Raw genomic sequence first — 57,671 nt, forward strand, 5'->3', positions numbered from 1 at the left:
CTTTGCCAAGTAGCTCGGCACAAGTCGCGAGTAAATCGGTCTGACAAGTCAGCTCGTCAGAGACACTACCTGCTTTGATCACTTTCGGCCATTTAACCAGAAATGGCACGCGGTGGCCACCTTCCCACAAGTCTGCCTTGGAGCCACGGTATTGTGCACTGGCGAAGTGGCCATGGCCTTCCAGGTTCTTAAAGTTGGCGGCTTTGGAACAACCATTATCACTCGTCACGATGAGGATGGTATTTTCTGAAATGCCCTTAAAATCGAGCGCCTGAACGACTTGTCCGACGATGTCGTCGGTCTGCATCATGAAGTCGCCATAATGGCCGATACCACTCTTTCCCTGCCACTTCTTAGAAGGAACGATGGGCGTATGCGGCGATGGCAATGGCATGTAGATGAAGAAAGGCTTGTCGCTCTGATACTCGGAAATGTATTGGACTGTTTCCGCCGCAAGTTTGTCCAGAACATCAATGGCTTCAAAGTCCTCAGTCGCAGGCCCAGGGCGTTTGAACGCTTTAACATGCGTGCCTTCGCCGACCCAATTACGATCACGGATCCAAACATAAGGAGGAAAATCAAGCGACGCGGTAATACCAAACCAGGAATCAAATCCGAGGTCGACTGGGCCACCTTGAATGGTGCCCTGCCAATCGATATTGGAGAGTTCTGCAGGCGGAAATGCGCCCGTATTCAGCTTCTCTTTAATTCCGCCAGCTGCTCGCGCGGGCTTGCCGTCGATCGTCGCGATCTCCAGCCCCAAGTGCCACTTACCAATCATGGCAGTGGTATAACCATTGTCACTGAGGAAGCTCGGAACGGTCATGCGAGTCGTTGAAATGAGCGGTAAGCCGTAGCCATTGAGCACACCCTTTTGGAGTGTGGATCGCCAATTGTAGCGACCAGTGATAATACCGTAACGAGTCGGTGTGCAGACCGAGGACGTCGTGTGTGCATCGGTAAAGATCATGCCTTCCGCAGCCAGCTGATCCATATGTGGCGTCTTAATTTTACCACGCTCTGGATTCAGGCACTGAACATCGCCGTAGCCCATATCATCCGCTAAAATATAGACGATATTCGGTTGCGAATCTCCAAGTAATGAGAGTGGAAGCAAGGCAGCGAGTGCGCCGGCTTTTAAACTAGAGAAGAGACTTCGATTTTTCATTGAATCATTAATATATTTGTCGGTATGGAGCCGAAGGGGGCATTTGTATTTTCAGATTACTTATCAAATTCGAACATCACAGCTTCCTGTCCGCGCCAAACTTTGACCGTATGCTTTCCAGGTCGAAGTCTCTCGATGATCCGCGAAAAATCACGGGCCCCAGCAGTCGATGCTCGATCAAGCAATAGCACGACATCCCCGCTCTTGAACCCATAGTTTGATAATTGGCTGCCAACGGGCACATCCACGAGATACGTGCCAATCGTTTCCTGCATGCCGGTTGCACTGACATCCGCTAAGCTACTCAGCGAGCGAATCGTCGATCCGAGCACCTTCGCGTCGCGCGGTGCAGCATAGACGTTCGTGGCAAACCGTTCAGGCATGCGAAAGGACGGTGTTTCTGCCTGTGCTTTCAAGTGTTGCGAAGTCACTCCAAACCCAGTCATCGGGAAATTCTCAAATCCCACTTTCAGTGCGGGTGAGTCAGCTGCGACGGTAAAGTCCCCGACCTCTGGTGCCACGAAGCGAGCATTGCCATATAAACTATGGGCATCGTCCAAGGTCTGTTTCTGCAGGGCGACGGCGGGCTCTGTTTTCCGAGCCGCTGGATTATGCGCGAAGGTATAATCGCGAATGCCTCCCCAAAGCGTTGGATTTGAAGCAGAATAGATGGTCTTGCCCGCCACCACATTGCGCTCAAACACATCAGCCGTAGGTTTCGGGTAAGGCACATTACAAGTGTATCCGCCCATCACGACATTGTTGGTCACGATGCGCTTGTAGCCTTCTCGTGTCTTGAGGCCACCCCCCAAGCAGAGGTTGTTGTAGATCTCATAATTCGAGGAACCATCGTCGAGATCAATGTCCCAGCCGTGGTCACAGTGCATCCGATTATGACGCATGATCGTGGTTTGATACGCATCCCAGAACGGTGACTCTGGATATTTATCGACGTAGAAGCTAATGAGCGACTTACCATTTTCGTCCAATTCATTCGGGCCAGCTGGCATGGCACTATGCCAAATCCGATCACGCCCCCAGCTATTAAACGCACCGTGGTCATGTGTCTCCAAGACCGTCTCGAAGCAATCATTCCATTCGATCACATGTCCACCCCATGTTCCGTCGCAGACATTAATCGCCGCTCGTGGTGTATGGCTAATCGTATTATGGCGCACGGTGATTCTAGATGCCATCGATAGATTCACCCCTGCAGCCTGCTTCTCAAAACGGCCACAAAGCATCATCAAATTATCCTCTACTAAACAGTCAGCGGGATAGTCCTCGGACTTCGGACCCACCTCCGTATCAATCACATCCAGTGGTCGAGCCGCTGCACCGAAACTAAAGGCAGGGTCACGCACGGCTGCAAATGAGCCGACAAAGACCACATCCGAAGCACCATTTTCACGAAACAGGTTTCCACGAACAACGGTGCCACGATTGTAGCTATCGACTAAGACCGCATTGCCTCCGAGCTCTTCGAAGTCGCAGCCCTCGATCACAACCGCTTCCGTGCCACGCAGATGAACTGCGGCGCCACGATAGACGCTCCAATCACTACGAAGTAGTGGCTCGATGGTATCCATAAAGGTCCGAGCGGTGCCTCTAAAGCTGATCCCTTCCAGACGGATATGTTTCACCGCCTCGGTAGTCTCATAGTTCTTCACGCTCGTCACCTTCAAGCCATTGCCGCTGTCAACGATATCCATCGTCGCGACCGGTTGTTTATGCGCGCCGTAGAATTCGATCAGATGCTTGAGCTGTAACACTGCTTCAAACTGTGCCGATGCCATATCCACACCCTTCGCAGGTTGATAATACAGCCAGCCACCCTGGGCATCGTGATACCATTCGCCCGGCGCATCGAGTTCTTCGAAGATATTCTCAATCATCCGGTAAGAACGATGCGCAGATCGATGACGATTGTTCTGCCAGCCGCCCTCGAACAGCAGCTCTCCCTTCGCATCCTTACCCAAGACGCGGTAATGCTGACTGCCCCACAGTCCTCCGTGCATGCCATGCATGAAGGCTCCAGTTGGGTCGGCCCACTCTTTCGCTTTGCTGGCATCCCATGCATCCGGTGTGCAGCCATCGTAGGGAGCGTTACCCGCTTTACCACCTACGTGTTTTTGATTTGGCCCCAACACATAGCCGGCTCCGAGGTCTGGATAACGCGCCAAAATTTGGCGACTCCCATTCACAATCAATTGATCGATCGCATCCATCTCGCCGACCTGCGTGCGATAGATGCCATCCTGCCACAGTTCCCACTCACTGGTAATCGTTTGCGCGCCAGTCAACACGACGTCCGCTCCGTCGACCGCACGGTAGGTCACAGGATATGCCTCACTGCCACTATCCGCAGGCGTGAAGGTTACCGGTTCGCTCAAGCGATAGACGCCCGCGGCGAAAATCACTTCGCACGGCTCTGTCCCCAGCTTGCCACTGTCACGCAGCAAATCACGTGCGGCTGTGATGGTGGCCACTGGCTGTGTCTTTGTGCCTGCCTGACTATCATTCCCAACCGGGCTGACATAAATATCCAATGCATGGACGGAGCACGATGCCGCCAACAGGCCGGCTATAGTAAAAAACGTTCTGTTCATAATCTTTTATTCAGAAAAAGTTAGCGTAATTTTATCGAGTTGGGGTTTGGAATCATTGCTGGTGGTATCACTGATCTTCACTTCAAACTGGAAGCCATAGCCCTCAGGCAAACTGGAGAGATCCAGTTGCGCTGGAGTCTTGGCCACCTGTTTCGCAAAACCAGGAATGGCGGCATACGTTTCATTCACTTCCTGCCAATCCGTCCATTCATTGACGGAGCCGTCTTTATTGGTGTCCACACCCACACGGACAGTCACGCCTTTCACCCAAGGGCCTGGACTTACGAAATCCTGCTTCGTCTGAGTCACCAGATAGAATTGCCCCTCTGCGAACATGATGTCGGGATCAGGGTGTCCTTGTCCAACATTCCCGCAGAAGGTGAACTGCTCATTGATATCGGAAGAAGTAAACCATGCAACACTCATGGCATTCCTATCGCCATGTGCAGTGGCGGGGTCGAAATCACCGAAGAGATAATACTGACCACCAATAGCAATGGCCGCCCAGTCACCAAAAGCGTCCTGCGCTGGCTCGTGGATTTCGTATTCTCCATACGCACGAATATCGCCCTTTTTAATTCTTTGTCTCGGAATATCCTCCGGCACGACCTTCGTGGGAAATTCGTCCTTACGCGGTCCTCGATGCCAGTGCGGATGGAAATACTCGCCCATTTTTCCAGTCGGATTCGTGCGTTCATCGACCGCAGGAGGCAGTATTTTGAAATCCCCTTTGCCATCCTTGCTCACCGCATGCATCGCGAGCGGCGAATCCCACGCATGCGTGGACGCATCGATCGGGCTCCAGTCCTCCAGAATCAGATGAAAGTTCCCGTCCAGATCGCGAATGATCGCGCAATCAGATCCATGCGTAGGATCGTGAAAAGCCATTCCCATATCTACACCCGGCTCGCCATCCGTTAAATCAGCATCAATTGCCAAATGTGGGTCTTGGTCATTGGGATTATCATAATAAAGATACACCTGACCATCCACGAGTTCAGCAGTAGTGGCGTTCCCTGCGATCGGAGGCGACACCGGCCCATGGAATACCCAATTCTCCATGTCACGACTTTGCCAACCATAGTAGCCGCCTCGCTTCGGATCCATTCCTCCTGGGGCGATAAAAACATTCGGGTTCTTCGTGCTCATGAGCGGCACATCAAACCCTTCTAAAGTCGCCGATGCGACAGCCGCTTCATCTTTGCTCTTTTTATAACCACCAAACAACCAGTAATCATCTTCACCCATGCGTAAGAATATAGGTGCATTCGATAGACTTTTCGGTCCGATATCCCCGATAGGATTCCAATTGTGCCACCCCGTTGACTGATCGATCGTGATCGACTCAGCAGAGCGTTTCTCATCAAACTGCTTAATCACGCTCGACAGCACCGCGGCCTTCCCTGTCGGGCTGGCCAATCCATCGGAAAGCTCTACCCCATTCTTCTCCACGAGGCTTTCGTTCCAATCAGCTTGCGTATCAATCGTCCAAGTCTGATTGGTTTGCTGTTTTTGGCCCTCACAACTGAGCGCAGCAGCCAGCAGAAAGAAGGGGAATATTTTAATTGTTTTCATTTTCATAGTAACACTGGCACTTAAGGTTTTGCTGTGGCTTGAGTATGGAGCGTCTCAGTCTGCTGGCGCAGATTAGATAGAATAGTCGCGTATTCTGGATTCGCAATGAGGTTGTTCTGTTCGTTAGGATCCGCCTCCAAATCATAGAGCTCCTCTACTTGAGGATTGTGTTCGTAGTAGCTAAAGTATTTGAAACGCTTGGTGACTACCCCACGACTCCGGTAAGAACGGTTCTTCGCTATAATATCCTTATTGATCGCTTCAAAATCAGCTGTTTTTCCAGCCCTCTGAGCCACGACTCCAGCCGAATGAACCTCTTGAATGAACAGGTTCTCGATAAAATTCGCGTCACGCCATTGGCTCAGGTCTTCCGTCCCATCAAGAATCCCCGTTAAGCTTTTCCCCTGCATCTTGGCAGGCACTTTCACTCCTGCTAGGGTCAGGATGGTTGGCGCATAATCGGTAGAGGAAACGAGAGGATCTACACGCTTCCCTTTTCCTTCACCTGCCACACGTCCATCCCAGATGATTAAGGGCGCTTTAATCGACTCTTCGAAGAGCAAACACTTATCATAGATCCCTTGGGAACCATGCTGCCGACCATTATCACTGGTGTAAATAATAACCGTGTTATCGAGCACCTTCATCTCTTTGAGCTTCTCAATCAATCTTGCCACTTGGGTATCGACGGTCACACCTTGCGCCGCGAAGCGTCTTGCGAGGGTCTGGTAGAGTTCCGGGGTGCTCGTTCTCTGGAGGTGGAGTTTATAGCCCCTCGCATTTTTCTGGACGACCTCAGGCAGCTTTTTGTTAGCTCCTTCGACCCAGTTAGCAGGGACGGTCATTTCCGTCTTCTCGAAGAGCGCCTTATCTGGAACGTGCATGTCTTGATCTCTGTCATTCTTGACCGCATCAAAGCTGATCGAGAGAATAAACGGCTGATCTGCTGGCTGCGTTTCGAGGAAGCGGATCATGGAGTCCCCTTTTTTAAGGGTGCGCTCTGTGCGCGCTCGGCCTTTTGATAAATTGTCAAAGGTCTCAGGAGTCTCGGCCCAGCGACCACCACCAAAGTTCGTATGTCCTCTATTTGCATCAAAGTAGTCAAAGTGCTTTTTTAATTCCGCTATAGCGAGCTTGTCACCACCCTCTATGTAAAAGCCGAACTTACCGATAAAACCACTGCGATACCCCGATGCCTTCAGTCGAGCATGATAAGTATCAGCCAAGTCTTCGCTAGAAACCGGCGTGTCATGCGGGTAGGTAAAGCCACTGTTATGGCTCGCGAAGTATCGACCAGTCATGATGCTCACCCGACTCGGCATACAGATCGCTACCGCATGATAAGCCTTATCAAAAATGACCCCCTCTGACGCCAATCGATCAATCGTTACCGTCTTAAACTCAGGGCGACCGTAGCAACCAAACGTGTCCCATCGCTGGTCATCGGTCATCAGGAACACAATGTTTGGTTTCGACAAGCTCACCGCAGGCGCGCTCACCACAGCTGGCTGAGCGTCTCCAAACAATGACAAGGGCAGCAACGCGGCCAGTGCACCGATTTTTAGAAGAGATATAAGGTTTCGATTTTTCACTATAATTACAATTTGTCTTACGGCCTTAATTCAATCCGAAGCTGTTACAGTTCTCTGGCAAGGCGTTGACGGGTGCGACCTGTGCCACATCGACATGATCCGCGTAGAAAATCGCCTGGTCTCCTGCTTGCATCGCCACTTCGAAACGACCATCCGGCAGACGCGTGACGGCGGACTTCGCGATGCCTTCCACACGTTTAGGCTGGAAGTCCAACTTCAGGAAACACGGCTCGCCGGCATTACTTTTGATCGAAACAAATTGAGTGACTCCGTCCTTACGACTGGCACTGATCTCAAATCCGCCGGGTGCGAGGAACTGATCGAAGACGACATCCTGCCAGACCTCCGGAACCGCTGGAAAGACTCGAATGGTTCCATTCCAGGTTTGCAGCACCATTAGCTGCATCGAATCGCAGAGCGAAAACGGCGTCTCTGTCACTGGCTGAATCCGTCCCGTTTCAGTATACATCGTGGTGCGGTGGATGCGCGTGGCATTCTTTGGGTTGAGCTCATGCATGCGCATAAACATATCCAAATACTTAGCAGCACGCTCAGCATCGCCTTGCAGTGCGGCCATCGAAGCCCCTCCCGTATAGGCGTAGCCAGTTAAGCCGCGGTCGAAGTAACTCGTCCAATGATCCACCGACTTCTGAATCAACTCCTGATTCTCTGGCTGCTCCATGTGCAATGTGTTCAGTGGATGAATCGCGAGTAAGTGCGAATAGTGACGGTGCGGCTTGGCAAAAGGAAAATCTGCCGCAACCATGAGCCCATTCTCGTCCGTCGGATAGTCTGCCAACCGAGCCACGATATCTTTCCATTTCGGCAAAAGCGGGTCATTGATGCCATAGCGCTCGTCGATTTGAATCAAGGTTTGGCACCCCCATCGGAAGAGCGACAGATTGTAGGTGCAATCGATACCGCCACCGTATTCGGGTGATTTTGTATTTGGTAGATGGATACGACCATCCTCGCCCTCATACATATTAAAAACGTAGTAATTCACCGCTTTCGTAAGCAACGGGAAATATTTCTCCTGCACACGCTCTTCGTCCATTGTGCGCTCTAAGAACATCCAGTAATTATGGCAGAGCCAAGTAAAGTCACCCATGAACCCCAGGCGTTCGCCCAGTGGACTATCAAAGGTCTGAGGAGAAATCGAACCAGTCGCAGCTGCCTGCCCTTTGTATTTCGCAGGCATATTGGCGACAAACGTATCAAAGGACTCATCCATCTTGGTGAAGAGACTTTCGGCGACTTCGAGACGGTTGGCAGTGGATAAGAACCAGTAAGAAAGCTGTGTATTCAAATCAAACCAACCATTGGCCCAAGCGGTGTTCTCCACCATCCACGGCCCCATCACATCCATATACGCACGCCCTTGACGCGCACCAGATCCGAATTTGTAGACCTGAATCCAATAGAAACTCTCCATCTCGGTATCACTGAGACTCAGAAAGCTTTGCGGGTAGTAGTCGTGCCACCAGACTCGGTGACGCGTCACGAGGCTTTCCCACGATTCATCCACCACCGCTTTCAAATGATTGACCGCGTCTTGTGTCGCGGTCGCTTCAGGCGAGCTGTGTTCGATCGAGACACGCAGCTCCGTGCCACCATTCGGCTGAGACTTGACCGACCATGCCGTGCCGATCTCTCCGCCGACAACGAGCGCCTGCTTGGAAACCGAATAGCCGTCGATCTTCGTCAGGACAGGGTCCGGATTGTATTCGTAAGGTGCCGCTGCCCAACCCTGACGTGACGAGTGCGCCTTATCCCCTTGTTCCGCGACCATAATTTCTGCCTGTAGGCGCGCGGGAGCGATGGCTCTGAGCGGCACGAAATCGAGTGCAATCGTCGCTTCGCCTCCACTCGGCTGCAAGCGGTAGAGAATCAGCATGTCATCACTGTGCACCAAGGCTTGTAGATCAATGGCTCCCTTATCGGTTAAGATTCGGCCACGTGCTTCTGCGTTATAGAGATCGAGTCGGCCTTCAAAACCAGTGATCTTGCCGATCGTCTTCAGTGTGAAATAACCATTCGGGAGCCGAGACTTTGTAATGAAAGGCGCTCCCTTTTTCTTATTATCCTCAACATCACTGCGACCTAGGCTAATACGTAGGGTATGATCGTCCATCTGGTGCAACATCGACCCTAACATGCCATTGCCCATAAAGGGGCCATCATGCCAAGCCTGTGGCATTTCCGTCCAGACCAGATCATGGCGAGCGATAAACTCTGGCCAATCCACGTCGGACTTCACTTCGGCGGAGAGCGATGAGGCACTGAAGATAACCATCAAGAGGATGCTTTTTTTTATCCAATCTTTCATTTTAATAAATTTATGCTTAAACCGCGACTAGCGTTTCAGTTCTGTGACTAATTCATCACAGCGTGCGCGCTGCGCTTGTAAAATGGAGGCGAATTCAGGATTACTCGCTAAATTGCGCAGCTCCTTCGGATCCGACTCAAGGTCAAACAGTTCTTCATAGATCGGCGCTTCACCTGCGATACCATCGGGCAGATACTGCTTACGATCTGCCTCCTTGCTGTAGTAACGGATGTATTTATAGCGCTCGCTGCGAACCGAGTCCTGCCGCGCGTAGCCTTGATCGGTGAACAAATTCTCAAGGAATACATCCTGACGCCAATCGACCTCCTGCCCTTCGATCAGTGGCACCATACTGACGCCCTGATAGGTATTCGGCACATCGATGCCGACCATATCCAAGAGTGTCGCTGGTATGTCTTGCCCGACCACTAGATCCGTGCGTTGTTGACCGCGCTTTCCTTCCGGCAAAAAGGGTGAATAGACAATCAAAGGCACATGCACGGACTCTTCGTAAAGCATCGTCTTCCCGCCCAAGCCATGCTCGCCGTAGAGCAAGCCATTATCCGAAAAGACCACGATGATGGTATTCTCGGCGAGGTGCATCTCCTCCAGCATCGCCCGTAGATTTCCGACCATCTGATCGATGCCATACACTGCCCGCGCGGTCTTGAGCAAAGAACCTCGAAGCGAGTTTTCATTAAATTTGTAATATCCCGGTTGTTCCTCTCGAGTAATGACGTTTGCAGGCAACGTTAAATTGTTCGGATAGCCTTCTGGCACCTGAAACTGATTCTGCTTATACCGTGTCGAGTAAAACTCAGGATCTCCTGGCTTAGAGCCCATCCCTCCCAAGCTCGATTGATGCGGTAGGTTCAAGTTGATCCATGCACAGAATGGCTTATCCGCATCACGCGGTTGCAACTGCTCTTTGATCGATGCATCCGCATTTTCATAGAAATAAGCGTAATCATTGTCCGAATTCAAATACGCCTGAAACGCTTCAAACAAGGCTTCAGTCTGCGACTCATGCTTGAGGTTGGAGAAGATCTTACGCTTTTTCGCAGGATGAAACCCTAGGTGCCCTTCCCCGTAATAACAGAAATCAATCGCCTTCTTCAGCGGTTTATTACTGCGATCCACGATCTTCGTATGGTGCTTGCCGATGAACGCAGTCGAATAGCCCGCCTGCTTCATTTGCATCAAGAAGCTATTCTCAAACGCCTCCTGCGACACATAATTATTCGAAACACTGGTAAAACCGATGCGGTTCTTACGTTCCCATTGCGAAGTGAAGATATTCGCACGACTGGGGCCACAGATCGGGCTCGTCACAAAGGCCTGACTAAAGAAAACGCCTTCTTGCGCCAACTGGTCGAGATGCGGCGTTTCTGTAACCGTATTCCCTGTTAACCCCATCGAGTCGAAACGTTGATCGTCCGTGAGGATGAACACGACGTTTGGTTTCGACACCTTCGACGAGCTCTGGGCGGGCAGGCCCTGGGCAGGTGCTCGATCAGCTGCGAGAGTAACCGTAGCAAAAACAAACGAACAAAGCAGCACGGCTGTCGTTCTAAGTGAGGTGTTTTTCATAAATTGAGCGGTCAAAATTGGCACTACTTCGCAGCGACAACGTCGGTATATTGCATGAAGCCATTGGCATCGATGAGCATGAAGCAGTAAGCTTCGATACTTTCTGGAATCGTCGCGCTCACCTTGAGTCCATCTTTGCTGACCGTCGCTGGAAGGCGCATTCCTGAGATGAATTCAGCGGTGACTGGCTTGTCGCTGCCGCGTTTATGCTTCTCAGCCTTTGAACCGTCGCAATAGATCACCCATGCCTCTTTCACCACTGGACCACCCGATTGGACAGATACCCGTGCATTACGTGTCCCCGCCTTGAACGAGCTTTTGCCGACCGTGGCTGCGGATTCCGTTTTTTTCGAGTAATTTGGATTCAAATACGGGAGCTCTGCGTTATTCGCGACCAGCGATGCTTCGAGCAATCCGCTGAGTTGCTCGACGACCGATGCATACTCTGGATTTTTCGCGAGGTCGTTCGCCTCTTCGAAGTCATTGCGCTGACCGTCATTATAGAGACGATACAGCTCGTATTCGCCAGAATCGTATCGTTTGTAGAGCTTGAAATCTCCACTACGGATGGCGGATGTCATGATCGGATTGTGCGGGTAGTGCCAGAAAAGGAATTCGCGCTCGTTGCCCTCAGCATCCAAAACCTGTGTGCTTTCGCCCATCAATATGGGTGTGATATCCAAGCCACTCAGTTTCGCGAAATCTTTGGCGGCGATCTTAGAATCGGTCAATTCCAAGAAGGTCGGGAAGAAATCGAGCTGATTGATCATGCCATCAAACTGAGCGCCTGCTGCAATGCCCGGACCAGTGATCACCATAGGCACCCGAACGCCGCCTTCTTCTGCATAGGTTTTGCCATTTTTCAGCGGCGAATTGTCCGAGAGCGTTTCTTGACCGTGCCTCAAGGCTCCACCGTTGTCAGAGCTGAAGAAAATATAGGTTGTTTCGATCAGCTTCTTGCCAGGGTTCCGAGGATCATCGGTCTTCTTTAAGAAATCCACAATGCGCCCCAGGCTCCAGTCGACGCTGGTCACCATCGCGGCAAAGTATGGGTTATTTTGCCCTGGCAGACTCATCGCGCCCTTTTTCGGTGGAAACTGCTGGCCGAGTTTATCGCAGTAATACTCAAGTAGCTCGCCATTGCGCGTCATCGCCGGCCAGTGAACCATCCAGTGACAGAGATCGAGAAAGAACGGCTGATCCCCACTCTCCGCCATAAACTGAATGGCAGATTCAGTGACCTCATCGTAGGGATACGAAATACCCTCCGGTTTTTTTGCACTGAAGGGCGGATACTTTTCCTGACTCAGTGGATACTTGGGATCTTCCGCCGTCGCAAAGCCCTGGGTGCGATCCGGGACACTGCGGTGGATGCCACGGTCTTCGTTGACGAAATCAAAACCATAACTCGCCGATGACAGGCCGATGTGCCATTTTCCAGTGTGTCCGGTGCGGTAGCCGTTCGCCTTCAGCGCATCCGCGCTCGTCAGGTGATTTCGATCAAACTGCCCTTCTAGATAAGGAGAAAGCAAGCGCTCGCCTTTCCCTACATCTTTTCTGTTATCCAGCGTGACATGGGTGAATCGTGTTTTCGCGGGATGTTGCCCGGAGTTAATCGCGGCACGCGATGGCGAACAGGTCGGAGCTGGCGAATAAGCCTGAGTAAAATTCATACCAGACTCCGCAAGTTTCACAATATTCGGAGTCTCATACGGACTTGGCTTATCCACATCATTGATCTGAGTCGCCTGCCAGCCGAGATCATCGACGTAGAAGATAATAATATTAGGCTGCTCGACCTTCGCGTGGAGCATCGGCAAGCAAGCAGCCGCTAGAAAACCAGCGACCAGTGTTTTTTTAATTTTGTTCATCGTATTTTAAATTTATTTTAGCGTTATTTCGAACCAAATTTGCTCATCTACGTGTGTTGATATCGCCCCCCATCCCCCCGGAATGAACCGCATGGATCAACCACTGCTAGAGGCGCTCGAATGGTTAATTTTAAGTAAGTTAAAGTGTATCATAAAAATGAAGCGTCACACACCACGTATTTACAGGATACGCCCCCCTTTACAGTGTTCTAACAGCGACGAATCCGAACGCCCAATAGGTTGAAAAATAAGAATATTCTACATCAATAACTCGGACACCTGGGTGGTTTCGGCAGAACAACTCAACTGCACGAGAGAAGCCCCTAGACTTTCAGCAATGGATCAACAAAAACGCCCTCGGATCGATGGTATCGATCCGAAGGCGCTTGAAAGAAAGGAACGATACGAATTAAGCGCGGCGACGAAGCATCACGTAAGTCAGGCCAGTGAGGCCAGCGAGCAGTGCGTAAGTGCCTGGCTCTGGAACGACAGTGACATCAATAGCGAGATCATAGTTATCAATTTGCCAAGATCCACCAGAAACGTGCGTTGTGGTGAAAGTCGTGTCATTCAAAGCGACTATGCCAGCTATATTATTGGTAATGTTGGTAGAAGAACCTACAATTGACGTCACTTCGTCTTCTGCAGCAGCCCAGCGTCTATAGGTTACTTCCGTGAATACTGCGCTATTCAATGAGATAGCAGCTCCTTCGGAAGTTGTTTGTGCACCATCGAGCGTGATGGTTCCAAAAGTGATACCATCCCCTGCAGTTTTGAAAGGGGTATTGTTAATGTCGTATTCGATGAGATCCCAGTTAAGATTAGCCGCGCCGCTAGAATTAAAAGCCGAAAGATCAAAAGTGATCGTAACCGAATCGTTGGCTAAAGCATCACCATCAAGCGCCAGGTCGTTAATCGTGTAGCTTTGCGAAGTAATAACGTCGCCATCACCTGGTGCAACAAGAGTGCCAAGTGTTCCGCCGACCACGGTGGCACCGGCGGCATCGGCATTGTTGAGGGAGACTACCGCCGCCTGTGAAGATAGAGTGGAGGCAAGCACTGCGCCTGCGAGAATGAATGTTTTTTTCATATTATGGGTGATCAAATCAATGTATGCTTAGTGTGTATCTAACAGTGCTTGATTCAAATATGGGTGTTAGGGATTCGTTTTGATGCTTTAGAGTCATGTAGAATGCGACAAGGTTGTTACATACTATCAGATTCTAAAAATCCGTATATAGGCATTTTTACCTATACGCGCCAACTCGTTCACGAGAGATACTTTATTATGGAAGGGTCACTGAGAGACCGCTAAAAGTCGTTTGACCTGCATTACCAAGATCGTCGTTTCCAGCTGAGCGACCCACACGCCAGGCGTAGTAGTCATACCCCGTCCCTAAATCAACCAACTCAGAGAGCGATGTGCCCGTGGTGTAAGTTTGACTCAACAAGGCCGTGGCATCGCCAACGATCGTCTGATTCCAGGCTGTCCCATCTTTAGGACCTCCCCATGACAGACCGACAGATGTCTCGCCAGAATTCCAGCCATAGAGTTCAAGCGTCACGTAATCGCCCGCTCCGAGCGTGTAATCCATGGCGACCTTAATCAGGCCTTGGGTCGCTTTCGAATCATTGATGATCCGAATTACCCCGCGGCGGTTCACCTTCGTTGCGGATCCACCATACGTATCCGTAGCCGCAGTATAGCGTAGCTCATCATCGTCCCCCCAAATCCAATCGCCAATGGCTTGAGTGTCTTCGGTAGGAGTCGCATTTCTTTTAATTGTATAAGCGTAATTAGCAGAGGACATCGTGCTAAGGCTAATAGCCGCATGCCCCTTATTGGTAATCTTAACCGGGGCGGTGGTAAAATCAGTCGCCAGCGCTATGCTGAGCCCCATGACAGATGCAGTGATCGCTAGTAATATTTTTTTCATCTATTTTTTATCTAGGGTTTTTCATCTGAGTGATAGAATCAGTTCACTAGTCGACCACTGAAAGCACTTTCAATCGCCCAAAGAATTTACCATCCACCGCCATGCTCTTAGGAATCGTCACCGTCACTGGTTGTAGGCCTCCTGAGATCGAGCCTAAGCTCACTTCACTGGCCCGCGGCTCTGTAATATTGAGATCGGTCCAACCGGACAGACTCGCTCCATACTGAAAAATCTGCTCAGTAAACGGCACGGCATCTGCGCTACGTGTAAACGTAAAGGTAAAGTTCTCATCTGTGGCATCCACCTGAGGGAGGATGACTTCGCCCGATTCCGTGGGTGTGCCATTCAACACAAACTCGAGACCGGTCGCGATCCCGTCTTGCTCCGGATCGCCCTCAAAAGTGACATCACTGAGCCCCGGATAATTGAGCAACCACGTCTGGTAGTCCGAAGGCAGCGTATAGCTCGCATAGAGCGTCGCGACTTCAGCGCCCGTCAGTGCCACATCATAGAGCATCACCTCATCCAGTAGCCCCTCAAAACTCAAGGTCGCATCTTTCCCACTACCAAGCCATGTCGTGTTCATTCCTGACATGGGGTAGGTCCCGGTATCCGTATCGTATACGGATCCATTGAGATAGATCACCATGCTACCAACACCTGCCGGTTCAGTCGTATCTTTTGTAAATACCCAGTGATTCCAGACTCCTTTATAGATGGCCGCGTCAGTCCCCTTGGAAACACGATCACTTGCATCAGCAACAGAGTCATAACCAGCATCCCAAACTACGGTTCCACTGGACCAGGGTATCAGGATACTGTGTATACGATTATCACTCGCGTCTCGGGAATGAAAAACTGAATCTTGAGCGGGTTGAGTCGTTCCACCATAAACCCACATGGCGATGCTAATTTGGTTATTAATACCTGAAACAGCCCCTACAGGAATGACAACATAATCGGCATCTGCATCAGCCCCACCATCAAAATACAGGGCCCCGCCATCGACTCCGACAGTCCATTCAGCACCCGTCACAGTTGCATGGTGACCATTCCCCGAAATGTCTGCAGCCTGACTGCCTGAAACTTCGTCGAGCGGCCAGTGAGCCAGCGCATCAGGCACCGTAACAAGCAACGGGCTGCTGACCTCACTCGTAAATTGCATATACCCATTCTCATCAACGAGCAGGAAGCAGTAAGCTATGATGCTCTCTGGTATCACAGCACTCACAGTGTAGCCATCGACGCTCGTCGTCGCAGGCTCCCGCATTCCTAAGATAAACTCGTCCGTAACCACATCAGTTTTACCAGCCGTGGGCCCGCCACGATAGAGCACAGAGGCCTCCACAATTTTGGGTCCGCTCGATACGATGGTAAGCTCAGCCAAGCGTGTTTCGCCAGTAAACGTATTGACGTCTGGCGCAGCGACCGTTGCCGGATCGACGCCTGTATAGTCAGGATTCAGGTAAGGAAGCTCTGCGTTATAGTCTACAAATGCTCCTTCAATCATTGCAGTCAACTCTGCGAGAGCGGTGACATCTTCAGGATCAGTCGACGCCACTAAGTCATTCGCTTCTTCGATATCCAAGCGGACTGGGTCTCCATTGGCATCCAGGCCATCATAGAGTCGATACAACTCGTAAACACCCGTTTCAAATGACTTGAGGATTTTATAATCACCACTTCGAAGAGAAGACTTCATGTGACTATAATGCGGGAAGTGCCAGAATAAGAAATCCCGTGGCTTATCCAGCGCATCAAGCACCTGAGTGGCCTCACCATACAGCACCGGAGCAATGTCCAAACCACTGAGTTCATCATAATCAGCCGCATCAATCGTGGTGTCGGTCAACGTAAGGAAGGTGGGGAATAAATCGAGCTGATTCACCATCTCATGCACCTCACTGTCCGCTAAAATCCCTGGCCCTGAAACCACGAATGGGACCCGCACGCCGCCTTCTTCCGGATTGGTTTTACCATATTTAAACGGTGCATTGTCCGAGATCACCTCTTGGCCATGCTGCTCCGCACCACCGTTGTCTGAGGTGAAGAAGATATAAGTCGTCTCGATCAGTTTTTTACCAGGATTGCGGGGATCGTCAGTGGTCTCCAAGTAGTCCACAATTCGCCCAAGACTCCAATCCACCGTAGTGACCATCGCACCGAAATACGGATTCGTCTGACCGGGCGTCGTCCAGTCCTTAACGTCGCCCATTGAATCTCTTAAGTCTGAATCATAAATAACGCCAAATTTGGTGCAATAGTATTTGAGCAGGTCCTCGTTACGAGTGAGCACCGGCCAGTGGACCATCCAATGGCAGAGGTTGAGGAAAAATGGCCCGTCTTTATTAGCATCCATGAATGCAATCGCTGAATCTGTAACCTCATCTACGGGATACCGAATGCCATCCGGAAACTCCGCACTGTAAGGAAAATACCTTTCGGTGGTGAGTGGATAGCTGGCATTGGTATCAGAGGCAAATGCGTCCGGATCGAGCCGATCAGGGCTCATACCGCGATGCGCTCCACGATCTTCATTGACCGTCTGGAAGCCGTAATTTGCGGCATTGAGGCCCTGGTGCCATTTGCCGGAGTGCCCAGTCGCATAGCCATTTGCTGCCAAGGCCTCGGCGCTGGTCAACAAATTGCGATCAATTTGTAACTCTAAGTAAGGCGCAATCAACAGCTGGGAGCTCTTGCCGTCATCCACGTCGTCAAGCGAGACGTGCGTGAACCGTGTCTTCGCTGGATGCTGCCCGTTGTTGATCGCAGCGCGTGATGGCGAACAGGAAGGTGCCGGCGAATAGCCCGATGTAAAATTCATGGCCTGAGAGGCCAGCTTCGTAATGTTCGGAGTGTCGTAGGGACATAGGTTGTCCAACTCGTTCAGCTGAATATCCTGCTGACCGAGGTCATCGACGTAGAAAAGAACGATGTTTGGTTGAACCGGTAGAGGAATCGTTTCAGCGACGACAACTAGGTTATCGAGGCTAAATGCTGCGCTGGTGCCACCGGGATCGCCGTTAACAGCCCGATGCACGATGAACAGGCCAATCTCCTCTTCTCCTGCATAGGTGAAGGTATGCGTTAAACTTGTCCCATCAGCAGTAATTGCAGTTGGATCACCAAGCGTGCTGGAAGTTGCTGTGCCACTTAGAACGACACCGCCGTTGAAGCTTCCGTGAATATCGACCCCTACAGCATTTGTGTCATCCACACCACTTGCAGTGTATGTCTGGAGGAAGGAGCCCGAATCAACACCCGTAGCAGCGACGAAGCCCGAAATATCAAACGTCACGGTAACGGTGCCGGGACTCCATTCTCTGGTATCCAACCAAACGCCCGCACCACGCGTCCTGTTAGCCACCCCGTCACTAGTAAAGTTCAGTGTGCTACCTGTATCATTCACCAAACCGGTTGAGCTAAAAAACTCACGATAAGTCACTGCAGCAGACGCCCCGCCGAGTGCATGCACTCCATTGGTTTTACTAGTGATCGAAAAGTCGTTAAAGTTTTCGGAGTAAACAATACGCATTGCCGCCTGTGAAGTGAGTGCCGACGTAAGCACTGCGCCGGAAAGAAATAAGAGGTGTTTCATGTGAGAATGGTATTCAGTCGCGAGGGGTTACAGCCTGCAGGACATTTAAACTTCCAGCACTGTATCTATAAAAACGCCCTCGGATCAGTGATACCGATCCGAAGGCGTTTGAAAGAAAAGAACGATTCGTGCTAAGCGCGACGACGACGAAGCATCACGTAAGTCAGACCAGTGAGGCCAGCGAGCAATGCGTAAGTTCCGGGTTCTGGAACGACAGTCAACATACCTGTGAGCTCCGCAAACTCGTAGTCAACACCGTTTTCAGTGATACTCCAGAGTCCACTAGCCTCCGTAAAGCCACCATTCTCACTAGCGACAGCAAAAGTTGAGCGGTAGCTCTCGGTGAGATTATCCACGTCGAGGATAAGCCACTCACTGCCAACGATGGTAGAGGCTGTGCTAAGATCAAGAACGAATGTAGTATGTAGAAAAACAGATCCCGTTCCCAACATAGCGTTGTTGACCCCATTGGCACCGATTTTGAAGGCAAATTCTGAGCCTGCGCCACTGGTCGATCTCAAGGTGCTCCCCGCGTTTATCGTTGTGTTACCAGTATAGGTATTGGCACCATCAAGATATGTGACGCCTGAACCCGTTATGCTAAGATTCTCACTTCCAGTGACTTCAGAGTTAAATCTCAAATCGTCGGCGCCGTTGTGAACGATGTCTAAGTTACTGGTAAGTCTGACTTTACCGAGGTTGTTAAAAATCTTATCCCCAGTAGACGCCGCATCGATCGTCAGAGTGGAATTCCCGGAAGTGGCAGAGAAAGTTAAATTACGAGCGGTAGTGCCATTTCCGGCGATAAGTCCAATAGTGGTTCCCCCAAGATTCGAGCTTCCAAACTCGAGTGAGTTGATGGTAGTATTCCCTCGGATAATCTGATCTAAGTTTGTTGTATTATTGATCACAACATCACCCGTTTCGATATCACTTGGCTTTGCGCTCGCGCCATCCGATGTCCAGTTATCAATATCATTCCAGTCACCGCTGTCGGTGCCTGTCCAGGTGAAAGTCTCAGCGAACGAACTGGTCACAGCCAGTAATGAAATGACTGCCGCAGCAGACAACAGTCGGGGTTCTTTGTTTAAGTGATTCATGGCGTATTTCTGTATATTAAGGGTGGATATTTAATTTTGCCCGAAGATTGAATTAGAATGTGTCTGCTTCAGTCAATCTAGGCATCGAACTAAGATATCTTGCATGGCTGTTACATACTATCATTTTCAAAAAATCTGCATATAGGTATTTTTACCTATATGTGCCGACTCAATCTTGAGAGATACTTAAACGGAATCTATCAAACGAAAAAACCCTCGGATCACTGATCCGAGGGCTTTGAAAATTGAGCTGTCGGGTTAATCAAGCACGACGGCGACGTAGCATGACGAATGTCAGGCCTGTAAGGCCAGCCAGCAGTGCGTAAGTGCTTGGCTCAGGGACGGTAACCGAAAGGTTATCGATATCAGCAGACCCAAAAGCCGTGCCACCTGCGGCGTTGCTTTGGGCAAAAACCAAACCAACAAAATCATCCGTTCCGTTATAGGTAAAGGTGAAAGCTACATCAGTGCCGTTGCCGGTAATATATTGCTCAGAACCAAGCGCACTAATCGTAGCGGTTCCGCTATTGCCTAGCACAGGGTGACCAGAGACCGCTCCATGAAGATCCAAACTCACAGTATTTGAGGCATCTACACCATTCGCAGCGAATGCTTGAAAAAGGAGATCCGTATCAGCGCCAGATACAAAGTTGGCCACATCAAACTCAACAGTAACGAGTCCAGCTTCCCATCCTGTGACTGATGTATCGAGCCAGACACCTGTCCCCCGGAATCTGTTAGCAGTAGAATTATTAAAAGACAGATCTCCACCAGCAATGCCAATGCCATTGTTTGAACCAAACCACTCTTCGACAGCAGTGGTTGTGCCATCGTCAAATACGACGGCTCCGGTGTTTTGAGTATACTCCTCACCAGTGAAATCAGTGCTATAGACGACACCCGCCGCCTGCGAAGTGAGTGTTGAAGCAAGCACTGCGCCTGCGAGAATGAATGTGCTTTTCATATGGGGTAATAGTATCAACGAATGCTTAGCAGTTCACTAAGATCAGGTAATTATATTAGGGGGTTAATATTATTAGTGTGAATGGATCAGTTGCCAGACATAGAAAGGATAGCACTAAAATTGCACTAGTCAATCTGAGGACATACTATCATATTCTAAAAAACGGCATATAGGTATTTTTACCTATACGTTCCGACTCGTTCATGAGATACAATTAAATGGATGAAATACGGCTCCTGATGCGACGACTTCACCCACGACTCATAGCCACTCTGCTGACGGGAGCACTTGCGGCCATCGCTGCCGATGGCAGTCAGGAAGCCGCGCCTGCGGAGCTATCCCTATCGCAACTCGAGCAGAGACTCACGTAATTAGAGCAGGACTACCCCACTCATGCCGACAAACTAAAAGCCCTCGGATCGTGAGATCCGAGGGCTATGCAAAATGAACTGCGACTGATTAAGGGCGTCGGCGACGCAGCATGACGAATGTCAGACCAGTGAGGCCAGCGAGCAGTGCGTAAGTGCCCGGCTCAGGAACGGCAACTGAGAGACCGCTAAAGGTAGTTTGATCAGCATTACCAAGAACGTCGTTTCCAGCAGAACGACCAACACGCCACATGTAGTAGTCATACCCCGTCCCTAAATCCACCGACTCAGCGACGATGGTGCCCGTGGTGTAGGTTTTATTCAACAACGTCGTGGCATCAACACCGATGGTAGTGTCATTCCAGCTATCCCCAGTGGAACCACCTCCCCATGACAGGGCGGGAGATGTCTCGCTAGCATTCCAGCCATAGAGTTCAAGCGTCACAAAATCGCCCGTTCCGAGCGTGTAATTCATGGCGACATCAACCAGTCCTAGCGTCGTTTTCGCATCATTCATTATCTGAAGTGTCCCGCGGCGGTTGATCTGTCCTGCGCCTCCACCATACGTGCCTGCGGTATAGTCTAGCTGAGAGTCCTCACCCCAAACCCACTGATCAATCGCGAGAGCTGACTCACCGTCGGTTTCAATAAAATAATTTGTAGGAAAGGCTACGCTAAGGCTGATAGCCTTATTACCCTGAGCTACAATCTTGGTGGGAGAGGAAAATGCAGTCGTTGTAAGCGCTGCCGAATGAACTGCGCTGATGCCAATGGCAGATGCAGTGATCGCTAGTAATATTTGTTTCATATGGGTAATGAATCAACGAATACTTAGTATTCACTAATAGTGATTGATCCAAATGTAGGTGTTAGGGATTAGTTCTGATGTTTCAAAATTCACATCGAATACGACGAATTGTTACATACTATCATATTTTAAAAAACGGCATATAGGTATTTTTACCTATACGTGCCGACTCGTTCATGAGATATACTTAAGTGGAATGAAATACGGCTTCTGATGCGACGACTCCACATATTACTCATAGCCACTCTGCTGACGGGAGCACTTGCGGCCATCGCGGCCGATGGCAGTCAGGAAGCCGCGCCTGTGGAGCTATCTCTATCGCAACTCGAACAGCGACTGACGGATATCGACGCCGCGCTCAGCAGTTTAGCACCTACAACGATGCGCAGCGGCGTCGGTGCCGTGGGCTATCAGTCCGCCGCTCACATAGAGGCCAACCACACCGAGTGGGTGCAGATCGACTTAGGCGCGGAATTCCCCATCGACCAGATCGTGCTGGTGCCCACCATTGCACGTGACCCCGAAAACGGACTTCAGGCTTCCGGCTTCCCACTCGAATTTCGCATTTTGGCAGGCACCGCTAACACGAATCGTGTGCTTGCATCTTTCACTGTCGAAGATGGCCTACTGCCGCGCATTGCCCCTGTCACGATTCCGGTGGATCATCTCGCGGCCTCATGGATCCGCCTTGAAGCCACCCTTCTTTCGCCTCGTAGTTGGGCAAATCAACGTCATGCGCTGAAGCTCTCCGAAATGATGGTGTTCAGCGGCAAGAGAAACGTGGCCTTGCAGAAACCTGTCGAAGCCTCGTCGAGCTTTCGTTCAAATTCAGGCCGTCACGAGCGGTATCTCGTGGACGGCTTCATCCCCTACCTGATGGATGCCGCGCACGGCGAAAAGAGCGCGGCCCGTAGTTTAGGCATTAACCGAAAAGTAGGCGACCGCTCATTGACGATCGACTTGGGAGCACCCACCATGGTGAATCAGATCAATCTGCACGCCGTCGATCTAAGTCGCACGGTTCCAGAGGCCGCCACGAATGACTATGCCTTCCCCCGAAGGCTTCGTATAACAGGAGCCAACGACCCCGATTTCGCTGAGCAGACGCTCCTTTTCGAATACGAAAGAGCATCCATCTACGATGCGGGACCGATCACGATGCGCAGCTTCCCAGAGACTCGTTGCCGCTATGTGCGTATGACCGTTCTTGAAGATCCAAGCAGCACCGATTTAGAAAATAAAAAAGCACGCATCGGTTTTGCTGAAATCGAAATTTTATCGGACGGGGAGAATAAGGCATTAGGCCAGCCAGTCACCGCCGGCGACGGCCTCCAGGACACGGAGCTCACACTGCAACGAATGACGGATGGGCGCAACTTCTATGGAGACATCCTGCCGACGCGGGATTGGATGAACCAACTCGCTCGCCGGCATGAACTGGAATCGGAGCGTCCGCGCGTGATGGCAGAGCTGACCCACCGATATGAACGACAGAAAACGACGCTAAAGCTAGCGACTTGGATCATTGCCCTCTTACTCGGCGGCGGCATCGTTCTTGTGTTGATCCAACAGATACTGCGCCAACGAGCCGTATTCAAAACCCGCGAACGCATCGCAGCCAATCTGCACGACGAGTTGGGCGCCAACCTACACGCAATCGGGCTCTTGGGGGACACTGTCCAAAAAGTTGTTGAGCAGAAAAATGCCTCCGAAGAGTGGTCGGATCTAATTGAAATCGTCGGCGACATCAGGGAGCTCACAGAAGAAACGGGGGCAACCGCTAGGTTTTGCACCAACATGCTTGAGGCAGACGGCATCTACCAAAACTTGGTCAATGACATGAAACGAATGGCAGACCGCTTACTCGCCGACTTGAATCATGACTTTTCGATCCTCAATGGACATCGGCTGAACAGGTTCCAAGCCAATCGACGCATCGACCTGATGCTGTTCTACAAGGAAAGCCTCACCAACATCATTCGCCACTCGAACGCCACCGCAGTCTCGACCACACTCAGTATCGAAAAAAAGGAAATTTTCCTATCGATCTGCGACAACGGACGCGGCACTCAAGGCCAAGTCCCGCCTTCACTGAAACGCCGGGCTCGCCTACTCGGCGGCAACGTGACGGCCGAAAGCACTGTCGATGGGGGGACATGCATCACCATCCGGTTCTGCCCTCGTAGAAAATTTCTCGCGTGGCGAATCCCGGAGCTTAAAAGTTAAAACCATTCAACTGAATAACCTCACACTCTCGAAACTGATAAACCAGAATTACTATGATAAAACCAATTAACGTTATGCTGGTTGAAGACAGTGCTCCCTATCGAAAAGCGATTGGCCACGCACTCAGAGTCGAGCCCGATGTGGAGCTCGTCAGCGAGTTTGGCACGGCAGAAATCGCTCTGCGCACCCTGCAAGACCTCTCAGGTCAAAGCGAGCCCGACGTCGTCCTGCTTGATTTAAACTTACCCGGTATGTCTGGACTGGAGGCCATTCCCTGGTTTAAGAAATATACACCCAAGACAGAAATCATTGTGCTCACACAGTCAGATAGAGAATCCGATGTGCTGGCCGCAGTCTCAGCGGGTGCCTCGGGTTATCTACTCAAATCAACGACACGTGACAACTTGGCAGACAGCATTCGAACAGTCGCCGGAGGTGGCGCGATACTGGACACCTCGGTCGCGCAATACTTGCTCCACACCATGCGACAGCAGCCTCCTCAACCAAGCACTGAAGAAGGCACACTGACAGAACGCGAGCTGGAGGTGTTGAAACTCATCGCGGACGGCCAATCAAAGAAAATGGTCGCGAACGAACTTGGCATTAGCGCTAAAACCGTAGCGATCCATGCCAGCCATATTTACGAAAAACTCAACGTCCCCAATGCTCCCGCCGCCGTATCAGAGGCCTATAAAACCGGCATTCTGCCTAGTTAGCCTCAGCAGGTGGAGTTGAAACGACCGCAGGCGGAGACCCCCCTCTCAAAAAGAGGATCTAGAGGTTTACCCACCCCTCACCTGCCTCATCGAAATCTAAAGAGTCGCAATCTATCTACAAAAAAGCCCTCGGATCGCGAGATCCGAGGGCTATGTAAAATAATCTGCCGGCTGATTAAGCACGACGACGAAGCATCACGAATGCCATACCAGTAAGACCAGCGAGCAGTGCGTCATTCCAAGTGCCATGCCGTATATCTCTATTTTTTCATTTCTACGACGGCGCGTGATACATCAAGATCCGACAATGGCTAGGAGTCTTCGAATCGAAAACGACAATGGTGTGTATCATGTGATTAACCGCGGGAACTACCACCAGGAATTATTGATCAATGACGGTGCGAATGCTTCCTTTGAGCAGTGTTTGTTTCAGGCTTGCGAAAAGTGCGGATGGGTTCTCGAAGTTTTTGTGTAATCTCCAATCGCTTTCATTTAGTAATTCGCACTCCCCGTAGGAAATTTGGTTTACGGAATGAAATGGTTACAGTCGACCGTTGCTAACCGCTACTATCGTTATCGTAAGGTTCACGGAAAGTTATTTCAAGGGCGCTATAAGAGCCTGATCGTTCAGGAGGAAGCTGATTGAGGGGCACTACGCAATTGATCGGCAACGACATAAAGCTGTGAGAACGCGATGGCCTGAAGAAAACATAAATATGTAAACCTACGAAACGCCCTCTTTTCTCTTCGCTTTAGCCCCTGCACTCGATTGCAATTTGATCGTTGATTGCCTTCGCGACCAAGTTTGAGTGATCAGGATATTGATTAATTGTGCGGGCTAGCGCGGGTTCGAGTAAGGTTCGTGTATTGCGTATTAGATCCCGTGCGCCAAACCGTTTGTCATATTTATTAAGAAGACAGCTGCGTGCGCTCGTCTCCAGCACGAGCGTGACTTGCTTTTTGCGTAGACGCTGATTGAGCTTTGTCACTTCGATTGAAAGTAGCGTGTCCAGCCAACTCTCTTCGAGCTGTTGAAAAGGGACAATTTGGTCGATTCGGTTAATGAACTCTGGGTCGAACTTTTGGTGGAGTGCTTGATCCAGAATGGCCCGAGTCTTTCGAACTAAAGGCTTCATTCCGAGCCGCTTACGCCAACTCCCATTAAACTGGTTCTGATATTTAGCCAGAGTTCGTGCGCCAATGTTGCTGGTCATGAAGATCAAGCAGTTGGTGAAGTTTAGTTGTTTGGTGCCAGCAGAGAGCTCTAACTTGCCAGTATCGAGGAGGTTCAAGAGTGCGCGGATAACTTCGTCACTGGCTTTCTCGATTTCATCAAAGAGCACGATTCCTGGTTTACTGTATGACCCCTCGATACGATCCGTATCGAATAAACTGTGGTTTTCTTTGCTGCCCACATAGCCTGGAGGTGCGCCAGTGATCGCCGCCACATAGTGCTCCTGTGCGAGTGTATTCATATCGATACGACAGAGGTGATCTGCGCTCCCATGTATGGCTTCGGCGATTAAACGAACTGTCTCAGTTTTACCGACACCTGTCGGGCCTACGAATAGTTGCACACCCAATGGTTTTGACTCTCGTCCAAAATCAGCTTTCACAAGATGGAGTAGATCGCTAATAGCATTCTGCATATCCGGTTGCCCAACAATACGCTCTTCGAGCATTGTCGCGATCGCCTCTGGATCGAAGTGAAAACGCGAAACTCTTTCGGACTTAACATTCAGTTTCGCTTCCGCGTTCTTCGCTTCGTTTGTAGCTAGGACTTCATTGATATACGGCATGGGTTCTAGTCGATTACGCCGCAGTGCAAGCGTGATCGCTTACTCTGCAGTCTTCTCTTTTTCTTCGACTGGAAGCGTGCCGACTGGACAATCCGCTACCCCGACTGTGCTGCGGGTAAACGCTTCGACATTGGCTTGAGTCTTTTCCGCATCCAATACCCAACTCCGGTAAAACTCGAAAGGACATGTTGCCACGCCCTTATCACCGTCACCAGAGTTGTGGACACCGGTATAGCCACGGTGAAGTAATTTGAAGAGATGGTTTTGCGATTGGTCATTGGCTCGCGCATCACGGATTTGACTGACTGAAAGCTGTGCATACTGCACGCCCATATCCTCTTCGCCGCATTCTCCGAGAGTGCGACCGTCGAATCCGATAATTGCCGAGTGTCCGAAATAAGAATAAACTCCGTCGAAGCCAGTGGCATTGGCCACCGCCACATAGCAGTTGTTCGCCCAAGCCATCGTCTTAGACATCATGATTTGTTGTTCTTTCGCCGGATACATATAGCCTTGGCAACGCACGATGAGTTCCGCTCCTTTCATCGCACAGTCGCGCCAAATCTCAGGATAGTTACCATCATCGCAAATTATCAGGCTGATCTTCATGCCCTTCGGCCCTTCCGTCACGTAGGTGCTGTCGCCGGGATACCAACCTTCGATCGGGCACCAAGGTATGCACTTGCGATATTTCTGGACGACCTCGCCGTCACTATTGATTAAGATCAAAGTATTATAAGGTGCCTTGTTCGGATGTGACTCGTGGCGTTCACCTGTCAGCGAGAAGATACCCCATGTGTTGGCTTCTTGGCAGGCCTTGGCGAAGATTGCAGTTTCATCACCTGGCACTGTGGCTGCAGTCGCCATCATTTCATCCGTATCATACATGATACCCATGGTGCTATATTCAGGAAAAACGACTAGGTCCATCCCCGGAAGTCCGACCTTCATGCCCTTAAGCATTTCCGCGATATTTCGCGCGTTATCCAGCACCTCTTCTCGCGTATGTAACCGCGGCATTTTATAATTTACGACGGCTACCCCGACGGTATCCGGACTACTTGAAATATCCCCATGCCTCATGTTTTTATCTCCTCATTTGATTGTTTATCGAACCAGATTTTATGCTAGCTGTTTTGATGCCATAGTAGACATTGAGGTCGTAATTTGTGCGATTTGGTCATCTTTTCCCAGAGGGCAACAGCCTACCCGAGTGAATGTTAGAGAACAGCGAACAGCTGCAAATTGGAGGGGGGAGCAAGTGGGCAACACTCAAAGTCCATAAAGCTCCACCGCTTGCTGGGATACCGCAATTGATTGAAACTCGATGCTTGTTACGTTTACAAACACTTTGCCTCAACTAGGACCGCACGAACTGGGTTCAAGTGTATGCAATGAGCGACTGCTCCAATCCCATCACTGTCCAATAATTGCGACTTATAGCGGCCTTGCGTGCCTTACGCACATTAACTAATCTAAAGTTAAAGGGGGCCCATCGTTGTTTGTTAGCATGCATGGACTGGCGCCGTATTCTGCCCATAAAAATGCATAGCTTAGGCAGCATATCTTTCCCACATCGGTTCGGATTCGTCGCTTAATTTTTGATGTTCTTATCAATGATAGCCAACAGAGCCTTGGGGGTGACTGGCTTTTGCAGGCCTCCATCCATCCCCGCGTCGATTAAATCTAGTTGGTCGTCTTGAAAGGCTAGCGCAGTGATGGCGATGATGGGAGTGGTGTTGCCTCTTTGGCGTAAGATACGAGTCGCTTCAAAACCACCCATCCCTGGCATTTTTAGATCCATGAGGATGATAGAGAAACGCTGTGAGGTGCATAGCTCGACCGCTTCTCGCCCGTTCTTGGCATGCGTCACGTGAAAATGACGCTGCTTCAAACACGTTTTGATCAGTTGCGCATTGCTGGGCTCATCTTCCACCAGTAGGACTTCTTTCTCTGCCTCAGCAGCGACACTGATGGCCACAGGCGTAGTCGATGCGTTTTGCGTGGGCGCAGCACTTTTTTCATTAGTCACTTCGACTACAGGAGGCTCGTCTGGGGTCGCTTGCTGCAGCGGTGCCGGTATCTGGACATGAAACTCAGCTCCTTGCTTATAGTCTGGGTTGACCCAGATAGTGCCGCCCATCATTTTGGTTAGGCGCTTACAAATTGCTAAGCCGAGTCCGACTCCTTCATGCGCACGGCTATGTGAGCCGTCCAATTGTTGGAACTCCTGAAAGACGACTTCGTGCTGTTCTTCCGGAATGCCGGGGCCCTGGTCGCGCACGGTTAAATGCAAGATTGGCACATCGATAGGATCGCTTTCCCTGCCAGTTTCTAGCTTTGCGATGAGTTGGATTGCTCCAGATTCCGAGAACTTAATGGCATTGCTGACTAGATTGAGTAGTATTTGTCGTATTCGAGTCGGGTCGAAACAACAGGGAACATTCAGTTCTGGCGCGATTTCAAACTTTAAGGTCAGGCCTTTGTCGGCACAGGGGCGCTCAAAGATACTGTAGATGTCATCAAGGATATCTTGCACTAAGCAGGGTGTGGTTTCAATCGTGAGTCGGCCGGCTTCGATACGTGCGATGTCCAAAATATCTTCAATCAGTTGTAGCAAGTCTTTTGAGCGGGACTTGATGATCTTCAGCCATCCCCGTTGTTCGTCAGGCAGATCGGTTGTTTCGAGTAGCAGATCAGTAAATCCGAGAATCGGGTTCAAGGGCGTGCGTAACTCATGGCTCATTGTCGCAAGAAAGACATTCTTCGCTTGGCTGGCGGCTTCAGCGGCCTCCTTCGCTTCGATGAGTGCGGCTTCGTGGTTCTTGATTTCCGTGATGTCTTGATGGGTGCCATACATCCATTCAGGTTTCCCTTCTTGCGTTCGCGTGGCGAGTTTCCCACGGTCCATTATCCAGACCCATGAGCCGTTTTTATGCTTCATGCGAAGTTCGCACGCGTAGTAGTCTGTTCTCCCCTCGAAGTGATCGTTCATACGTGACATGACGATTTTGAGGTCGTCTGGGTGGCATAACTGGCTCCAGGTCTCTACTGTAACGGGAGCCAACTCCTCTAGCCTATAGCCGATCATTTCTGCCCAATATTGATTTAGCCTCAGAGCGCTAGCCTCCACATTCCATTCCCAGGTGCCGACATGGGTGCCTGAGAGGATGTTAGAGAGTCGTGTTTGCTCGGCCGCTAACACCTCTTCCATGTGACGCCGTTCCGTGGTGTCTTGCACGATCGAGAAGAGCACGGGTTCTTCGTGCTGCTGTATGCAAATGAACAGGACTTCGACTGTTCTTTGTTCGCCATTACGCAAACGGTGTTTAAATTGATAGCTCTTCCTTTCGCCTGCCGTGACACGTTCTAGCACATCATCCATCGCAACAAAGGCACCTCCATCTATTTCCGATAGATTGAGTTGAGAGAGTTCAAGCTTGGAATAGCCATAATAGTCTAGGGCGGCGGGATTGGCATCTAGAATTTTCCCTCCCTGGGGGGCGATCAGTAGTATGGGGGTGGAGCTATTTTTGAAAAGGCCTGCGGTTTGGCCTTCACTTTCCTTGAGACTAATTAGCAGCGTTCGCTGCTTTAAATAAATGAACCCGATCACAACGCCGCAGGCAGCGAGTAAGACGGAGACGATAAATGCAGTGATGAAGTAGCCCTTGTATTTCGTATAAATGGATTGAGGCTCGTCGAGTATCACTGCGCCTTCGGGCAATTGGGAGATGCGTAGCTGATGGCGCTGAAGTTCCTTGTAATCAAAGGTGTAAATGTTGCCGCAATCTTCGACCAAAAGGTTCTCCGGCAGCAGTTCACCATTGAGGTAGTCTTCAGCAAACGTCGTCGCCAGCTGGGCCATTTGGTAATGAGAGACGACTTTGCCTCCTACGTAGCCCAGTCCAATTCCGATGGTATAGGGGCAAATGATCGGCCGCTGTGTATGGCGTTTGAACCACAATGTCAGATCCAAAAAACCCATCTGAGTGCCTTCCTTGTCCGTATAAGCCGCGAGTAAGAGTATGGCGTCGTTTTCCGGATATGAGTGTAGCTGCTCTGCAAGCTCGGAGAAGCTCTGATGACTTAAGTCTTCAACCTGAAGACGAGCCCTGAGCTCTGGCGTTAGATTTTCCAGTAGGGATTTTAATTGAGCCTGACCGGTCGTAGTCGGATCGGTAATCACATGCAAAGTGCCCAAATCAGGAAATAGATCGAATGCGAGCTCCGCATTTTCACGTAGGGAGTTCTGTTCAAGTATTCCGGAAAAGTCGGCGCGTTGTGCCGCGCCTCGAGCCAATTCATGGTCATTAATTCCAAAAAAGATGACAGGGATCGACCCTAATAATTCATCTTTATACTGCAGTAGGAATTTCAGTGCATTGTCATCCGACGAGAGGATGACGTCATAGCTACCGTTAGATTGGACGTTCTCTCGGATCTGTTCGTATGTGATCGGGAAACGCTCCGCCATCGGACGGCGTTTTGTGTCCATATAGATAACGTCGAGCTCTCGGCCTGCATGATTGACTAGATGCGATACTGCTGTGAAATGTTCCGACGATGAGTTGAATTCTGAGTGGTAGGAACTTAGATAGAGTATGCGCTTAGTGGGCTCAAACGTCTGAGCGCTCGCTATTGCAAAGAATAGCAAAAATAGAGCCGTAATTTTGAATTGTATCGACTGGGGCATGTCGCGTTTTTTGAGGTAGAGTTATTTCAATAGCTATTCGAAGAACGACTAATCGGCAATTTTATTTACCTTACAGGAGAAACCCAAAAGGGCAAACGTAGATCCGAGTGAAGCGACCACCCTTAGCTAACCTTAAAAGAGTATTTAGGAGCTAGAAGGCAGCACTTAGGAGCTAAATATCAGTGTTTTATGACGCCATTGGGTGGCCGGCAATAGACAAAAACCCGACGCACTTCATTACCAAAGACTAACTTCTGAATATAAGGTTAAAGATTCTTTGCGAAGACCGCCTTTCACTCCCCCACTCTGAGCCCATCGCCTGAGATGGAGTCTTTAACGCAGTCAGCCAAAGACCTGTCGGCGCAGCCCTTGGATCACAGCGAGATCGCCCCAATCCGAGCCCTTCATTGCATTCACCTTTGGTGGATGCTTACGTCCCCGCTCCATCTGCCAGGCGCCAGTAAAGCCGCGCACAAACTCCGCCGATCCTAGGATCGCGCCATCGGTAAAATAGCGGACACGGCAACGTAGCATCACAGCCTTCGGCAAGTGCCCGTCCTCCTGATCCAACACCTTCAATGCTCGCTTGCGAGTCATCTCAGATAAGCCGGTCTCAGACGCACGCTTACCAAATATCAGCGACCGGTGCGCCCGTAGTGCCGAGTCAATCCGCTTCGCGCCATGATCACTCCAAATATGAACCAAGCCCTTCTTGGCTTCGACCACTCCAGCGACCGCCTCCGCATAGCCACAGAAACGGTAATCTTTAGGATCACCGACCAAGCCAGCACGCACTGGATTCAAATCGATATAGGCAGCCATCGTTTGCAGCGGGTTACCCTGCCCCTCGACCAGCACCGACTTAAAGCGCTCAGCCCACAGCGTGCCATAACGCTGATGTGAACGATTATACCAAACCGAGAACCGCTGCTTCACCGCCTTCATAAACTCAGACACATCCGACATACGCGCCAGCAGTTTACGGCGAATCGCTTCAGCCTCCTCACCACCGGCTTGAAGCTGAGCCTGCATGATCTCCACCGAAGCCTCCTGGTATTTGGTCGGCTTCGGATACAGCACGCGATACCGCCGCATCAGTTCCCGGTCCGACACCGCAGGCCCATCCGGCACCCGCACCAACACATGAAAGTGATTCGACATAATGCAGTATGTGAGCACATCCACCCCGCAGAAGTCCGCAATTTGACGGATCATCTTACGCAAAACCTCTTTCTCTCGATCCTTAAACAGCAACTCCCCATTCACAGTGCGAGTCATCACATGATACACCGCATCACAACCACTCACCTTCATCCGTCGCATCCTCATACAATACAAGGGAATCAATTTCTAAAAAATGTCCACCGACTCGGTTATTATTAGCCTGTCCCTTTTAATGCCCTTATTAGCCTGTCCCTTTTAATGCCCTTTAATGCCTTTTAATGCCTTGTCACGTGGCCCCCTGTTTGCACCTTTTGGAACTGTTCTTGCCATGTAGCGACAAAAACAAAACCACCGTGGTTATGTTAACCCTAATTACCACCGTGGTTATATCCTACTTAACCAAAATCACCAGACGGCAATATACCTACCTAAAAATTCGGCACTTCCTTGGATTTTCGAACGGCATCTTTCTTTAGCCGATCGATCACCTTGTAATAAGTATTTGTCTTCATATCCATACCTAATGAAAAATGCCAATAAGCGGTAGAACTCCCAACACCGACCCAATGCTTTTGCATTTTGTCGAAGGGCTGACTCCTAGTCCAAGTTTGGCTATTAGAATTTGCCTTTAAAGTGGCGTAAACTTGCGCATCCGTCCAAGTGCCAGTCTTCTTGTATCTAATTCGCTCACACTTATCATTTAAGAATGTCGCTGTGATCGTCCAACCTTCTGGCTGATACATCAAAACCTTACCAAATCTCAAAATACGACCTTCAGAAATGACAGTCTCTCCTCCTGCGATTGGAAAAGACTTACCATACCTGTCTTTGATCTGAGCTGGAGTTTCACCAATTCGGGCAAATACAGAACAAGTGAGGATGAAATATAGAAATAGTAAACGCATAAAGTTTTCGGACAGTTACGGTAGTAGTGTGAAGTTTAATACGAGGAAATTCAGATCACTCGAAATTCATCAATAGAATACAAACTTAATTTAGTTTGAAGACCGACGATACACAGATGAGCCGCTTCATTCAATTCAAGGGCGGACGGAACAATTAATTTTAATTTCTCTAAATCACGCGCCATAGAGACACCGAGTTGATGCGTCCCAGCTTTCCCAGTAAGCATCTGCTCACAACATTGCCTGTATTGCCGAGATATGCCATCAACAGAATCGAACCCTTCCTGAGCAAGATGAACCGCAGATACAGAGTCCTTTGATGCGGCATTCAGCAATATTTGAGCAAATTGCTCAGGCTGAATGCTCAGTGCTGTTTTATAGTTTCGATAATCATTAAATATATGCCCCGTAACAGAGTCAATAGCAGTAGGAGTATCATCACTCTCTAAAAAATCCAACAGCTCCTTAAGACGTGACCGCTGAGACTTAAGAGCGACTTCCACTTGCAGAAGTGCCGCAAAAGTCCTCTTAACCTCTTTTTTGTGCTCAGCCCAAAGAGACAATGCAAATGCACATACAGCACCTGCAAATGCACCTGCAATTGCGGAAGTGAACTGACCAGAAGACGCCGCTGCTAAAAAGTAATACATAACTAACCTCGACGAACCCTTTCATCCCGAATTTCCGCGCGAGCAATCGCAATCATCTCCTCACGACCCGAGATAGACTGAGGCCGATAGGCTGCAGCCTCTCGGTGCCAATGCGTAATTGATGGTTTGATCAGCAGAAAATACAAAGCCGCACATCCTACGATCACCACCATCGCACAAAACACTGCATACAGTAAAAAAATACCGATGATACCTCCGATTACTTCTGTCCCATTCATCATGTGAAAAATCCCTCTTCGTTAATTAGCATACCATGTAGAACCCATACTTTCTGCCCGCTACTACGCTTATTTTAACTACGTGCGTCAAGATATTGCTCGCTTCGCTTGCGCTCCAACTCCACACACTGCGTTTAAAACGCTTCGCCAGCGGGCAGAAATCACCGGCCTTTCCTAATTCCGAGAGAGATCGAAGGGCACCAAACGCAAAATCTAAAGATCCTTTGCGAAGACCGCCTTTACTGCTGAAATTCAGGAACCTTCGTAAGCACTATGCCTTCGCGGTCTGCGCGAGCACAGCCCCTACCCTTACCCAAGAACTGGCCTCGAACGGGATGATGTTATAACCATTATGGTATTGCTCCGAATCAACGCACTCAGGCTGTCATCACTTGTTGAAGGTAACGCTTGAGGCAATCGGTGGCATCTGTTCCAGAACGGGATTCCGACTCAAGTAAGGGTTCGTTCACGCACATCGTGGCTGCTGGGCCGTAGCGACTTACAAGGGGAGCGAGTGAAGCACCCCGAAACTTAGTTTCGAGGCCACTCGCGAGTGCGTCGGCGCTGGCAGGCATGGTGGTCATGCGTGTTGGATAGCCAAGGGATGCCAACATGGTTTGCACCGCTTCGGCTGACACAGATGGCAGCGTCACATGGGACACGGGGCCGGCATCGTTATGGTTGCTCAGGGCGATGGATCGAAGGGCTGCGGCGATTGTGTGCGGATCGACGAACTGCCAGTGCCATGGGCCTTCGGGCATGACGCCGGATGACGCCCAGGCCTTTGCGACATGGGACAGTCGTGAGGGTTGATTGGGTGTCAGAATATGCGGGATCCGGATCACGTGCACTGGCAGGCCTTGTTCACTGGCCTGCCATGCGAGTAGCTCTGCGTCGTGCTTGGTCAGCGAATACCCATCGGCTCCGGAGGCAATCAGTTGGGCGCGGTGCGTGCTTAATCGCTCAAAGCCGTAAAAGGATTCGGGCCACTGGGTGCCGTATTGCAGTGGAAAGACTGCGCTGCTGGAAACCATGAGCAACTTGGCTCCGGCGCGTGCTGCTAGGCCGATGACGGTCTCCGTGCCGCGGACATTGGCCGCCTGTAAATCTGAATACGGTGCCACCATATTGGTATCGGCTCCGACATGGATGACGGTGTCGACCTCCGCAGCGATGGCGTCGAAGGCTGCGTCCGACAAGCCGAGTTGCGGCAGTGTGAGGTCGCCGGCGACGGTGCGGACGCCTTCGGGAAAGTCATGATTGTTCGATCGAACCATGGCCAGCACACGAATGCCAGCGGTCGATGCGAGCAGGTCAATCAGCTGTTTGCCGAGACTGCCGGTGGCCCCAGTAACAAAGATAGTGGTCGGTGTGCCTGTCCGATTTTTGAGCGCTGCGGCCAATGGCGACAGCTGCGGCGCCTGTGCTGGGGTCTCACTCCGTGCGATCGGCTGCTGTGATCTCAGCCAATCCGCTAAGGTGGCGGGTGTGTCTGCCGCCTTGAGGTCAGCTGGGGTGACGCGGCGACCGGTGCAGCGCTCGACTTCCACGCAGAGCGCGACGGCGGCGAGCGAATCGCCGCCCAAGTTGCTGAAGGAAGCATCGTCGGTGATATCGGTGCGATCGAGCACCTTTTGAAAGGCGCCTCTGACCGCTTCGACGAGCGTGCGGGTCTTGGTCGCAGGCTCCGTTTCTGTGGACTCGGTTAGCGGTTGCGCCAGTCGAGTGCGATCGACCTTGCCCGAGGCGAGCAGCGGTAAGGTCTGACTGAGAATGATCCTGCTAGGGACGGCGGACGGATGAATCTGTTCACCTAGCCATTGGCACAGTGCATCCACATCAAAACTAGCACCGCCCTCCTCCGGCACGATATGCGCGAGCAAGCTGAGATGCCCCATTGTGTTGTCGGTCGTGGTGACGCATGCCTGAGCGACGCCGGGATAGGTTTGCAGCAGCGTCTCGACATCCATGGGCGCCACCCACATGCCGCGAATCTTGACGTTGGACTCACAGCGTCCCAAGACTTCGAGCGAGCCGTCGGGCAGTAGCATGCCGCGGTCGCCAGTGTCATACGCAGCCACCTGATTCGAATCGCTTGTAGGCAGTTTGAAAAAACCGCCGCCCTCGCCTTTCACGGAGGGCGCGGGCTTTGCGAGCCCTGGGCCTGCGACGATGATGCGGCCCGCAGTGCCGGTGGGGACGAGTTGCTCTCGGTCTTGTTCCTGTGTGATGTTGACCTGAGCGAACGGCGCAAGGGTGAGATGCATGGCTTGCCCCAGTGGCGGGAGGTCGCCGGCTGCCACATCGTGACATTCTGCCAGCGAGTAAAGGTTGACGATGCGGACGCAGGGCAGCAGCTCCCCCATCCGAATGTGTAAGGATTGGGAGATCCCCTCCCCGCACAGAACGAGCAGCCGCACTCTCGAGAGCGCAGTGACTGCGTCGGGGCAGCGCAAGCAGGTATCGAGCAGTGTCGGCGTGAGCATCATTCGTGTGATTCCGTAGCGCGTGACGGCGGCGGCCAAGCGCAAGGGATCACGAATGGTGCTGTCCGTTAAAAGCACGGCCGGCACGCCTGCATGCAGCGCAGGCACGACGTCCCACATACCGAAAATATTGCAGCCCACAACATCCTGCGGTTGGTAAGGCCAGAGTGCGGTGCGCCATGCGTGCGAGTGCATCGATCCAATGTGATCGGTGAACACGGCGCGCGGCTTGCCGGTGGTGGTGCCAGAAGTGAAGAGCAGGTGTGCGGCTTGAGCGGGATCGGATACGGGGGCGACGGCGGACGTTTCCATCCGCTGCAAGTCCTCGACCGCGATCACGGGCAGGTGCGTCTGCAGCGTTGACCGGTTCGCATGGTCGGCCAGTAGCAGCGAGAGATTGCCGTTGGCGATGATGCGATCGACCACGGCGGGCACGCCGCGCGGTAAGGTGGCGACGACGGCACCGGCATGGAGGCAGGCAAAATAAGCCGCGACCGCATCGATTGTATTGTCCATTTGAATACCGACCACGCGTCCGGTTGCCTCGCGAGCTACCAAGTTGGAAGCGATCGTCTCGACGCGTTGGACAAGATCCGCGGCGGTGATGCTGCGGTCTTCATCGACCAGCAGTTCCCGGTTGGCATCGATTGCAGCGCGGTTGAGCCACGCGGTATGGATACAATCCAACTGCGGTTTGTGAGCGGGATCCGTCATGATGCAACCTTGGAGGACTTACAGCGTGCAAAGAGAATCAAGCCGATGCCGGTGCACAGGGATCCCACATAGAGCGAGTCGACATTGGCCCAAAAACCGGTCTGCTCTGAGAAGCGCCAGATGGTGGTGCCCACGGCACCGAAGAGCGATGCGAACACAAACTGGTTGTCCGCGATGCGGCCTGGCCAGAAGTAACCAATCATCATGGGCAGCAGTAGGCAGGCGGCCATGTAGCTGCCGAGGGTTTTCCAGACCTGCATAATATTGCCTTCAAACGCAACACCCAGCACCACGGCGGCGATGCCCGATACGATCATGCCGATATGATGCAGGCCTACTCGTCCGCGAAAGCGCTTGGGCACCAGATCGTAAGACACGGTGGTGCCGGCTAGAAAGAGATACGAGTCGAGGGTGGAGAGAATGGTCGCCGTGACGCCGGCCAGCATGAAACCACGCCAGCCGTCGGGTAGCAATTGCACGGCGTAAATCAGGTAGGCATGTCCCGACGCGGCTTCAGGAATCACGGCGCAGGCATACATGCCGCCTAAGGTGGTGCAGATATCAAAGAAGAACCAGACCACGGTGGAGAGCAGAATGCCGACCTTGGCAGTGCGGGTGGAATTGGCCGCAAAGCAGCGTTGATAGAAATTCGGATCCACCAGCGTGGACAGCGCCACAATCCCCCAGACCACTAGCGTGCCCCAAGATTGTCCGCCGGTAATGGAAAAGTGCGTCTCCGGCAGTTGTTCACGTAGAAACGATAGGCCGCCAAATTGAGAGACCGACAGTATGACGACGAGCAACACGGCGAAACACATCACGAAGAATTGCACCAGATCGGAAAAGACGACGGCGCGCAGGCCGCCCCACATGGCATACAACAGAACAAAAGTCACACCAACGGACATCGTGAGCCAGAGCGGACCGCCGAAGAGAATCTGCAGCAGCAAGCCGACGCTAATGACGTAGGCAATGGGCAGGACATTGAACAGATTGAAGACGGCGCTCAGTCGCCCCGATTTCGGGCCAAACATACGGCTCACCAAGTCAGGCAAGGTGACGGCCTCGTAACGTGCGACCCGTTTTACAATGAACAAAGCGAAGATGATGTAAGCCGCATACCAGAAGGCGCCCTGCGTCACAAAATTATAGATACCGTATTGAAACGACATTTCGGTGACCCCGAATATCCCGCCATACCAGGTGGCCACCAAGGTCGCGATAAACATGGGCAGCGTCAGACGCCGGCCCATGAGGAGAATGTCGAGTAAGCGCGCTTCTTCGTTGGCGTTCGGCAGCACCTTGCGCTTGCGATACTCACCAAGGAGCACAGCACCAATCGTGATGCCGATGATGACGGCAAAAACCAGCCAGTCTAAGGGCACGATGGAGGTCGAGACCTCGAGCGCAGGATCAAAGTTCGATGCGCTCACGCTTGCTGCAGGTGCTTAGCACAGCAAAGCATTCCCCCTCTGGGAGAATGACAGATAGGATCAGAGTGAGTGGTGGCTTCGTTTTTCATCATAGGCGCGTGGTCGCAGCGACAGGCAATGACACCTTTGTTAGATCTTCGGGCGTGCGAGTCAATACGTTGAGTTCGCTAGAGACAGTGTGGACGTAGAATGTATCACTGAGCCTCTCGGCAGCACCTTACCTCCGCACAGATCGAAACGGCTTCGCCGATCCGCTACGAAATAACACGAGGTTAACGTAGCGAACTGGCGAATGCCATTTCGACCATATGATCAAAGCTAATGTTACAATTCATCTGTGACATTAGGGTTACATTGACTTAATATAAACATTACAATACGTTGTTTAGCTTTAATTACCTCCTAAAAACAGAACACAAAAAACAAAAAAGAACTATGATCGTTCCATTAACCGACATCACTGGCATCGGCCCATCCATCGCAATCGCACTTTCAAAAAACGGTTTTAAAACCATCAACGACCTCGCCAAAGCAGACGTCGATGCACTCTGCGCAATCCCTGGATTCGGCCCAGTCAAAGCAAAAAACACGATCGCAGCAGCAGCGAATTTGGCTACTGTCGATTCACCCCCTGCGGAACCAACACCTGAGCCAGTTAAAAAGTCGAAGCCAAAACCGAAGCTAACAAAGGAAGTAAAGGCAGCGTCTAAGTCTAAGAAGAAATCAAAGAAGGCGACCAAGTCTGATAAAAAATCTAAAAAGACGAAGTCTAAGAAAGCTGAAAAGAAGAACAAAAAGAAGGACTCGTCTAAAAAGACAAAATCTAAGAGCAAGCCTAAGAAGGCCGACAAGAAGAAGAAAAAGAAGAAGTAGCCAAACTGTTGCTGTCACAGTTCGTAGCGTGCAGCTTCAGCCAACGAAAAATATCGCTTTAGCCTCGAAGCTCAAACGAGCGCCGAGGCTAAAGCACTGCACTGCTGCCGACAATTACACGCCTTGAAAATTCGTTACCCAAGAGGCACAAAAATTGGTTCTTTGTCATTTACAGAAGGCCATTTGTGCTGTGAATCTCTGAGGCTGAATTTTTTCCGGTCTGCCCGGCGCCTGTGCCCATTTATTTGACCGCATACACTTACGAGAATCATGCTTGAATTTAATTTCAACGAAGAGAAAAAACTCCTGACGACTACGGCGACAGGTATCATTGGAGTGAATGACATCATCAGTCATTACGAGCAATTGCCTGAGTATCAGGACAAGACCCGCAAACTAAAAGTCCTAATTGATGTGCGCAAAAGCCAGTTTGAACTCAAGTTGCCCGATTTAAGCCAAACGACTGAAACAGTTCAGTCTGCTTTGAGTCATTTTGAGTCCATCGCTGAGGCGATACTGGTCGACGAACCATCAGCTACCGCAGTGACCGTTATCTTTCAAAATTATAATTCTGGTGTAGAGGGATACCAATTCAAAATGTTTAGCACCTGCGAAGCTGCCGAGGGCTGGTTAAGCGCAAAATAGGTGCGGTTAAAGCCTGCCGCTTGGAACGACATTCTTTATGCAGCAGACTCAGTGCTGCGATCCAGCGTGACGAATTAAGTAGCAATGTGAAGGCCGTTTCACATAGCGTGTGCGCTTCATGTATCAACTCAGACCCTATCAACAGGAAGCGGTAGACCGCACCCTCAATTACTTCAGAAAGCTACGCCACCCTGCGGTGATCGTGTTGCCTACGGGTGCGGGTAAGAGTTTAGTGATCGCGGAGTTGGCCAAAATCGCCAAGGGCCGCGTGCTGGTGCTCGCACATGTCAAAGAACTGGTCGAGCAAAACCATTTAAAATATGAAAGCTATGGCCTGCATGCGGGGATCTATTCGGCGGGATTGAACCAGAAGGACAGCAAGCAGAAGGTTATCTTCGGTAGTATCCAATCGGTCGCAAAGGCGAAGGATACCTTCTTTAAAGATTTCACGCTGCTTGTGATTGATGAGTGTCACCGCGTCGGGATGGAACCGGAGACTCAATACGCAAAAGTCATTGAGCAGCTCAAGCGGAACAATCCGCGCATTTGTATTTTGGGTCTGACGGCGACCCCGTATCGCTTAGGCGTCGGCTGGATTTATAACTGCGCGCTGCGCGGGGAAATAAAAACCCAGGATCCACGTTTCTTTAAGCACTGCATCTACGACCTGCCACTGGAGTATATGATCCGGAATCGCTACCTAACACCTCCGGTCAAGGTCGACATCCCGGTCACTTCGTATGACTTCTCTGAGCTGACCGAAGGCGGCCAAACTTACACCATGGCTCAAGTGGAGGAAGTGCTCAACCAGCAGAGACGGCTCACGCCGCTGATCATCAAAAACATCATTGATATTACCGACAGTGACCAGCGACAGGGTGTGATGGTTTTCAGCTCCACGGTGAAACATGCGCAAGAAATCATGCAGCACCTTCCGGAGGGGCAAGCGAGGCTGGTCGTGGGCACCACCGAGCTAAGCGAGCGCGATCAGATCGTGGATGATTTTAAGCAGAAAGCGTTTAAATATTTAGTGAACGTATCCGTATTAACGACGGGGTTTGATGCCGCGCATGTCGATGTGATTGCCATCCTACGCCCCACGGAGTCGATTAGTTTGTATCAACAAATCATTGGCCGTGGGTTGCGACTGGATACCGACAAGAAAGATTGCCTCGTATTGGATTACACGGGGATGGGGCATAGTATTTTTAGTCCGGAGATTGGCGACAAGAAGGCAGACTCGGAGTCGGTCGCGGTGCAAGTCCCCTGCCCCGAATGTGGGTTTGTAAATGACTTCTGGGGCATCCTCGATGATGATGGCTCGCTGCTGGAGCACTACGGGCGGAAATGTCGCGGCGGGCAAACAAATCCACAGACCTTAGTTTTTACGCCCTGCGGCTATCGGTTTCGCTTTAAGATCTGCAACCAATGCGGGACAGAGAATGATATCACCGCGCGCGACTGCCATCGCTGCGGCAGTGTGATGATCGATCCGGACGAAAAACTCAAACAGGCGCGGCTCTCTAAAGATGCGCATGTGCTCACGCCAGACTCGTTTGAGCTACTAGAGCGCATGGACAAGAACGGAAACGCTTACCTGCAAGTAAAGTATTACGATTATGACGCCAACGCATTGACTGAGATGCACTATCTCAACAATTCAACGAGCTTGAAAAAGTTTGCGATCAACTTCATGAGATCTCACCTGCGCACGCCTGAATTAAAGGTTCAAATTCGCTCGGTGAGCGACGTCTTAAGCATACAATCACAACTCCGCATGCCTGCTTTTATCATCGCACGTCAGCAGGGGAAATTCTGGAAGATCACTGAGAAAATATTCAGCGAGGAACTGTGAACGGCGAAGGAACGTTTGCTAAAGCGGCACGCTACGCCCATATGAATGTCACTTTCGTGCCTGGTCGGCATTGAGCCAACCGCCCCAAATCAGCTTCGAGCAATATGGCCAGCTTTGCATAGCCACCGACTGTAGGGCCATCGGTCATCGTAATAATCGGCTGACCGTTACCAGGAATCTGAAAGCTGCCCGGCAAGACGGGCTCACTGCGAATCGACTCAGGCACTGAAAGCTCTGGCCCGTCGAGTCGATACCCCGTGCGATCGGACCGTGCCGAGACTGTCCACTCTGATGCTACCAGTTGCGCACGTGCTTCAGGCTCAAACAAATCAAATTGTGGGCCAGGCAATACTTCAAACTCAGCTGAGCTAGGAAACACTTTCTGTAACTCAGGCAGCAGCACTCGACGCCCCACTCGCTCGACCGACGCATTTGGTTCACGCAAAACAGCGGACAGCTGACTGCCTGTCTTCAAAGATTCCCCTAAGCCATTACGAGCATCAACCGATGCACTACCGAACCAATGATCGGCCTCAAAGCCACCTGGCACAGCGATATACGCCCACAGCCCCGAACGATTTACGGGAAAGTGCAACACCGTGCCGGCCTTGACCTCGCTCGCCGTCCAAGGCGAAAGTGCACAGCCTAGATCTGCCCCTGCGAGCGCGATCCATGTATCTTCTAAGACACGCAGCTTCGCACCTTGCATTAAGACCTCTAGCACTGGCGCATCCGCCCGATTACCCAGCAAGCGATTTGCCGCCTCGGCGGAGTAACGATCCATCGCTCCACCACTGGGCACACCAAACTGTCGCCATCCGAATCGACCACCGTCTTGGATCGAAAGCCCTACACCTGTTGATAGTATTTCAATCGTCGCCATATCAACTCGGTATAAATTTTACGGTATCTCCCGCAGCTAAAGTAAAAATATCACGCGCGTCGCAATCCGTTACCATTGCCTTTTCTGGACGAAAAAGCGGCAGTTCCGTGCGCCCTAATAGATGCCAGCCACCAGGACTCGCGACCGAATAAATGCCGGCATGGCACCCACCAATCGCAACCGCGCCTGGCTCAATGCGATTACGCGGCGATGCCTTACGCTCTATATGCAAACGCTTATCCAGCCCATCCAAATACGGAAACCCCGGCGTGAACCCCATCATACGGACGCGATATTCAGGAGCCGAATGAATCGCCACGACCTCGGACTCGGTCAGGCCTACTTGCTGAGCAACGGCTTTCAAATCAGCCCCATCGTATATGACCGGGACCTCAATCCGACGCGCGGCCTCGGCCATCGATGCAGGTGCCCCTTGAAGACCCTCCAACCATACCCGTAGAATGGGCGCTTCGACTGGCCGCACGAATACCACCAAGCAATTGTCCGCCCCCCAGACGCAGTCTTCCAATGCTTCAGGGGGATCGCACCACAAGGCCTGCTCAATGCATCCCCGTTCGCCCCCGCCAAAACCATCCAGCAAAAAACCGCGCTCACCGTAAGGTCGGATACGCGTCTGCTTAAAAGGGGATTCTTCGATCTGTGTCACCATTCGCTGATTACCATAGCGGCTAAAACACAGTTTAAAAGTCCTATCCACGTCCGAATGGCACGAACGGGTGTGACTATAAGTGCGGGGAGTTTTGGGGAGGGACGGCCTCTGTGCCGTCAGCCGTGCCTCAGCACTCAACCAAAGCACCACCTTCCCTTCGCTGGGGAGGAGCTCAAAGAACCGCGTTCATCGCGAAAACAAGAAGATACAAGCTTATGGGTAACGATCGAGGCCGAGCTCGTCCCTCCCAAATGTATTGAGCGAAAAATTACAATTCTTGATACGCGACAGGATACCACTCATATACTTTGACTTTGATTTAAATCAACTATCCTACAGAAAGCACGGGTGGCCACGTCTCCATCCGCTCAGCATGCCACTCATCGAACAGTCCACCTACGTCGCACCTTTTGGCTTTCGCAATGGGCATTTGCAAACGATCTACCCAGCACTCTTTAGAAAAGTGCCCCTCGTCACAACTGAGCCTGAGCGCATTGAAACACCTGACGATGACTTCATTGATCTCATGTGGGCGCACACGCCGAACGCAACACGCTTAGCTGTGCTGACGCATGGACTCGAAGGCAGTGCGCAGGCAACTTATGTGCAGGGCATGGCACGCGCACTCGTCCAAGACGGCTGGAGTGTGCTTACATGGAATTTCCGCAACTGTAGCCATGAACCGAACCGACAACTGCGATCCTACCACAGTGGAGCGATCGATGATCTAGTAACGGTGCTGGCGCATACGGCTCGACACACACAGATCAAAGCCATCGCATTGCTTGGCTTTAGCCTCGGAGGCAACCTGACTCTCAAATATCTGGGTGACCATGGTGCGCAGATCGACCCTCGCATTCGAGCTGCGATGGCGATTTCCGTGCCCTGCGACTTGGCCGGTAGTTCGGAGCGCCTGGAGCACTGGAGCAATCGAATCTATATGGCGCGCTTTTTAAGAACACTGCGGTCAAAAGTGCGTGAGAAGATGACGCGCCACCCTGGCAAAATCCACGACCATGGGCTCGATCAAATGCGCACCTTCCGCGAATTCGACGGCGCTTACACCGCACCGATTCACGGGTTTACCAGCGCCGACCACTATTGGAGTGAGTGCAGTTGCACCAAAGGACTGTTAAAAATCACGGTCCCTACGCTGCTGATCAACGCACAGAATGATCCCTTTCTCACGCCCAGTTGCTTCCCGATCGAAGAAGCACGAAACAGTCATCATTTTTACCTAGAAATGCCAACACACGGCGGCCACATGGGGTTCATCCAACGTCAGAATGGCGCCGCCTACTGGTCAGAAAACCGTGCGGTGGCGTTTCTACAGGCTGCGACTACTGCACGGGCTTAAAGAACACAGCCTTCGTGTTATTGTCTAAGCGCACATCATCCATCGGCTCTTCGGGCACGACTTGAGCGGCAATGTTCAAACTATCCTCAGAGTAAGTCGAAGGCACTTGGGCAAAAACTTTTCGAGTCGTCGTTTGCCCGGGGCTCAATGTGCCGATCGTGAAATCCATCGGATCCCCCTCCCCGACTAGCACGGTGAGTGTTGTAGTGCCCAGCCAACTCGTGCCTCGGTTTTGCACAATCACTTCGACGGGCATCGTCGTGCCAGGCAGTGCATCGGCTGGGAGGTAAATATCGGCGATCGCCACATCTAGAATATCATCCGTATCACGCTCGCGCAGACGATCCCAGTTTACCACACCTGCTCCATAGACTGCATCGGTGCCCGGTGCACCAGCATCATCTAAATAACGCTTCATAATATCCACAACTTCCGTTGGGCCGCGTGATGGATCCGCCGAAAGCAGTGACGCCAAGGTGGCGGAGACAAATGGCGCTGCAGCAGATGTGCCGGAAAATAACATGGTGCCTTCATCTTCTTTTGCAGTCAGCACACCGACCCCTGGCGCGGCAAAGTCAATCGCATCGGACTGATTCGGGAACAGCGCTTGCCGGCCCACTCCATCCACCGCTGTGACTGACAGCACCTGCGGGTAAGCGGCGGGGTAAGGCAATTGCGTGTAAGCATCATTCCCTGCGGCAGCGACCATGATCACACCCTTTGATTCAGCATAACGCACCGCTTCGCGCATAACTTGAGTATCTTGATACACTCCCAAGCTCATATTCAGCACATCGACTCCCATGTCCACAGCTTGCACGATTCCCTGTGCAACATGAAAGCTATTGCCCAAGCCTTGATCGTCCAACACTCGCACAACAAACAGTTCCGCAGCAGGTGCAATGCCCTCTGAACCGGCAATGATCGACGCCACCGCAGTGCCATGCATCGCACCAGAGCCGGAAATACCAGCTCCAGTCAAATCCACAGAATCGATGCTCACCTCGTCAAACTGCTCATGCGCCTCAAGCCCCGAGTCCAAAATGCCAACCAACACACCAGAACCATCACCATCCACAGTCCCACCAACCACTGCATAGGCCGGCATACCGAATGCCCGTAATTGCGAATACAACTCGGGCGCGATCTCAACGGGAGGCAATGGTTGCTCGACCCGATACGAAAAACTACCGCGGGCGCCATAGAGACCAGGGTTCGGCCCAGACTGCGCGTCTATACCAATACGCACCACCATCAACTCATCGATCTGCCCGAGCGGCGATAAACCGGCATTCGCCAATGCTTGTAAATACGCCAAGTAATCCTCTCGGTTGGTAAAATGCATTACCATCTCACCTGCAATCGCATGCTTAGGAAACTCAACCTCCCAATCCCCTGAAACCTGCACGGGTATTTCTGTATCATCACTGGACACCGCTCGCGGCGAGGCCTCAACCCGAACCACCTGCTCCTCCACGACAGTGTGCCACTGCCATTTCGACAGTGAGAGCCCGATACATCCTCCAAGGATGACTAAGGCGCACAGAATTATAAATCCACGTGGCAATTTCATAATATCACTTCATTAATCGAAAAATCGTTAAAAACAAACTCGATTCAACATACGTTTATAGTTTCAAACACTATAAGGTTACAATGTATGAAAATTCTTTGCTTAAAACACATCGCCTTCGAAGGCCCTGCCGCCTTCGCACTTTGGGCACAGCAACGCGGCCACGAGCTGGAAGTCGTTGAGGTGTATCGAAACCCGCCGCTGCCAGCGCCTCAAACATTTGATATGCTGCTAGTCATGGGCGGTCCAATGAATATATACGAAGATAACATCTACCCTTGGTTGACCAAGGAGAAGTCCTACATCCGCAGCGCCATCGCCGCGGGCAAACACGTCATCGGCGTCTGCCTCGGCGCACAATTGATTGCGCATGTCTTAGGTGCACCCGTCACTGCTGGAGCAAACAAAGAAATCGGCTGGTTCCCAATCCAACCAAGTGTGGATTGTCCAGCCACACTGCCACTACCTGAGGAACTGCGTGTCTTACACTGGCACGGCGACACCTTCGCAATTCCACAAGGCGCCCATGCCATCGCCCAGAGCGACGCCTGCGCGAACCAAGGCTTCCTCTACCGCGACCGCGTGCTTGCGCTACAATGTCACCTAGAGATGACACCTCAAAATCTCGCCCTACTCATCGCCGCCTGCAGCAATGAACTCGTAGACGCGCCTTACATTCAAGACGCCGCGACCATGCACGCTGAGCCCGAAGCGACTTACGAGGCGATGCAAGCCGTGCTGTTTGAGATGCTGGATGCGTTGGTGGCTGAGTAATACCATCCTTTGACATTTTCTGGTAGTCTGTAGCCATCGAAGGGAAGACCACTGTGAATACTTTTCAGCTGTATTTGTTAACCGCCCGCTACGCTAGAGATCGCAGAGCACGCTGAGAGCTGACGCAGAGCATTTCACGCAGCCCTCCCCATCTCCTCGGCGCACTCTGCGATCTCTGCGATCTCTGCGATCTCTGCGGTTAAACCTTTTTACCAGTTTTAGTCGCATGTTGGTATAATTTATAGTGCGGTTGCTTAGCAGCTGCCTAAAAAACCGATTTCAACGTCATAATCGTTATCCTCTATGTGAATCCGTAGGGTCTTCTATTACTACTCCCCGATTATGATTAAAATGAGGAGTCAGATGAAGAGCTCAGAAGCAACAAACGACCGATGGTGCTGAGGCCTCTTGAAACGTCTCGTAGTTTCGCGGGTGCCGCAAGCAGCACCCCTACAAATGAATGAGTCAACGGTCTTCGCAAGCAAAGCCCCGACTCACACACACTACGCCTTCTTCACATATTTCGTGAGAATCACGATATGCTGACCATTCACGCGGCCTTCGATATTGTCCGAATTGTTGTGATCTAGCAGAATACGACGCACGGCGGTGCCACGCTTCGCGGTAAAACCGCCACCTTTGACGACCAAATCTTTGACCAAAGTCACGGTATCGCCCGCGGCGAGCTCTGCGCCGTTGCAGTCGATATACTTAAGCACGGACGCGGCCTCCTTGGCCTCCGCCTCTGCCCAGATCTGCACATCGTCTTCAAGAAACAAGGAATCAAGCAGGTCCTGCGCCCATGCTTCACTCTCGCCCAGTCGCGTCAACAGTCGCCACGCCATGACCTGCACAGCGGGCACTTCACTCCACATACTTTCGGTCAGGCAACGCCAATGGTGCACGTCAACCTTATCAGGATTTGCAATCTGCTCGCGGCAGTTAACACAGAGCAATACCGCCTCATCAGCGGTGCCATCGGATGTCGGCGGCACTTCATAAACTGCCAAATCTTCGGCTGCGCCACATAACTCGCAAGTGCATCCACTACGTTCCTGTAAATCTGTCTCTGTGCTCATAGCGCAAGACCCAACCCAAAGTCTGCGATGCAGACAACCTCATAAATATATAAAAAAAGCGCGTGCTCATCCCATAATAAACACGCACTTGTAGTTGAGGCCATGAGCCAAGCTTAAATGCTCGGTCTTACACGGCCAAATCCTCGATCGACACCTGGAAGCGGCACCGACACTTCTTGGCCAGCAGGTGAATCCACTACGACTGGAGTCTCAGAATCCCAATCGTTTAAATCAGTCGCGCGTTCCACGGTATAAATCACTTCGGTGGTATCACGCACAGGCGTGAAGCGGATATCGAGCCCTGCCCCATTTTCAACGAGCGAGGTAACATGACCCGTAGAGGGCGTGAGTGGGTCTAAACCAAATGCGAACTTATAGAAATTCGTGAGTCCATCGCTTGCCGGTGAATCATTGGGGCCCGTCTCTTTAACACCGCCCCAGTCATATGCGGACGCATAGGCATCGTAAATCGAAGACGCATCTAACAGTTCGGATAAATTCAAATAATCCAATTGCAATGAGTCGGATCCCGCCAATCCACCGATATTACTCTGTATTTTCAAGCGATCAAAACTCGTCGCGTCTGCGTTCTCCACCTCATAAGTGCCCAAGTCTTGAAAACTACCACCTGCCTCTGACAGCTCGACTGCGATCGTCATCGGTGTTGCATCCATGTCCAAGGTCGCACGAACAGCCATATCGCTAAGGTTCACTGAATTAAATGTCTTCAACGCCTGCACAACAAACCCTGCTCCACCAGCCTTATCGGTATCATACATTTGAAGCTCTAAATTGATTTCAGAGGTCGACGCCTTCGCAAAACGAATCAAACCAAAGTCTGAACCATCACTATTATCACGAAACGCAAAACCGACCTTTGTAGCCGTGGTGGTAGCTGCATCATCCAAATCAATTGAGCTAAACATCATCTCTAGCTGATACTGTCCGCTGGCATACGGTGCTCCGGCGATCGATGCGGTCGTATTCTTGGATGAATTCCCCGTCGTCGACACCTTCGAAAATACTAAGTGCCCGGCACCATCGGTTTGCACAGAATCTGCAGGTGAAATCGATGCAAAAGCTAAACCAGTCAAACTAGTCGTATTACCAAACTCTGTATTCGCCACCTCACTGAAGTCCCAACGCTCCAATGTATTCAAACTCTCAGACTGTGGCAGCGTCAGCTCGATCTCCCCTGTATCCGCCTGCCCCACTCCATCTTCAATGGTATAAGTCATCGTCACACTACCCGCGAATTCGGCAGGCGCCTGGTAATGAATCTTACCATTTTCAATCGACGCACTGCCCACCGTCGGCAGCGTAATCGCAGTAATCGTCAATGCTCCTTCTCCCCCGTCATTGAGCAATGGGTTAATGATACGCAACTCGCCTGGGACAGTCGTGATCGTATCATCATTTGCCACGATCTGAAGATTTGAACCAGCACCTAGCGTCACGGTATCATTCGAGGTGCGCGCTGCTGCCCAACCTCCTAAATTTTCAGATTCAACGCGGTATTTATACTTTCCGCCTGGGACGAGGTCGTAGTCGCGAAAGGTCGTCACTCCCGCAGGCACATATGCATATTCACGGTAGGAGGTTTCGCCATCAGGCTCCGAAGTGCGATAAATCACCGAGTGTGTCGCGTTGCTGGCATTGACTGCCCAATTCAACTCAATCGTGCGCGGAGAAATTTGCTCCGCACCTGCTCCGACCCAAGTGGGATCGGCATCTGGCACCGCCGGCAAACTTCCGATCACTCCATTATCGATCAAAATAGACTGTTCGCTCGTCCAAGTATTAGAGCCAGGTGCCGGCATCTTCATACCAGTGGAGAGTGCTTGTTGATAGATCTCATGCAGCATTTCGGCTGCTAGATCTGGGCGACTCGCAGAGAGATCGTTACGCTCATACACATCAGACACGATGTTATAGAGTTCCACCTTACGCTGCACCATAAAGTAGAGCAGTTTGTAATCGCCCTTACGATACGCAGCAAGCGCTGGGTTACCGGTGCCCGTATTGGCATTGGTAAAGAAGTGGTGCATTTCATCGCGAGCGGAAGCTTCTGGCTTGGCGGCGGTGAGCATAAAGCTGATCGAGTCCGTGCTTTCTGCCGGTTGCTGCGTGCCGCCTGCCATATCGACGAAGGACGCAAACAAATCAGCATGATGCACAAAGGCGTCGGTCTGCGTGCCACCAGCGGTTAGGCCGGGATAATAAATCAAGAATGGCACTTTGAGCCCGCCCTCATAGACCCATGTCTTCCCCTGACGATAGGGGTAGTTCGAAGTGGGATACGAGCTGTAGGTATTTCCGTTCCCAGACTTATAAGCATTATCCGCAGGCACATAAACTGCCGGTGGATTTACCGTATCAGAACCATCCGCGGCCTCGACGGACTTGCCATCATCAATCGGCGTAGTCGACTTACCGCCATGATCCGCAGAGACCACGATGATCGTCGTGTCAAACAGCTTGGAACCTGGAACGCGTGGATCATCCGTCGCCTTTAGATATGTCACCAGTTCATTAAAGCTATCGTCATAGGACTTCATCATCCCCGCATAGACTGGGTTGTCCTGCCACACGCGAGTCTTGGTGCTATAATCTGTGATCAATGCACTACTGCCAGCTGGATGCGCAGCAAACTCAGCGGCCATGCTCTCTTTCTTTGCTTGGAAATACTCGTGCCCCTTACCGTCCGTCGAGTTCGCATTGTCCTTACATTCCGCGGGCGTATGCACCGCATAGTGCGCCAGCGTAAGATGAAATGGCTCACCAGCTTGATTATTAATCGCATCATCAATGAACCCGATTGCTTTCGCCGTCATACGGTCGGTGATGTATTCGCCAGCGACTGGTGCAGCTGTGCCATAGGTCGCACTATCCATATCCGGCAGCTCAAAAGTATAGGCTCCATTCGCTCCTGCATTCTGGTTGAGCAAAGCAAAATACGACGAAGGCGGCGCTCCGGCATGACCCGCAGCGATACTGACATCGTAGCCTTGAGCAATCGGTCCACGCCCAGGCTGATCACCGAACACATAGCCAGTTGGTTTGTCAGCAGTATCCGACTCCCCCAAGTGATATTTACCGATAAAACAAGTGCGATAACCCGCAGCCTTCACCGCTTCGCCATAGGTGACATTATCGTAAGGGATCGAAACACCCTGCCCTGCCTTAGAACCCTGAACAGTGGTGCCACCGGCCCAAATGCCTCCACCTGTCGGATCACCAGCATGATCGACGTAGTAGTCATTACTCGGCACCGCCTCAGGGCGCCAATCATACTTACCGACCTGAATCGAACGACGCGCCACCACGCAACGCGGGCCAGAGCAATAGGCATTGTTCACAGACAGCGCATTTTGCTCGATAAACGTATCCAAGGCGGGAGTCTCATAAATCGTTGGTCCATCAATCGCTGGATTACGTAACGCTACGATGTCTTTGTAGCCCATGTCGTCGGCGAGGAAAAAGATAATGTTCATCTTCGCCGTGGTTGTGGCTGAACCGAGGCTCAACCAATTCGAAGAGAGCGTGTCATCCACCGCACGCACTCGATAGTAGTATTCCGTCTCTACAGCTAGGCCGCGATCATAGAAGAACCTCGAATCAGTCGGCAGGTCCGTCTCATCAGCGACCAATACTCCAGGAAACGTGCCGTTCACACTGCGCTCGATTTGAAAGCCGGTCTCATCCGTCGCAGTATCCGTCCATTCCAGCGCAATAGTTGCTGGCCCAGCAGGCAGTGCCACGCCAGCGGTCGGTGTATTGATTGCAGAAGCCGCCGCAACAGAAGCGAACAGCAAAGAGAAAAGGGTAAAGGGGCGATTCATGCTCTCAATCTACACCTTCGCACTCGGCAATAAAGGCAATCCCTCATTTAAAAAACCACAAATAGCACTGATAAAGCGCCCAGGGGAAGGTTCTATCCTGCCCCTTACAACATCCGAGGGTCCAGCATCCAACTCAGTTCACACGGCCCGACCTCACCAAAGTTCTCAATCGGATTCACCTTCAAGCAAGCCATATTGCAGGTGTCAAAATTCGTGCGCGTGCGCCCCCGCTCTGCGCTCAACAGCAAGGATGCCAAAATCGTAATATTTGGATTGTGCCCGACCACTAGCACATCTTGGCCGACTTCGAGCAAGCCCTTCGCAACGGAGGCTGGATTCATGTCTGGCTCTAAGCGCATCTCATCGCGCCGTTGCTCGATCGCATCCCCCCATGCCTCCAGCAACAACCCCGCCGTCTCTTGAGCTCGACGATAGGGACTGCACCACAACACTGGCGGTAGCGGTGTGTCCTTGGAGCGCAAGAATCCCCCTAAGCGCTCTACATCAGCTCGACCCTTTGCACTCAACACTCTCTGACTATCTGGATAGCTCGACTCAGCTTGGGCGTGACGCAATAAATAGATATTCATAGACAAACCACTATACTCGCTTATACAGCCTCGGCAAGAATCAGAATCAATCCATTTTCTGCTTCCAATCATCTCGAATCCCCTCTTTCTGGAAGTATTCCATACATTAGAGCCAACACTCCCTAAAGTGTTCTCCTCCTCCTCAATCAGCCTATCTCCTATGAAAATCTCACTCGGCACCGACATCGGCGGCACAAACACTTGTGTCGGCTCAGTTTCTGCAGACGGCCACGTGCTGTATAAAGAAACCTTCCCCACCGGCGACTATAGCGATGCAACACTGTATGGCGACCGCCTCGCCGAAGCGGTGCGTGCAGTGATGACTGCGACTGCGAGTGATAGCGCTCACACAGACATCGAGTGGCTTGGTCTCGGCATCGGCGCTCCCAATGGCAACCACCGCAGCGGCTGCATCGAGCATGCGCCCAATCTCAACTTCAAAGGTATTGTTCCACTCGTCGAGCTCATGGAGGCGCGACTGGATCTACCGAAAATTGATCTGACCAACGACGCCAACGCTGCCGCCATCGGAGAGAAGATTTTCGGAGCGGCTAAAGACTATTCCGACTTCATCATGATCACACTCGGCACTGGCCTAGGCAGTGGCGTATTCGTGAACAATCAGCTCGTGTATGGTCACGACGGCTTTGCCGGAGAAGTCGGCCACATTAGCGTAATCCCAGATGGTCGCTACTGTGGCTTTGGCCGACGCGGCAGCTTGGAGAATTACTGTTCGGCTACAGGCATTCGACGCACCTTCTTCGAAATGCTCGCTCAACTTGGCGGACAGACTTCGTTGGATCACATGCCCATCGGCGAGCTCACTGCTAAAGACATAGCCGAAGCTGCCGAACAAGGCGGCAGAGTCGCCAAAGCCACGATGGACTTCACGGGCCGACTCTTAGGAGAAGCCTTGGCATCCACCGCGCTGGTCACCAGTCCTGCGGCATTCTTCCTGTTTGGTGGCCCTGTCAAAGCAGGTAAAATCCTACTTGATCCCACCCGTAAGTCCTTCGAGCACCACTTGATCCCTCCCTACAAAAACAAGATCAAGATCATCGAATCCGCACTACCTATGGGCGATGCCGCGATCCTTGGAGCGGCAGCACTAGTCATCGAATAACAAAAAACGCCACCCGGATATTCGGACGGCGCTTCTCAAACAAACAACAAACAAAGTTACTACATACTAAGTTTATATGTAAGCTTAGACGTGCCAGTAGGCTCAACGTTCAAAATTTTTGAATATTTATTAGCGGAGAATACATGACTGGATCTAACAATTGAAAATTGTAGACACCGTAGCTACATTTCACCTCATGAATGTAGCGATTCGAGAGGCAAAAAACAATCTGAGCAAATACGGCAACCTCGCCAATGCTGGTGAAGTCGTGACGATCTGTAAGAACGGCAAACCGTGGTTTGACCTAGTGCCACACACAAGGAAGCCGCGCAGTGTTCAGCCATTGGTCAAAGGCAAGTCCCCCATTAGCATCGACGACGCAATCGCTCCCGTTGATGCCAAAGACATTCAAGGATGGATATAATCCTCGATACTTGCGGTCTCCTATCCTTAGCCGGTATCGCACAAAAGAAGCTGAGCAACGCCTGCCTCAAGAGCATCGCCTCGGCCGATCAGGTTCATCTATCAAGCTGCAGTCTCTTTGAAATCAGCCTTAAACATAAGCGCAGCCAACTAGATCTAGCCCAATTCAAAAGTCCCACTGAATTCTGGCAGGCATGCATCGAAACTTACGAACTCACCGAGCAAGCTGTCACAGCTGGAGACTTTGCAAATACCTTCGAACTCCCCGACCACCACGCCGATCCCTTTGATCGCATCATCATTGCTCAGAGCCAACGGCTCAACTCTCCGGTCATTACCTATGATGCTCAATTTCAAGCATATGGTGTCGATGTCATTCAGTGAGCTTCGAATAACCGAAAAAGCCCCCGTCTTGCGACGGGGGCTTTTGCTTTTAAAGAATGAAGACCGAACCTACAGCGCAGCAAGTGCGGCGTTGAGCGTCTCACTCGGGCGCATGGCTGCTTGTGCCTTAGCCAAGTCGGGACGGTAGTAACCGCCGATGTCCATGGCCACGCCTTGCACGGCGTTCAACTCGTCGACGATCTTCGCTTCGTTGGCGGTCAATGCTTCAGCCAATGGCGTGAAACGTGCCTTCAACTCGGCATCCTTATCTTGAGCAACGAGTGCCTGTGCCCAGTAAAGTGCGAGGTAGAAATGGCTGCCACGATTATCGAGTTCGTTGACTTTACGAGACGGCGACTTGTTCTCTTTGAGGAACTTGGTATTGGCCACGTCAAGCGTGTCGGCAAGCGTCTGCGCCTTGTCGTTGCTGAATACCGCAGCGAGGTGCTCCAAAGAAACGCCGAGCGCTAGGAACTCGCCGAGGGAATCCCAACGCAAGTGATTTTCCTTTTCGAATTGCTGCACGTGCTTCGGAGCCGAACCACCTGCACCAGTCTCGAAAAGACCGCCACCATTCATAAGAGGCACGATGGAGAGCATCTTAGCACTGGTGCCAAGCTCAAGAATCGGGAAGAGATCGGTTAGGTAGTCGCGCAAGACATTACCAGTTACGGAGATCGTGTCTTCGCCATCCTTCGCACGTTGCAGCGTCAACTCAGTCGCCGCGACCGGTGCGAGGATACGAATGTCCAAACCAGCGGTGTCGTGGTCTTGTAAGTAGAGGTTCACCTTTTCGATGAGTTGCGCATCATGTGCACGTTCAGCATCGAGCCAGAAGATCGCAGGTGTGTTGGATGCACGTGCGCGAGTCACCGCAAGCTTCACCCAGTCGCGGATCGGTGCGTCCTTCACTTGGCATGCACGCCAGATGTCGCCCTGCTCGACTGTATGCTCAAGCAACACAGTGCCGTCCGCGTCTGTTACGCGAACCGTGCCGGCTGCTGGAATTTCGAATGTCTTATCATGCGAACCATACTCTTCAGCCTTTTGGGCCATGAGTCCAACATTTGGCACAGTGCCCATTGTGGTTGGATCGAACGCGCCGTTCTTCTTACAGAAGTCAACAGTAGCAGCATAGACGCCTGCATAGCAGCGATCAGGAATTACGAAGTTGGTGTCTTGGAGTGAACCCGCCTTGTTCCACATCTGGCCGGATGTGCGAATCGCAGCAGGCATGGACGCATCGATAATCACATCACTTGGCACGTGGAGATTGGTGATGCCCTTGTCAGAGTCGACCATCGCCATATCTGGAGCAGATGCATAGACCGCTGCGATGTCTGCTTCGATCTCTGCCTTCTTATCAGCTGGCAAAGAATCGATTTTAGAATACAGGTCACCAAAGCCATTTTTCACGTCCACACCAAGTGTATCAATGAGTGCAGCGTGTTTTTCGAACACGTCCTTGAAAAAGACAGTCACGGCATGGCCGAAAATGATCGGGTCAGAGACCTTCATCATCGTCGCCTTCATGTGCAATGAGAACAGGATGCCCGCTGCATTCGACGCAGCGATTTCGCCAGCGAGGAATTCACGGAGTGCTTCGGCGCTCATGAATGTCGCGTCCAAGACTTCACCTGCTAACAGTGCGAGATCATCCTTGAGCACAGTTGTGCCTTCGGAAGTGACAAGTTCAATCTTCGCTGTGGTAGCGGCAGGGATCGTGACAGATTTCTCATTACCAAAGAAATCACCAGCAGTCATGCTAGAGACAGTGGACTTCGAGTCCGCACTCCAGGCACCCATACGGTGTGGATTGTCTTTAGCGTATTGCTTCACAGCGCCCGCAGCACGGCGGTCGGAGTTGCCTTCACGGAGAACGGGGTTCACCGCACTGCCCTTGATCTTGTCGTAGATACCTTTGACGCGCTTTTCTTCGTCGGTTGTCGCTACTTCTGGATATTCTGGAAGCGCAAAGCCTTGGGATTGAAGCTCAGCAATGGCTGCATTCATCTGCGGCACAGACGCAGAGATATTTGGCAGCTTAATGATGTTGGCATCCGGCGCCTTCGCAAGATCGCCCAATTCAGCCAAAGCATCGGAAACGCGTTGATCTTCTGTCAGCGCATCTGGGAAATTTGCAAGAATGCGTCCTGCGAGGGAGATGTCGCGGGTTTCAACTGCCACGCCAGCCGCGCTGGTGTATGCTGCAATGATCGGAAGCAGCGAATGCGTAGCAAGTGCCGGCGCTTCGTCAGTGATTGTATAGATGATTTTAGCTTTATCGCTCATAATGAGTAGGTCTTGTAGTGTTTTTGAAAATTTAAAATGGCCGCACTAAGCACAGGCAAGAAAAAGGCGGACTAGAGTGTCCGCCTTTAAACTTAGCCCAGTTTCGCGCAGAAACGGGCGAGGCGCTCGATGCCTTTATCAATGACCTCGTCGGAAGTCGCATAACTGAGGCGAATGTATCCATCCGCACCGAATGCACTACCAGGGACGACAGCCACCTTCTCTTCTTCGAGAATACGTGCAGCAAACTCGCTATCTGACAAGCCGAGCTTCTCGATATTAGGAAAGAGATAGAACGCACCTTGCGCACGTGCACATTCGACACCTGGAATCGCACGTAGGCCTTCTAGCAGACGCAGACGCCGTGCATCGAAAACTTTGAGCATACCTTGAACGGCTTCCATCGACTGATCCCAGTTCTGCATGGCAGCCAATGCGCCGTATTGCGCAAACGTGGTCGCATTCGAACTGGTCTGGCTCTGTAGGTTGGCGACGGCCTTCGCGACTGGCAGAGGTGCCATCAATGTGCCGAGGCGCCAGCCTGTCATAGAGAACGTTTTACTAAATCCAGCGACTGTGATCACAGAATCCGCCGCTTCCTTGGAGAATGACGCAGGGCTGACGTGCTTCACACCATCATAGAGGAGATGCTCGTAGATCTCATCGGACATGATGTAGATCCCGGCCTCGATTGCGACCTCGGTCAACGCCTTGAGCTCTTCGGGAGAGTAGATCGCACCGGTCGGGTTGGACGGGCTATTGATAATCACC

General features: G+C 51.5%; 41 protein-coding genes (2 of these 41 only partly in view). 11 read left to right on the forward strand and 30 right to left on the reverse strand.

Annotated features, from left to right (window positions below; translation table 11 throughout):
• The 12 genes from GZZ87_RS15030 to GZZ87_RS15085 form a co-directional block, all read right to left on the reverse strand.
• A protein-coding gene (locus GZZ87_RS15030; protein ID WP_162026632.1) for an arylsulfatase crosses the window boundary here: on the reverse strand, positions 1-1,168 show its 5' portion. 404 nt of this gene lie to the left of the window's left edge; 1,168 of the gene's 1,572 nt are visible here — the first part of the coding sequence; the start codon lies at positions 1,166-1,168; the stop codon falls past the left edge of the window.
• 56 nt (positions 1,169-1,224) lie between these two features.
• The gene (locus tag GZZ87_RS15035; protein ID WP_162026633.1) at positions 1,225-3,777 is read right to left on the reverse strand and encodes a peptide-binding protein; all 2,553 of its coding nucleotides are present in this window, start codon (positions 3,775-3,777) and stop codon (positions 1,225-1,227) included.
• 6 nt (positions 3,778-3,783) lie between these two features.
• Complete coding sequence (locus GZZ87_RS15040; protein ID WP_244648030.1) at positions 3,784-5,352, reverse strand: hypothetical protein; 1,569 nt, start codon at positions 5,350-5,352, stop codon at positions 3,784-3,786.
• Between the two features lie 20 nt (positions 5,353-5,372).
• Positions 5,373-6,944 (reverse strand): sulfatase-like hydrolase/transferase, encoded by a 1,572-nt coding sequence (locus GZZ87_RS15045; protein ID WP_244648029.1) that lies wholly within the window; start codon positions 6,942-6,944, stop codon positions 5,373-5,375.
• 25 nt (positions 6,945-6,969) lie between these two features.
• Positions 6,970-9,273 carry a glycoside hydrolase family 95-like protein gene (locus GZZ87_RS15050; RefSeq protein ID WP_162026634.1) on the reverse strand — a complete coding sequence of 768 codons (2,304 nt, stop codon included), beginning with the start codon at positions 9,271-9,273 and terminating at the stop codon, positions 6,970-6,972.
• 27 nt (positions 9,274-9,300) lie between these two features.
• Positions 9,301-10,863, reverse strand: coding sequence for a sulfatase-like hydrolase/transferase (locus tag GZZ87_RS15055; RefSeq protein ID WP_162026635.1), 1,563 nt, complete (start codon positions 10,861-10,863; stop codon positions 9,301-9,303).
• A gap of 23 nt (positions 10,864-10,886) precedes the next feature.
• Positions 10,887-12,734, reverse strand: a complete 1,848-nt coding sequence (locus GZZ87_RS15060; protein WP_162026636.1) for a sulfatase — start codon at positions 12,732-12,734, stop codon at positions 10,887-10,889.
• 409 nt (positions 12,735-13,143) lie between these two features.
• On the reverse strand, positions 13,144-13,824 hold the full coding sequence (locus tag GZZ87_RS15065) for a PEP-CTERM sorting domain-containing protein (protein ID WP_162026637.1): 681 nt from the start codon (positions 13,822-13,824) through the stop codon (positions 13,144-13,146).
• A gap of 196 nt (positions 13,825-14,020) precedes the next feature.
• Positions 14,021-14,671 (reverse strand): hypothetical protein, encoded by a 651-nt coding sequence (locus GZZ87_RS15070; RefSeq protein ID WP_162026638.1) that lies wholly within the window; start codon positions 14,669-14,671, stop codon positions 14,021-14,023.
• 46 nt (positions 14,672-14,717) lie between these two features.
• Positions 14,718-18,269 (reverse strand): sulfatase-like hydrolase/transferase, encoded by a 3,552-nt coding sequence (locus tag GZZ87_RS15075; RefSeq protein ID WP_162026639.1) that lies wholly within the window; start codon positions 18,267-18,269, stop codon positions 14,718-14,720.
• Positions 18,270-18,400: 131 nt separating this feature from the next.
• The gene (locus GZZ87_RS15080; protein WP_162026690.1) at positions 18,401-19,369 is read right to left on the reverse strand and encodes a PEP-CTERM sorting domain-containing protein; all 969 of its coding nucleotides are present in this window, start codon (positions 19,367-19,369) and stop codon (positions 18,401-18,403) included.
• A 262-nt stretch (positions 19,370-19,631) separates the two neighbouring features.
• Complete coding sequence (locus GZZ87_RS15085; RefSeq protein WP_162026640.1) at positions 19,632-20,333, reverse strand: PEP-CTERM sorting domain-containing protein; 702 nt, start codon at positions 20,331-20,333, stop codon at positions 19,632-19,634.
• A gap of 218 nt (positions 20,334-20,551) precedes the next feature.
• Here GZZ87_RS15085 and GZZ87_RS15090 point away from each other — a divergent pair, with 218 nt between their 5' ends.
• Positions 20,552-20,704 (forward strand): hypothetical protein, encoded by a 153-nt coding sequence (locus GZZ87_RS15090; protein ID WP_162026641.1) that lies wholly within the window; start codon positions 20,552-20,554, stop codon positions 20,702-20,704.
• Between the two features lie 88 nt (positions 20,705-20,792).
• Here the strand turns inward: GZZ87_RS15090 and GZZ87_RS15095 are convergent, their stop codons facing one another.
• On the reverse strand, positions 20,793-21,509 hold the full coding sequence (locus GZZ87_RS15095; protein ID WP_162026642.1) for a PEP-CTERM sorting domain-containing protein: 717 nt from the start codon (positions 21,507-21,509) through the stop codon (positions 20,793-20,795).
• Between the two features lie 213 nt (positions 21,510-21,722).
• On the opposite strand from GZZ87_RS15095, the gene GZZ87_RS15100 reads away from it, so the two are divergent.
• Positions 21,723-23,735, forward strand: coding sequence for an ATP-binding protein (locus GZZ87_RS15100; RefSeq protein WP_162026643.1), 2,013 nt, complete (start codon positions 21,723-21,725; stop codon positions 23,733-23,735).
• A gap of 53 nt (positions 23,736-23,788) precedes the next feature.
• Entirely contained in the window at positions 23,789-24,451 is a 663-nt protein-coding gene (locus tag GZZ87_RS15105) for a response regulator transcription factor (protein WP_162026644.1), read from the forward strand.
• 752 nt (positions 24,452-25,203) lie between these two features.
• Here GZZ87_RS15105 and GZZ87_RS15110 read toward each other — a convergent pair.
• The 9 genes from GZZ87_RS15110 to GZZ87_RS15150 all read right to left on the reverse strand — a co-directional run bounded on the left by GZZ87_RS15110 (position 25,204) and on the right by GZZ87_RS15150 (position 38,537).
• Complete coding sequence (locus GZZ87_RS15110) at positions 25,204-26,250, reverse strand: AAA family ATPase (RefSeq protein WP_162026645.1); 1,047 nt, start codon at positions 26,248-26,250, stop codon at positions 25,204-25,206.
• A 39-nt stretch (positions 26,251-26,289) separates the two neighbouring features.
• Positions 26,290-27,333, reverse strand: coding sequence for an aliphatic amidase (locus GZZ87_RS15115; RefSeq protein ID WP_162026646.1), 1,044 nt, complete (start codon positions 27,331-27,333; stop codon positions 26,290-26,292).
• A 511-nt stretch (positions 27,334-27,844) separates the two neighbouring features.
• Positions 27,845-30,748 carry a response regulator gene (locus tag GZZ87_RS15120; protein ID WP_162026647.1) on the reverse strand — a complete coding sequence of 968 codons (2,904 nt, stop codon included), beginning with the start codon at positions 30,746-30,748 and terminating at the stop codon, positions 27,845-27,847.
• Positions 30,749-31,288: 540 nt separating this feature from the next.
• Positions 31,289-32,260, reverse strand: a complete 972-nt coding sequence (locus GZZ87_RS15125) for a transposase (RefSeq protein WP_244652039.1) — start codon at positions 32,258-32,260, stop codon at positions 31,289-31,291.
• 278 nt (positions 32,261-32,538) lie between these two features.
• The gene (locus GZZ87_RS15130) at positions 32,539-33,015 is read right to left on the reverse strand and encodes a hypothetical protein (protein WP_162026649.1); all 477 of its coding nucleotides are present in this window, start codon (positions 33,013-33,015) and stop codon (positions 32,539-32,541) included.
• Between the two features lie 50 nt (positions 33,016-33,065).
• Complete coding sequence (locus GZZ87_RS15135) at positions 33,066-33,665, reverse strand: hypothetical protein (protein WP_162026650.1); 600 nt, start codon at positions 33,663-33,665, stop codon at positions 33,066-33,068.
• Between the two features lie 2 nt (positions 33,666-33,667).
• On the reverse strand, positions 33,668-33,907 hold the full coding sequence (locus tag GZZ87_RS15140) for a hypothetical protein (RefSeq protein WP_162026651.1): 240 nt from the start codon (positions 33,905-33,907) through the stop codon (positions 33,668-33,670).
• A gap of 374 nt (positions 33,908-34,281) precedes the next feature.
• Positions 34,282-37,104, reverse strand: a complete 2,823-nt coding sequence (locus tag GZZ87_RS15145) for an AMP-binding protein (protein ID WP_162026652.1) — start codon at positions 37,102-37,104, stop codon at positions 34,282-34,284.
• Complete coding sequence (locus GZZ87_RS15150; protein WP_162026653.1) at positions 37,101-38,537, reverse strand: sodium:solute symporter family protein; 1,437 nt, start codon at positions 38,535-38,537, stop codon at positions 37,101-37,103. The genes GZZ87_RS15145 and GZZ87_RS15150 overlap by 4 nt, the downstream gene beginning before the upstream one ends.
• Positions 38,538-38,972: 435 nt before the next feature.
• On the opposite strand from GZZ87_RS15150, the gene GZZ87_RS15155 reads away from it, so the two are divergent.
• The 3 genes from GZZ87_RS15155 to GZZ87_RS15165 all read left to right on the forward strand — a co-directional run bounded on the left by GZZ87_RS15155 (position 38,973) and on the right by GZZ87_RS15165 (position 41,910).
• Entirely contained in the window at positions 38,973-39,410 is a 438-nt protein-coding gene (locus GZZ87_RS15155; protein WP_162026654.1) for a helix-hairpin-helix domain-containing protein, read from the forward strand.
• A gap of 270 nt (positions 39,411-39,680) precedes the next feature.
• On the forward strand, positions 39,681-40,055 hold the full coding sequence (locus GZZ87_RS15160) for a hypothetical protein (RefSeq protein WP_162026655.1): 375 nt from the start codon (positions 39,681-39,683) through the stop codon (positions 40,053-40,055).
• A 118-nt stretch (positions 40,056-40,173) separates the two neighbouring features.
• Positions 40,174-41,910, forward strand: coding sequence for a DEAD/DEAH box helicase family protein (locus GZZ87_RS15165; protein ID WP_162026656.1), 1,737 nt, complete (start codon positions 40,174-40,176; stop codon positions 41,908-41,910).
• A 31-nt stretch (positions 41,911-41,941) separates the two neighbouring features.
• Here the strand turns inward: GZZ87_RS15165 and GZZ87_RS15170 are convergent, their stop codons facing one another.
• Both GZZ87_RS15170 and GZZ87_RS15175 read right to left on the reverse strand, forming a co-directional pair.
• Complete coding sequence (locus GZZ87_RS15170; RefSeq protein ID WP_162026657.1) at positions 41,942-42,793, reverse strand: biotin-dependent carboxyltransferase family protein; 852 nt, start codon at positions 42,791-42,793, stop codon at positions 41,942-41,944.
• A 1-nt stretch (position 42,794) separates the two neighbouring features.
• Positions 42,795-43,463, reverse strand: coding sequence for an allophanate hydrolase subunit 1 (locus GZZ87_RS15175; RefSeq protein WP_162026658.1), 669 nt, complete (start codon positions 43,461-43,463; stop codon positions 42,795-42,797).
• Between the two features lie 373 nt (positions 43,464-43,836).
• On the opposite strand from GZZ87_RS15175, the gene GZZ87_RS15180 reads away from it, so the two are divergent.
• Entirely contained in the window at positions 43,837-44,820 is a 984-nt protein-coding gene (locus GZZ87_RS15180) for an alpha/beta fold hydrolase (protein WP_162026659.1), read from the forward strand.
• Here GZZ87_RS15180 and GZZ87_RS15185 read toward each other — a convergent pair.
• The gene (locus tag GZZ87_RS15185) at positions 44,804-46,393 is read right to left on the reverse strand and encodes a S8 family serine peptidase (protein ID WP_162026660.1); all 1,590 of its coding nucleotides are present in this window, start codon (positions 46,391-46,393) and stop codon (positions 44,804-44,806) included. The two genes, GZZ87_RS15180 and GZZ87_RS15185, sit on opposite strands and share 17 nt — an antisense overlap.
• Positions 46,394-46,480: 87 nt before the next feature.
• Between GZZ87_RS15185 and GZZ87_RS15190 the strand changes: the two genes are divergently transcribed.
• Complete coding sequence (locus GZZ87_RS15190) at positions 46,481-47,167, forward strand: type 1 glutamine amidotransferase (RefSeq protein ID WP_162026661.1); 687 nt, start codon at positions 46,481-46,483, stop codon at positions 47,165-47,167.
• 503 nt (positions 47,168-47,670) lie between these two features.
• On the opposite strand, the gene GZZ87_RS15195 is transcribed toward GZZ87_RS15190, so the two are convergent.
• The 3 genes from GZZ87_RS15195 to GZZ87_RS15205 all read right to left on the reverse strand — a co-directional run bounded on the left by GZZ87_RS15195 (position 47,671) and on the right by GZZ87_RS15205 (position 52,678).
• Entirely contained in the window at positions 47,671-48,246 is a 576-nt protein-coding gene (locus GZZ87_RS15195; protein WP_162026662.1) for an alkylphosphonate utilization protein, read from the reverse strand.
• 113 nt (positions 48,247-48,359) lie between these two features.
• Positions 48,360-52,088: a sulfatase-like hydrolase/transferase gene (locus GZZ87_RS15200; protein ID WP_162026663.1), complete on the reverse strand. Its 3,729-nt coding sequence runs from the start codon at positions 52,086-52,088 to the stop codon at positions 48,360-48,362.
• A 104-nt stretch (positions 52,089-52,192) separates the two neighbouring features.
• The gene (locus GZZ87_RS15205; protein WP_162026664.1) at positions 52,193-52,678 is read right to left on the reverse strand and encodes a histidine phosphatase family protein; all 486 of its coding nucleotides are present in this window, start codon (positions 52,676-52,678) and stop codon (positions 52,193-52,195) included.
• 160 nt (positions 52,679-52,838) lie between these two features.
• Between GZZ87_RS15205 and GZZ87_RS15210 the strand changes: the two genes are divergently transcribed.
• The 3 genes from GZZ87_RS15210 (at position 52,839) to GZZ87_RS15220 (ending at position 54,608) form a co-directional block, all read left to right on the forward strand.
• Complete coding sequence (locus tag GZZ87_RS15210) at positions 52,839-53,801, forward strand: ROK family protein (protein ID WP_162026665.1); 963 nt, start codon at positions 52,839-52,841, stop codon at positions 53,799-53,801.
• A 196-nt stretch (positions 53,802-53,997) separates the two neighbouring features.
• On the forward strand, positions 53,998-54,225 hold the full coding sequence (locus GZZ87_RS15215; RefSeq protein WP_162026666.1) for a type II toxin-antitoxin system prevent-host-death family antitoxin: 228 nt from the start codon (positions 53,998-54,000) through the stop codon (positions 54,223-54,225).
• A complete protein-coding gene (locus GZZ87_RS15220; protein ID WP_162026667.1) occupies positions 54,216-54,608 on the forward strand; it encodes a type II toxin-antitoxin system VapC family toxin in 393 nt (130 codons plus the stop codon). Before GZZ87_RS15215 ends, GZZ87_RS15220 begins: the two co-directional genes overlap by 10 nt.
• A 69-nt stretch (positions 54,609-54,677) precedes the next feature.
• Here the strand turns inward: GZZ87_RS15220 and GZZ87_RS15225 are convergent, their stop codons facing one another.
• Entirely contained in the window at positions 54,678-56,900 is a 2,223-nt protein-coding gene (locus GZZ87_RS15225; protein ID WP_162026668.1) for an NADP-dependent isocitrate dehydrogenase, read from the reverse strand.
• Positions 56,901-56,992: 92 nt separating this feature from the next.
• A protein-coding gene (locus GZZ87_RS15230) for a pyridoxal phosphate-dependent aminotransferase (RefSeq protein WP_162026669.1) crosses the window boundary here: on the reverse strand, positions 56,993-57,671 show its 3' portion. The gene runs 512 nt beyond the window's last position; the window shows 679 of its 1,191 coding nt (coding positions 513-1,191); its start codon lies beyond the right edge, outside the window; it ends in the stop codon at positions 56,993-56,995.

It is taken from the genome of Lentimonas sp. CC4 (genome assembly GCF_902728235.1).
GTDB lineage: Bacteria > Verrucomicrobiota > Verrucomicrobiia > Opitutales > Coraliomargaritaceae > Lentimonas.

Coding starts and splice junctions, on each gene's coding strand:
- GZZ87_RS15035 (WP_162026633.1), bottom strand. CDS start 3,777: ATGAACAGAACGTTTTTTACTATAGCCGGCCTGTTGGCGGCATCGTGC.
- GZZ87_RS15040 (WP_244648030.1), bottom strand. CDS start 5,352: ATGAAAACAATTAAAATATTCCCCTTCTTTCTGCTGGCTGCTGCGCTC.
- GZZ87_RS15050 (WP_162026634.1), bottom strand. CDS start 9,273: ATGAAAGATTGGATAAAAAAAAGCATCCTCTTGATGGTTATCTTCAGT.
- GZZ87_RS15055 (WP_162026635.1), bottom strand. CDS start 10,863: ATGAAAAACACCTCACTTAGAACGACAGCCGTGCTGCTTTGTTCGTTT.
- GZZ87_RS15060 (WP_162026636.1), bottom strand. CDS start 12,734: ATGAACAAAATTAAAAAAACACTGGTCGCTGGTTTTCTAGCGGCTGCT.
- GZZ87_RS15065 (WP_162026637.1), bottom strand. CDS start 13,824: ATGAAAAAAACATTCATTCTCGCAGGCGCAGTGCTTGCCTCCACTCTA.
- GZZ87_RS15070 (WP_162026638.1), bottom strand. CDS start 14,671: ATGAAAAAAATATTACTAGCGATCACTGCATCTGTCATGGGGCTCAGC.
- GZZ87_RS15075 (WP_162026639.1), bottom strand. CDS start 18,269: ATGAAACACCTCTTATTTCTTTCCGGCGCAGTGCTTACGTCGGCACTC.
- GZZ87_RS15080 (WP_162026690.1), bottom strand. CDS start 19,369: ATGAATCACTTAAACAAAGAACCCCGACTGTTGTCTGCTGCGGCAGTC.
- GZZ87_RS15085 (WP_162026640.1), bottom strand. CDS start 20,333: ATGAAAAGCACATTCATTCTCGCAGGCGCAGTGCTTGCTTCAACACTC.
- GZZ87_RS15090 (WP_162026641.1), top strand. CDS start 20,552: ATGGATGAAATACGGCTCCTGATGCGACGACTTCACCCACGACTCATA.
- GZZ87_RS15095 (WP_162026642.1), bottom strand. CDS start 21,509: ATGAAACAAATATTACTAGCGATCACTGCATCTGCCATTGGCATCAGC.
- GZZ87_RS15100 (WP_162026643.1), top strand. CDS start 21,723: ATGCGACGACTCCACATATTACTCATAGCCACTCTGCTGACGGGAGCA.
- GZZ87_RS15105 (WP_162026644.1), top strand. CDS start 23,789: ATGATAAAACCAATTAACGTTATGCTGGTTGAAGACAGTGCTCCCTAT.
- GZZ87_RS15110 (WP_162026645.1), bottom strand. CDS start 26,250: ATGCCGTATATCAATGAAGTCCTAGCTACAAACGAAGCGAAGAACGCG.
- GZZ87_RS15115 (WP_162026646.1), bottom strand. CDS start 27,333: ATGAGGCATGGGGATATTTCAAGTAGTCCGGATACCGTCGGGGTAGCC.
- GZZ87_RS15120 (WP_162026647.1), bottom strand. CDS start 30,748: ATGGACACAAAACGCCGTCCGATGGCGGAGCGTTTCCCGATCACATAC.
- GZZ87_RS15125 (WP_244652039.1), bottom strand. CDS start 32,260: ATGAAGGTGAGTGGTTGTGATGCGGTGTATCATGTGATGACTCGCACT.
- GZZ87_RS15130 (WP_162026649.1), bottom strand. CDS start 33,015: ATGCGTTTACTATTTCTATATTTCATCCTCACTTGTTCTGTATTTGCC.
- GZZ87_RS15135 (WP_162026650.1), bottom strand. CDS start 33,665: ATGTATTACTTTTTAGCAGCGGCGTCTTCTGGTCAGTTCACTTCCGCA.
- GZZ87_RS15140 (WP_162026651.1), bottom strand. CDS start 33,907: ATGATGAATGGGACAGAAGTAATCGGAGGTATCATCGGTATTTTTTTA.
- GZZ87_RS15145 (WP_162026652.1), bottom strand. CDS start 37,104: ATGACGGATCCCGCTCACAAACCGCAGTTGGATTGTATCCATACCGCG.
- GZZ87_RS15155 (WP_162026654.1), top strand. CDS start 38,973: ATGATCGTTCCATTAACCGACATCACTGGCATCGGCCCATCCATCGCA.
- GZZ87_RS15160 (WP_162026655.1), top strand. CDS start 39,681: ATGCTTGAATTTAATTTCAACGAAGAGAAAAAACTCCTGACGACTACG.
- GZZ87_RS15165 (WP_162026656.1), top strand. CDS start 40,174: ATGTATCAACTCAGACCCTATCAACAGGAAGCGGTAGACCGCACCCTC.
- GZZ87_RS15170 (WP_162026657.1), bottom strand. CDS start 42,793: ATGGCGACGATTGAAATACTATCAACAGGTGTAGGGCTTTCGATCCAA.
- GZZ87_RS15175 (WP_162026658.1), bottom strand. CDS start 43,463: ATGGTGACACAGATCGAAGAATCCCCTTTTAAGCAGACGCGTATCCGA.
- GZZ87_RS15180 (WP_162026659.1), top strand. CDS start 43,837: ATGCCACTCATCGAACAGTCCACCTACGTCGCACCTTTTGGCTTTCGC.
- GZZ87_RS15185 (WP_162026660.1), bottom strand. CDS start 46,393: ATGAAATTGCCACGTGGATTTATAATTCTGTGCGCCTTAGTCATCCTT.
- GZZ87_RS15190 (WP_162026661.1), top strand. CDS start 46,481: ATGAAAATTCTTTGCTTAAAACACATCGCCTTCGAAGGCCCTGCCGCC.
- GZZ87_RS15195 (WP_162026662.1), bottom strand. CDS start 48,246: ATGAGCACAGAGACAGATTTACAGGAACGTAGTGGATGCACTTGCGAG.
- GZZ87_RS15200 (WP_162026663.1), bottom strand. CDS start 52,088: ATGAATCGCCCCTTTACCCTTTTCTCTTTGCTGTTCGCTTCTGTTGCG.
- GZZ87_RS15205 (WP_162026664.1), bottom strand. CDS start 52,678: ATGAATATCTATTTATTGCGTCACGCCCAAGCTGAGTCGAGCTATCCA.
- GZZ87_RS15210 (WP_162026665.1), top strand. CDS start 52,839: ATGAAAATCTCACTCGGCACCGACATCGGCGGCACAAACACTTGTGTC.
- GZZ87_RS15215 (WP_162026666.1), top strand. CDS start 53,998: ATGAATGTAGCGATTCGAGAGGCAAAAAACAATCTGAGCAAATACGGC.
- GZZ87_RS15220 (WP_162026667.1), top strand. CDS start 54,216: ATGGATATAATCCTCGATACTTGCGGTCTCCTATCCTTAGCCGGTATC.
- GZZ87_RS15225 (WP_162026668.1), bottom strand. CDS start 56,900: ATGAGCGATAAAGCTAAAATCATCTATACAATCACTGACGAAGCGCCG.